Genomic DNA, 57,671 nt, shown 5'->3' on the forward strand with positions numbered 1-57,671 from the left:
GGTGTTGCCGACCGTCGCGGCCGCATCCTGCGCCATCGCCAGCCCGGGTGCGCCGAGCAGCGCGATCGCCGACGTGCCGATCACCCATCGCGACAACGATCGATTCGTGAGCCCACGCATCCTGTATCCCCTCCTGTTTACCGGACGCATATGCTTCGCGTCCTTGGTCTGTGAACGTTCACTTCCGGGTAAAGTGCTAAATTGTCAAGACCGACCGTCGTTATTGTGAACGTTCACGAACTCGGCCGCTCACCGGTTTGTCCGGTAGTCGTGGTTGCCGCCTTGTGGTGAACCGGGCAGGGCGGACGGGATGTCGCGTGCCGTCCACCTCGATCATCGGCCGGGCGGCTTCCTGGCCGCGCTGGCACTCGCGCACATCGGCGGCGTGATCGGCTATCTCCCGCTCCTGACGCTGCTGTTGCCGATGCGCGTCGCGGCGCTTGCCGGGGAGGCGCGACTGGGCGTGTTCACCGCAACCGTCATCGTCGGCGCGCTTGCCGCCAGCGGCGCCAACATCCTGTTCGGGTGGCTCAGCGATCGGTCGGTGGCCGGTGGTGGCGGCCGGCGAATATGGCTGGCCGGCGGCGTCGCTGCGACCGCGCTGGGTCACGCCGTGGTAGCCGCCGCCGCGTCGCCCGCGATGCTGGTGGTGGCGATCGCGCTGTTCCAGGCGGGCGTGAACGCACTGCTTGCGCCGCTGTTCGCGATCATGGCGGACGAAACGGCCGATCGCCAGAAGGGGGTCATGGGCGCCCTGCTGGCCTTGGGACATCCGGCGGCGGCGGGGATGGTGGCAGTCGTCGCGTCGCTCGGCACGCTGGCATCGTACGCGGTGCTGCCGGCGGTCGTCGCCGGCTGCGCGCTGCCGCTTCTCCTGACCCGTGCGCGCATGGCGGATCCGGGCGTTTCCTCGCCGGAGCGCATCCCGACCGGACGGCGCGACCTGTGGGCGGCATGGTTCGCCAGACTGCTGGTACAGATCGCCGCGAACGTCCTGTTCTTCTACCTGTTCTACTACCTGGGCAGCAAAGCGCCGGACTTGCCGGCGGAGACGATCGCGGTCCGGATGGGATCGGTGATGGTCGTCGCGTATCTGGCGCCCCTGCCTATCGCGCTGGCGCTGGGCCAGCTGGCCGGACGGACCGGCCGGACGCGGTCGTTGCTGCTCTGCGCGGCGGTGCTGTCTGCGGCGGGACTGGTCGGCATGGCCTTTGCCCGCGATTTCGTGGAAGCGGCGGCGGCGTTCTGCGTTTGCGCGACCGGATCGTCCGTGTTCCAGTCGCTACAGACCGCGTTTGCGATGCGGCTGCTGCCCAGCCCGCATCACCGGGGGCGCGATCTGGGATTGTTCAACCTGGCCAACACGCTGCCCGCGCTGATCGGCCCGCTGCTGACCTGGACGCTGGCGACGCCGCACGATTTTCGGGTGCTGCTGCTGGTGCTGGCGGCACTGACGCTCGCGGGCGGGATCGTGATGCCCCGCGCGCCTCAGCGAGCGGGTGCCGCCCAGTAGCGGACGTAGTCCACTGCCATCCGCTGCGGGAATGCGGCGTCGTCGATGCCCTTCTTCCCACCCCAGTCGCCGCCCACGGCCAGGTTCAGTATCAGGTGATAGGGGCGGGTGAATGGCCACGCCGCCTTGCCGCCGGGCTGGTCGTTCAGGACGCGCATCATCGCCCGCCCGTCGATGCCGATCGTGATCGCGTCCGCCTGCCAGTCGAGCTGGTACCGATGAAAGGCGGTACAGCTGGTCGCGACTTGCCGCTGCGCCCCTCGTTGCGTGCCCTTGGTATGATTGAACGCACCGGAGTGGACGGTGGCGTGGATCACGGTCGGGTCCCAGCCAACCATCTCCATGATGTCGATCTCGCCCTCGTCCGGCCAGTTGCCGCCGGACGGCAGCAACCAGATCGCCGGCCAGCTGCCGCGTCCGCACGGCAGCTTCGCGCGCACCTCGTAGAAGCCGTAACCCAGCGGCGAACGCGTCACCAGCTTCGTTGACGTGTAGGCCTGACCGCCCCAGTCGGGAAACTGCGCCTTGGTCAGCGTTTCCCGACGCGCTTCGATGACCAGCGCGCCCTGCTCGACCCGGGCATTCTGACGGCGATCGTTCGCATAATATTGGCGTTCGTTGTTGGGCCAGCCGACCGGGTTGCGATCGATGTCGAAGCGCCAGACCGATCGATTCACCGCGCCCTTCTCGAACTCGTCGGTGAAGCTCGGCCGTGTGGCAGGCGGCGCCATCGGGCCATCCGCGGCATGGCCGGAGGCGCCCAGCGTCGCGGTCTGCGCGATCAGCAGCAGCGCGATCATCGCTGACGATCCATCATGCCTGCAACCTCTCCGACCGATCGTCCCACCGGGATCGTCGCCCCGTCGACACCGGCGTAGACCGGATCAATCGGCAGGTACAGTATCACTCATCAGCGGCTCCATCGCCAGCCCGCGGCCGTCGGGCGACAGCCGCCGCCGGGCAGGGCGGCCCGACCCTTGACGATCCGGCCGGTGGCGGCGCCGGTCGCCTTGCCGTCGCGCAGCGCCCAGCCGCCGTTGACGAACACCTGCTCGACGCCGGTCGCGAGCTGGGCGGGCTTCTCGAAGGTCGCATGGTCGCTGATCTTTGCCGGATCGAAGACCACCAAGTCGGCGAAATTGCCCTGCCGCAGGCGGCCGCGATCGGCCAGCGACAGGTTGTCCGCCGGCAGGCTGGTCAGGCGGCGGACCGCATCTGCAAGCGTTATGTCCTGGGTGTCGCGGACGTAGTGGCCCAGCAACCGCGCGAAATTGCCGTAGGCGCGGGGGTGGTTCTTGGCCAGCAGGAAGGCACCCTCCGGCGCCGGCGCCGCCTCGTCGGAGCCGAAGCTCATCCAGGGCAGCCGGATGGAGCGGCGGACATTCTCCTCGCTCATCAGGAAGTAGGCGACGCCGACGCGGGTGCCGTCCTCCACCACCAGGTCCATCGCCGTCTCTTCCGGGCTCTTGCCGCGCATCCGTGCCACTTCGGCCAGGGTCTTGCCGGTCAGCGGTTTCAGCGACGGGTTCTTGAAGGCCAGCAGCAGCATGCCTTCCGGCCCGGCACCGGCGAAGAAGTTCTCCCAGCTGTCCGGATGGGCCTCTCGCATCGCCGCGGCGACCTTTGCACGGGTGGCCGGATCCTTCAGCCGCGCGATCCACGCCTGGGTGCCGCCCGCCTGAACCCAGGACGGCATCGCCGCGTCCAGCCCGGTGGCTCCCGCGGTGTAGGTGTACATGTCGGCGGTGATCCGCGTGCCGCGCGCCCGCGCCGCCTCGATCATCGCCACTACCCGGTCGAACTTGCCCCAGTTCGCCTTGCCCGCCTGTTTGAAGTGGTAGATCTCGGCCGGCGCTCCGGACGCCTCGGCGATGTCGATCGTCTCCTGTACGGCCTGCTCGATGCGATCGCCTTCGCTGCGCATATGCACGGTATAGATGCCGCCGCACTGCGCCGACACCTTGGCCAGCGCGATCAGCTCCGGCGTTCTGGCGAAGGTGGCAGGCGTGTAGATCAGCGCATCGGTGAGGCCCAGCGCGCCCTCCTCCATCGCCTGCCGGACCAGCGCCTGCATGCGGGCGAGCTGCGCGGGCGTCGGCTGGACATCGTCCGATCCGATCACTGCTTGGCGCACGGTGCCGGCGCCGACGAACGAGGCGACGTTCGGCGCGATCGCACGCCGCCCCAGCCGGTCGAGATACTGGCCCAGCGTCGTCCAGTCGACCGGGTAGCGCACGTCGCCCTGCTGCTCGGTCATCTCACGCTTCATCGCCGGGCTGAGCGGCCCCATCGAGATCTCGCCCATCACCTCCAGCGTGACGCCCTGCGCCAGGTCCGACAGCGCGCGGCCATCCACCAGCAGGCTTTCCTCGGGATGGGCCAGCATGTTGACGAAGCCCGGCGCCACCGCCTTGCCGGCAGCATCGACTTCCGTGGTGCCGCGCGCGTCGATCCGGGGCGCGATCGCAACGATGCGGTCGCCCTTGATCGCTACGTCGCCGGTGAACGGCTTGCCGCCCGATCCGTCGTAGATCGTCCCGCCGCGGATCACGACATCGTAGCGGGCCGGGTTCGCCGCGCCCACCGTGGCGAGGGCGATCGCCGGCAGCGCGGCCAGCGCCAACCGCCGCCTCACTTCGGCTGCTCCGGCGTGAAGAGCAGGTCCTGATAATCGAAGCTGAAGTCGGCGATCGGCGACACCGGCCGTGCGGTGATCCGCGCGACCTTGCCCTCCGCATCGAGCGAGAAGGTCAGGTACGCCGGCTCGATCGAGGGATCGCTGAACCGCGCGACGAAGGTATCGTACTGGTAGTGGGTCAGGCGCGCCTTCATGTTCGGCGTCGTAGTGAAATCCGCGGTCAGGGCGCCGCCATCCGAACCCACCACCAGCGTGCCGTACCAGGGGTCGGCGAAGCGGCCGGTGTAGCGATCGAGCGTCAGGGACGGACCGACCTTCGCCGGTGCCGCCGCCTTCTGGCGAACCGCCGCCTCAGCACCGGCGATGCGGGCGCGGCGATAGGTGGCGAAGCGGGTTGGCCAGTCCTGCGGCGGCCGGCCCAGATAATGGTCGATCAGTTCGTACATCAGGCCGAAGCGCGGCTGCACCTCCTCGCTGTTCAGGGCGATGGCGAAGCCGACCTTCTTCTCGGGGATCATCACCACCACGGTGGTGAAGCCGAAGAGTCCGCCGGCATGCCAGACGATCTTCGCACCGTGATAGTCGCGTACGTCCCAGCCCAGCGCATAGGCCTGGAAGGCGGGGGTGGTGCCTTCCACGGGGGCAGGGGCCGGGGTGATCGGCATCGGCGTCACCGGTGCCCACATCTCGCGCGCGGCGGCCGGGCTGAACAGCCGGCCCTTGCCGCCGGGCAGCGAACCTTCGGCGAGCTGGATCTGGAGCCAGCGGGCCAGATCGTTGGCGCTCGCCGCGATCAGGCCGGCGGGCGCGCCGGCCTGGCCCAGCCGGTCCCGCTCATCGAGCAGGGTCTGCGGACCCGTGCCGCGCACCGGGCCGCCGACCCGTCCGTGCGGGTGGGCGCGATCGGGCGTGCTCAACTGGTGCGCCATGTCGGCCGTGGCATCGGGCAGTCCGGCGGGACGGAAGACATGATCGCGCATGTAATCCTCCCAGCTCTGGCCACTGACCGCCTCGATCACGGCACCTGCCACGATGTAGAGAATGTTGTCATAGGCGTACGCGCTGCGAAAGCTGGTCGCCGGCTTGATGTAGCGCAGCCGCCGGACGATCTCGGCGCGCGACAGCTTGCCCCGCGGTACCATCAGCAGATCGCCCGCGCCCAGGCCCAGGCCGCTGCGGTGGACCAGGAGGTCGCGTATCGTCATCTCGCGCGTGACCCACGCGTCGTACATCTGGAAACCGGGCAGATGGTCGATCACCTTGTCGTCCCACCCGATCCTGCCGGCATCGACCAGGGTGGCGAGTGCCGCGGCGGTGAAGGCCTTGCCCGTCGATCCGATCATGAACAACGTGTCGGCATCGACCTTGCCCGGTGCGCCCAGCTTGCGGATGCCGTATCCCTTGGCCAGGACGATCCGGCCGTCCTCCACGATCGCGACGGCCAGGCCCGGCGTCTCCGATGTCGTCCGGATCGCCTCGATCCGGGCATCCAGCCCGGCGGGTGGCGCGGCATGGCCGGGCGTTGCCATCAGGAGCAGCGGCAGGCTGGCAATCGCGACGATCGTCTTCATGATATCTCCATTCCGGCAGGGGCGGGCAGATCGGGTGGCGGCCTGGCGGCCGGAGTGGACGCTAGAAGTCGACGCCCAGCGTCGCCCCGATCGTCCGCGGCTGGATCGGCGTGACCTCGATCCCGCCGCCCGGACGGGTACCGAACGTTCCCGCCGAGACGAGCCCGCGCGAATTGGCCAGATTGCGGGCATAGACGGACAGGTTGAACCGGCCGAAATCGGCGCCGGCGCGCAGATGGACGGTGCTGTAACCGTCCAGCGTCAGCCGGCGGCCAAACGTGGTCCGGTACGCATCGTCGAAATTGCCCGGTCGATCGCTGACCATCGACAGGTCGGCGCCGACATAGGGGCGGACCCCGCCCGGCATCGACCAGCTGTAGTCGGCCGACAGATTGGCGTTCCAGCGCGGCGCGAAGGGCAGCTGGTCGCCGTCGAGCCCACCGTTGCCGGTGTCGCCGCGCAGCGTGGCGTGGTTGTACGCCACGGTCGCCACGACGCTCAAGCCACGGATCGGGCGAACGGTGCCCGTCGCCTCGAAACCGTAGCTCTTGGCGCCCTCGCCATTGGCGTCGGCGGTGATCGGTCCGGCCGCCGACTGGAACGTCGCGATGATCAGGGTCTTGTCCCAGTCCAGGTAATAGCCCGACAGATCGAACGCGAAGGTACGATCCGCCGTCTCCGCGCGAACGCCCGCCTCGTAGCTCATCAGCGTGTCGGCGTCGGTCTGCAGCGGATAGTTCTCGGGCGCGCCGGGCGGGATGACGTTGGGACCGCCGGGGCGATACCCCTTGGCGACCCGCGCATACAGCTCGCTGCGGGGCGCGAACTCGAACCGGGGAGCGACCGACCAGGTGAACACGCCTTCCGACGATCGGGCCGTCTCCTCGGTGCGGCCCCCGAACAGGGCACCGTCCAGAATCTGGATCGTACGCTGCTTGTTGTGGCTGTACCTGCCACCCGCGCTGATATCGAAGCGCTCGCCCAGGTGCAGCGTGGCACTGCCGAAGCCCGCATATTCGCGGTAGCGCGACTTCAATTGCGCCAGGACCAGCTCCGAGAAGCCGGGGATCGCCGGCGGCGGAAGGATCGGTTGCCCGGTCGCGATGTCGTACGGGAAGTAGCGCTGGAACAGTGCGCCGGGCTCTCGCGTGTAATAGCCGCCGACCAGCCACTCGAACGTCGCGGAGTCCGGCGACGCCAGCCGAACCTCCTGCGTAAACTTCTTCTGGGTGACCTGATTGGGATAGTAGACGCCGTAGTCGGTCGTCGGCAGTCCATAGATCAGCTGCGACGCCGCATCCGCGAGGGTGAAGCCGCCGCCCAGATCGTTGAACGACACGTCGCTGCGATCCTCGGTCCGCAACCGGCTATAGCTGGTGACAGACGTCAGCGTGGCGAAATCCAGGTCGTAATCGATCGTGCCGGTGTACAGCCGATAATTGGCGCGGTTGCGATCGGGGAACAGCTGGTAGCGGTTCTCGCCCTCGATCGCCGCACCGGTGAACGGATCCGCGTCGATCGGATCCAGCGAGCCGGGATCGGCGTCGAACGCCGTCCGCGCCCGGACCCGGATGTTCTGTGCCACCGCCGACAGCCGGACCGAGAAGCGGTCGCTGGGCTTGAACAGCAGCGATGCACGGCCACCATAGCTGCGCGATCCGTTGACGTCGTCGTCGGGAATGCCGATCGCGTCGATGAAGCCGGCGCTGCGTCGATAGAAGCCGCTGGCGCGCAGGGCCAGGACGTCGCCGATCGGTATGTTGATGACCGCGTTGCCGAAATAGCCGGTGCCGCCGTCTTTGGTGGTTTCCGCCCCGCCTTGCGCGCGGGCCTCCCACTGCGACAGTCGCGGGGCGACGGTGACGTATTTGACGACGCCACCCAGGGAGTTGGCGCCGTACAGCGTGCCTTGCGGCCCGCGCAGCACCTCCAGCCGCTCGATGTCGAACGTGTCGAAGTCGCCGGCCAGGATCGCCCCGTTGGTCTGGCCGGTGCTCGATCCGAACGGCGTGTCGTCGACATAGACCGCGACCGTGGCACTGGCACCGCCGGCGTTGATGCCGCGCAGGACGATGCGGGTCTGGCCGGGATTGCCCTGCTCGAACGACAAGCCGGGTACCAGGGCGGCATAATCGGCGATCGTGCGGGCCTGCCGCTGCTCCAGTGCCTCTCCCTGCAGGACCGAGATCGACTGCGGGACCTGATGCAGCGCCTCGGTGCGCTTCTGTGCAGTGACGATGATGTCGCCCGATTGCGGGTCGGTTGCCGCTTCCGCCTGGATCGGCGCCTCCTGAGCCTGCGCCATGGCGGCGCCAGCCGTGACGAGGGCGGCAAGGCCGGTGGTGAACGACAACGCCCGTCTGGCCATGCACATCGCGCAGTCCCCTGTTACTGGCACAGCCTGTGACCTGCGCCGAAATCTCATAATGGAAACTATTGTCCTAAACGAAAATTAGTCAACCCATTCCGGTCCGTTGGCCATCGACCTTGCGCTCGAGCGGATCGATCAGGAACAGCAGCAGCGCCGCGGTCAGCCCGATCGCGACGAGCAGCAGGAAGTAGGCGGTGTGGCCCATCCGGCTCCACAGCGTGCCGACCAGCCCGGCGGAAAAGCTGCCGGCGAAGATCGACAGATACCAGGCCGCCACCGTCGTCGCGCCGAAGCCGGCGGGGGCGAGGCGGGCGAACAGGCCCAGACCGGTCGGCAGGATGTACAATTCGCCCAGCGTGAAGATCGCGAAGAACAACGCGAGCCACAGCCAGTGCACCGCGCCACCCGCGGCCGACACGACCGCCAGCAGAAGATAGGCGAGGGCGACGATCGCCGCACCCGCGGCCATCTTGCGCGCCGGGCGGGAGATCAGGCCGGCTTCCGCCCGCCGCCGCCACCAGTTGAGCAATAACGGGGTCATCAACATGACGAGCAGCGGGTTGAGCGACTGGAACCAGGTCATCGGGATGATGGTGCCCGCCAGCCGCCGGTCGACGCCCGTGTCGGCCCACAGCGCCACGGTGTTGCCGACCTGCTCGTACGCGCCGCGGAACACGGTGACCGCGAGCGCGATCGCCAGCAGGAGCAGGGCGGTCCGGCGGGGGAAGGGCGCGCGTGGTGCCCGCTGCCGCTCGACAGCGGGGTGGCGGACCTGCGCGGGCAGATAGCGCTGTCCCCACAAATAGATGGCCAGTCCCAGCACCATGCCGATGCCGGCGACCCCGAACCCCCAGTGCCAGCCGTACAGTTCGCCCAGCGTCCCGCACAGCAGCGGCGCGAGGAACCCGCCGATGTTCACCCCGACATAATAGACGTTGTATGCCCAGCCGACACGAGGATCGCCGGGTTCGTACAGGTCGTCGATCTGGCTGGGTAAACTGGGCAGAAACAAACCGTTACCAAGCGCGATGGTGCCCAAGGCGACGTAGAACAACGGCTCGAACGTCATCATGAAATGCCCGGCGGCCATGATCGACCCGCCGATGACGATCGCGCGGCGCTTGCCGAGCAGGCGGTCGGCGATGACGCCGCCGACGATCGGGGTGAGGTAGGCGCAGGCGGTGTAGGCGCCGTAGACGAGCGAGGCGTGGCCCTGGGTGAACAGCAGCTGCTTGGTCATGTAGTAGACCAGCAGCGCGCGCATGCCGTAGTAGGAGAACTGCTCCCACATATTCGTGAGAAACAGGATCGTCAGTCCGCGCGGCTGGCCGAACCATGTCACCTCGGCCCGGGGGTTCATGCGCGGGGCGACGTCCCGGAACCCCAGACTTCCGGCCCGGCGAAGAGCGTCCCGTCGGCGTAGACGACGCTGGGCGTGCGATCCCGCGCCAGGAAAGTCGGTCCGTCAAGATCAACGAAATCAGCCACTTGCCCCAGGACAAAACCGGGAGCGGTGGCGAGGCTGGTGCCGACCATGGTGCCGACCATGACGCCCAGGCCGAGGCGGCGGGCCTCCGCGGCCATCAGCAGCCCCTCGGTCAGGCCGCCGCACTTGTCGAGCTTGATGTTGACCACATCGAAGCGGCCGACCGCGCCGGCGACGTCGCCAAGCGACAACAGGCTCTCATCCCCCGCGATCGGGATGGGAGAGCCAAGCCCCTGCAACTCATCCTCTTTTCCGCGCGGCAGCGGTTGTTCGAGCAGCGCCACGCCATGCGCGACCAGCCCCTCGATCAACGCGTCCAGATCGCCGCGGGCGAAGCCCTGGTTGCCGTCGACCCCCAGCCACACGTCGGGACAGGCTGCGCGAATGGCCGCGACACGCTCCAGATCGAGCGCCAGTTCGCCCGTCAACTTTACCTTGACGGACAAGGTTCGTTGATAGCTGCGCGCCTTCGCCGCCATCGCCGCCGGGGTATCGGCCGGAACGGTCAGCGTGGTGCGCAGCGCGCGCGGCGCGTCGAGCCCCGCCAATGCCCAGACCGGCCGGCCGGCGCGGCTCGCCTCCCGTTCCCAGAGCGCCGCGTCGACCGCGTTGCGGGCGCCGCCGGGGGGGAGGATGGTGCGCAGTTCCTCGCGCGTCGGCCCCGCCTCGATCGCGGCGCGCGCGCCCTCGATCTGGGCGCGCATATGGGCGAGGTCGTCGCCCATGTAATAGACCCCGGCGGCCTCGCCGCGGCCACGGTGCGTACCGTCGTCGAGGGTCGCGACGAGGACGTCGGCGGTGTCGAAGACGTAACCGGCGATGCGGAACGGCTCGGCGAGCCGCAGCGTGTCGGTCTCGATCGTCAGCTGCAGCATCAGTAGTTCACCGTCATCGCCATCAGGCCGAAGGCCGCGGCGAAATAGAGGATGACGAGCGTCGCGAGCAGCACCAGCACCGCCCACGCCCGGCGTGCCAGGCCGCGCCCGTCGCGCCACGTCAGCCACAGGTTCCAGCCGGCGATGCCGACCGCGCCGACGGTGATGATGGCGGTGGCGATCTGGATGAACCAGACGAGCCCGTCCGACTTGCTGCTGAGCATGTCGAGATTGCCGAACGCGGCGGTGACGAACCACATCCAGCCGCCGAGCAGCGCGAGATCGAGCAGCGCCATCACCCGGGTCGCGCGATAGGCGCGCAGCGAGCGGCCGGTGGCGACCGGCGTGCCGGCGTAGCGGCGGCGCGCCGCCCAGGCGAGCGGCCAGAACAGGACGGTCACCGCCAGGATCGCCATCGACGCGTAGATGGCGGGCAGCAGCCACGCCGACGAGCGCGACGCGGGCACCGGATCGAAGACCATGAAGGGCGAGAAGCCGTCATAGCTCCAGCGGACGACCTTGCCGTCGATCACCTTCGCGGCCAGCCGGTCGTGGCCATAACGGTCGCGCCAGACGAAGGGGGCGATCTCGTCCCACACCTGCGCGCCGCCGCCGGGGCCCTTCAGCGCGGGGACGACCAGCGCACCCTTGTCGTCGACCGCGATCTTCGACTGGCCGAACAGGTTCAGGACATCGACGAAGCTGGATTCGGAATGCCGGCTGTTCTGCCACAGGCCGGTCATCATCCGCGCATGTTCCGCCGCGGTCTTCGCATCGACGCGGCCGTCACGGACGGTGTCGGGGAAATAGCGGTCGGCGAAATCCTGGAACAGCTGGCCGCGCACGGTGTGCGCCGCGCCTTCCTTGCCGGCGCTGTTGAACGAGACGTAGAGGCCGACGCCCTCGTTCATGAACAGGTGGAGCGAGGTGTGGAAATTCTCGGTATCGCCCAGATGCGCGATCACCTCGCGACCGTTGATGTTGGTTTCGAAGAAGCCGAGTTCCATCCGGTTGAGCGGCGGGATCAGCGACATCGGGTTGACCCGGTCGAGCGGGCTGTCGTGCATCGTCGCCGCGGTGGCGGGTTGCAGGATGCCGCGGCCGTTCTGCAGGTGCGCGATCATGAACTTCGCCATGTCGAGCCCGGAGGCGGACAGCGAGCCGGCGGGCGCGGGCACCACCATCTCGAACGGCCTGGCAGGTTCCGACGCGCGCGGATAGCCGGTCGCCATCAGCGGGCGCAATGCGCGGGGCAGCGGCTGGCGGAACGACGCGGTGCGCATGTCGAGCGGGGCGAACACGCGCTGTTCGACATAGGTGTCGAACGGCATGCCCGACACGCGCTGGACGACATAGCCGGCCAGCGTGGTCGCCCAGTTGGAATAGGCGGGCGTGGTGCCGGCATCGAAGATCCGCCGCGGCACCCACCGCTTCAGATAGGCGTCGATCGGCATCGCCGATTTGGGATCGTAGGAGATCAGGTCCTTCACCGCCTCCTCGAAGCCGGCGGTATGCGTCATCACCTGGCGCATCGTCACCGGCTTGCCGCCGCGCGGCGGGATGCGGAAATCGAGATAGGCGTTGATGTCGCCGTCTAGGTCGATCTTCCCGGCCTCGACCTGCTGCATCACCGCGGTCCAGGTAACCAGTTTCGACACCGATCCGGGGCGGAACAGTGTGCGCGCCGGATCGACCGGGCGGCGGCTGGCGATGTCGGCATAGCCGTAGCCGCGCGCGGCGATCACCTGGCCATCCTTCACCACCGTCACCACCGCGCCGGCGATGTCGCCGTTATGCAGGGCGTAGGGCATGTAGCCGTCGAGCCACGCATCGAGATCGGTCGCGTCCAGCGCGCGCGCGCCGCCGGGGACGGGCGGCGTCGGCGTGCCGGCCGCCACCGTCGCGGGCGCGGTGGGGGAAGGGGACAGCGCCGGCCCCTGTGCCACCGCGATGCCGCCGATCACCGTCGCGATCAGCCCCAGCGCCCAATTCCTGATCCGCATCGTGCCTCCATCCCCGTCTGCTGTCCGATCCGCCGGATCAGCGTTCTGAATGAGACATAGTGATCCTGATTGGAAAAGGCGTCAATGGGACCATGCGGAGTTTTCGGACGGGGTCGGGCTTTGATGCGCGGCGCGCTGGCGGGACGTGGCCGTGGCGGTGATCGGAGAGATACCGGATGCCGGGAAAGCGGATGCCCGGACATCCGTCAGCCCGATCCGCGGGCTGGCTTTCCGTCGCATGTTCATTCGTCGGGAAAGCCGGCCAGACCGTGGGCGATGGTGGCGCGCGCCAACGGAGAGGGCGAGGTGTCGGTTACGGCTCAAGCACCGTCAGCTTGAACGGCCCCGCATTGTCTGCCGCATGGACGACAGCGTCGTTGGCCCCGGCAAGCGGAAATGCGGTGATCGCCCAGTGGTCTAGATCAAGAAGTCCGCTGCGGACCAGGCTCACGAGCCCCGGTATGGCCGCCGTGTCGTACATCCACTGGCCGCGCACCGTGACCAGGTTGCGCATGATCCAGGGATACGGCAGCGACAGGTCTTCGCCGCCCAACATGCCCACCCCTCCCATCAGCACCGCCCGGCCGCCCTGCCGAAGCGTCATGATCGCGGCCCGCGCGACAGCGGCACCCACGGACGGCGGCAGGAAATCCTGCACCGCATCGATGGGGCACGGTGCCGCAGCGCGCATCGCCGTCGTATCGGCGTCGCCATCGCCGGTCAGGCGAACCGGTATCAACCGCTCACCGAAGCGACGGTGCAAGTCATCGAGCACGGCCGTATTCCGGCCGGGTGCGATCACGCAGCGAGCTCCCATCGCCATCGCCAACGCCACGGTCGCCGAGCCGAAATTGCCGGTCGCCCCACTCACCAGCAGCGTTTCGCCGGGACGGAAGTCCATGGCGAGCAGCCCGCCATAGGCGATCAGCAACGTGCCGATCGCGCACCACCGTCCGGCCGTGGCCGGATCGATGGCGCCGATCGGCGCGGCATTCTCCGTCGGCACGCGGACCTGTTCGGCGAACGTGCCATCGCGAAAATAGCGTTGCAGCTTCTGTCCGCCTTCGCCTCTGGCACTCGTGCCTTGCAAGGTGATGTCGGGTGTGGACGCACCGTCGCGCGACCTCACCGTGGGATCGCAGAACACCCAGTCGCCGGGCTGCAACCGGGTGGCGTCCGGACCGACCGCGCGCACCCGGCCGATCGCACCGCCGCCCGGCACCACGGGCGTCGGCAAGAGGTAGCGTCGCGCGCCGCTCAACACCTCTTCCGTGTAGGACAGCACCGGCGCGGCGGCGACATCCACCACCACCTCACCGGTGCCGATCACCGGATCTGCAACCTCCTCGACGCTCAATGGGGATCCAAAGGCGGGTAGAATGGCGGCCTGCATCTGCGAACTCCCTGATGAACCAGGCCGGGAAATAGCGATTTGACGTTTGCCAGGAAGGACCGGTCCGATACTAGTACCCGGAATACCACGTTCGGGAAGAGCGCATGGCCGCCAATCGCCCCTTCGGAGACTTCCTGCGATCCCGCCGCATCCGGCTGAACCCGGAACCGAAGACCGATGGGGCGCGGCATCGGCGCCGCACGCCCGGCCTGAAGCGCGAGGAAGTGGCGCAGCGGGCAGGGATCAGCGTCGAATGGTATGTGAAGCTGGAGCAGGGTCGCGCCGTTTCACCCTCGATCGAAACGGTGGAAGCGCTGGGCCGCGCCCTGTCGCTCGACCGCGTGGAACTGGCACATCTGCGCTCGCTCGCGGCAGCGGGTGGACGGCAGCCGTTTCAGCGCGAGGAGGCACCGGACGTGCTACGTCGCATCGTCGCGGGCTTGTCGGAACCGGCCTATATCACCGGCCAACGCTTCGACATTCTGGCGTGGAATGATGCGGCGGCGTCGCTCTTCGGAGACTTCGCCCGGCTTGCGCCGGAGGACCGCAACATCTTCCACTGGATGCTGACCGATGCCGCTGCCAAGCAGCTATTCGGCCCGACATGGGCAGACGAGGCGCGACGCGTCGTGTCGCTGTTCCGCGCCGCGCACGACCTTTGGCCCGGGGAGGCGGCGTTCGTGTCCCTTGTCGACCGGACCCGCGTAGCTTGTCCGCAGCTGGAGGGATGGTGGTCCGAACACGGGATCGGCGCCCCGCTGTCGGGCACCAAGCAGCTGTGTCATCCGACACTGGGTGTCGTCCGTTACGAATATGCAAGCTTCCAGGCCAACGACGATCCCGCGCTCAAGCTGGCTCTCTACACGCGACGCCGGGATGGCTGACGGCGGCGACGATCGCGTCGGATGGCGAGGCGAGCGGCCGATCCGTCCATCGACCATGCCCCGCTCCTCACGGCCCGCGCACCCGGTGGCGTTGGCGTGGAAACCATCGATGGCCGCTTTGCCTCTGCCTTTGCCGGCGTGGGGAGGGCGTTCGCCTCAGCGGGGTGTCGCGGCCCTGGCGCGTTCGGCGGCTTCCATCACGCGCAGGACGTTGTTGCCGGCGAGCTTCGCGACGTCGGCGTCGCTCCAGCCGCGGCGGAGCATCTCGGCAAGGAGCGCGGGGTAGGTGGAGGCGTCCTCCAGCCCGACGGGGAGCGAGCCGTCGACCCCGTCGAAGTCGGAGCCGATGCCGACATGGTCGACGCCCGCGACCTTGGCGATATGATCGATATGGTCGGCGAGCTGGGCGAGGGTGACGCGCGGGGCCGGGTGGGCGGCGAGCCAGGCGGCATAGTCCCGCGCGGCCTTTTCGGGCTGGCCGATGTCGAGCCCGTCGAACGGGGGCGAGTTCAGCCGCGCCTTTTCCGCGACCGAATCCGCGGCCCAGCGGCGATAGGCGTCGGACACGTACTGGCGGGCATAGTTGACCATCACCAAGCCGCCGTTGGCGCGGACCAGTTTCAGCACCTCGTCCGACACGTTGCGCGGGTGGTCGGCGACGGCGCGCGCGCCGGAGTGGGAGAAGATGACTGGCGCGGTCGACACGGCGAGCGCGTCGCGCATCGTATCCTCGCTGACATGGCTGAGATCGACCAGCACGCCGAGCCGGTTCAGCTCGCGCACCACGTCGCGGCCGAAATCGGTCAGGCCGCCGTGCTGCGGATTGTCGGTGGCGCTGTCGGCCCATTCGATCGTGCGCGAATGGGTGAGGGTGAGGTAGCCGGCGCCGAGCGCGGCATAGCTGCGCAGGACCGACAGGTTCGCGTCGATCTGTCCGCCGCCCTCCACCCCGATCAGGCAGGCGATGCGGCCGGCGGCATGCGCGCGGCGGACATCGGCGGCGGTGCGGGCCATGACGAAGGTGTCGGGGTAGCGCGCGGCCAGCGACTTCACGAGATCGATCTGTTCCAGCGTCTGTTCGACCTGGTCCTTGCCGGGCAGCGCGGACGAGACCCAGACCGACCAGAACTGCGCACCGACGCCGCCCTTGCGCAGGCGGGCGATATCGGTGTCGTAGCGGTCGGGGCCGGTCGCCAGGCTGTTCAGGTCCATCGTCCAGCGGCGGTCGCCGGCATGTTCGCGCAGCGCCTCCGGCCAGTCGTTATGCCCGTCGATCAGCGGCGTCCGCTTCAGGATGCGGGCGACGCGGGCGGCATTGTCCTGCGCCGCGGCGGGGAGCGGGGCGGCGGTGACGAATACGGCGGCGGCCGCGGCGAGGAGCGGAAGCGCGCGCGTCCTCAACGCTGGCGTCCGACGCGGTGATCCTGGGCCGGATCGTTCTCGTTGTCGGCGGAGCCGCTCTGGCGCTGTTCCTCGTGCAGGGTGAGGAGCGATTCCATCAGCTCCTCGTCGGCGCTGGACATGACCGCCAGCACCTCCGCCTCGTCGCAGCCGGTGGCGGCGAGATAGGCGTGGCCCATGCTGGAATCGATGTAGAGCGACTGGCCGGGCTCCAGCGTGACCGGATCGTAGAATTCGGTCTGCACCTCGACCTTGCCGCTGAGGACGTAGATGAATTCCTCGCCGCTGTGGCGCACCAGTTCGCCGAACTCGTCGGTCGAATGGGCGCGGATCTTGGTGATCGCGGGGATCATCCGCTTGCGGCGCAATTCGGTGCAGAGATAGTGATAGTCGTAGTTCGGCGTCTCGACCCGGACCGAGCGGCTGAGATCGCCCAGGCTGCGCCGCGCGGTGACCGGCTGGACCGGCTCCTCGTCGGTTTCCGAGAACAGCTCCGACATGCGCAGGCCCAGCCGGCGGGCGAGCGAGAGGAGCTTGTCATAGGTGAGGGTGAGGCGATCGTGCTCGATCTTGGACAGGGTCGAGATCGGGATGCCCGACTTGCTGCTCATCTCCTTCAGCGTCCAGCCTTCGCGCACGCGCAGCCCGCGTAGCAACATGCCCAGGGTTGGCGGAGATGCCGACACGCAAAATCCTTTCACTCGTCGTTGACGAAGCGCCTGAACAGGATCATCGTGTCCCAATCAGGCTGATGATCAAGCGTAGCCCGACACCGGCCGAAGAGCAATGGCAGTGGCCATGACAATGGCGGGAGGGCGGCAGCGGGCGGCGGAGACGCCGCGCCGGCGCCGTTCGCCGATGCCGAAGGGGAGAAAAGATCGATGATCCGGAAAAAGGCAGTCGTCGCCCTGTTCTGCGTCCTGCTGACCGCCGCGGCGGGCCCGCAGCCGAAGCCCGCCGCACCGCCCGGCCCGGCGGCGCTGCCGGCCGGCACCGCGACGCCGGCGCCGACGGTGCCGGGCGCGGCCCCGGCGCTGACCGAAAGCGACCTGGGCGCATGGCTGGACGGGTACATGCCCGCGACGCTGAAGGCGGGCAAGATCGCGGGCGCCGAGGTGTCGGTCGTCAAGGACGGCGCGGTGCTGGTCAAGAAGGGCTATGGCTATGCGGACGTCGCGGCCAGGGTGCCGATGGATCCCGATCGCACGCTGATGCGGATCGGATCCACCTCGAAACTGCTGACCTGGACGGCGGTGATGCAGCAGGTGGAGCAGGGGAAGATCGACCTGAACGCCGACATCAACCGCTATCTGGATTTCAAGGTGACGCCGCCCGGCGGACGGGCGATCACGATGACCGACCTGATGAACCACCGCGCCGGGTTCGAGGAGGGGCTGAAGGACCTGCTCGCCACCGATCCGAAGGTGATGAAGTCCACCGAGCGCTATCTGAAGGAGAACGGCCGACCGTTCCTGTTCCCGGCGGGGGCGGCGCCGGCCTATTCCAACTACGGCGTCGCGCTGGCGGGCTATATCGTCCAGCGCGTGTCGGGCGAGCCGTTCGAGGCATATGTCCAGCGGCACATCCTGGCGCCGTTGCAGATGCGGCACACGACGTTCGTCCAGCCGCTGCCCGCGCCGCTGGAGCGGCTGATGTCGAAGGGATACGGGCAGAGCGACGGCCAGCCGAGCAAGTTCGAGCTGGTGATCACCGCGCCGGCGGGCAGCGTCAGCTCGACCGCGGGCGACATGGCGAACTTCATGATCGCGCATCTGCAGGAGGGACGATTCGGCAATGCGCGGATCCTGCGCCCGGAGACGGTGCGGCTGATGCACAGCCCCACCCAGGCGATGCCCGCCGGGTTCGACACGATGGCGCACGGCTTCTTCCACGGCATGCGCAACGGTACGCTGGTGATCGGGCATGGCGGCGACACGATCGTGTTCCACACCGACCTGAACCTGCTGCCGGAAAAGGGCGTCGGCATCTTCGTCAGCTTCAACAGCCGCGGCGCGCAGAATGCGGTGTACGGCGCGCGCGAGCGGCTGTTCGACCTGTTCATGGACCGGTACTTCCCCGGCCCCGCCACCCGCACGCCGCCGGCGATCGCCAGCGCCGCCGGGGACGCCGCCGCGATCGCGGGCCATTACGAAAGCTCGCGCCGGGTGGAGACGGGCTTCATCAGCCTGTTCTACCTGATCCAGCAGGATCAGGTGGTCGCCAACCCGGATGGCACGATCAGCGTCTCGTCGATCGACGACAAGACGTTCCGCGAGATCGCGCCGGGCCTGTGGCGCGAGACGGAGGGAACGCGCCAGCTGATGGTGTCCGACGTCGGCGGACGGCGGACGATCGCCGACAGCGCCAACCCGATCGCGGTGTTGCAGGCGGTACCCGCGTGGCGCAACCCGACGATGTTCCAGCTGGTCGCCGGGCTGTCGCTGCTGACGCTGCTGGCGACGGTGATCGTCTGGCCGATCGCCGCCTGGGTCCGCCGCCGCCACCGCCTGACACCCACTGCGACGGGCCGCGCGGCGCTGGCCCGGCGGCTGACGCGGATCGCGGCGCTGGCCGACCTCCTCTACATCGGCGGGTGGTACACGGTGCTGGCGCCGATCCTGTCGATGCACGTCGATGCGTACAACAGCGGGTTGGACGGCACGATCCGGGCGTTGCAGATCGCCGCGATCGTGCCCGTCGCGGCGGCGGCGATCGGCGTCTGGAACGCGGTGCTGGCGTTCAGGACGCGGCACGACTGGGGCATCCGGCTGCGCGCGGCGATCGTCGCGGTCGCGCTGCTCGGTTTCCTGTGGATCGCGTGGATGGGCGGGCTGATCGGCTGGAGCCTGAACTACTGATCCAGCACGGCATCGGTGACGAGGACGAGCATCCTGATCTTTTCCAGGATGATGCCGGCACGCTCCGCCGGCAGCTCGCCCGTCACCCGGATGCGGTGGATGTCGTCGAGACGGACGATGTCCACCGCGTCGAGGACGATCGCCTGCTGCGCGAACAGGTTCAGGATGCGCAACGGCAGGTCGGGCGAGGCGAGCCCGGTGACCAGGAAACGGCAGGATGGCATGGCGGCGGGCGCGATCAGGCCGCGGCGCGGCGGCCGGTGCCGCGATCGATCCGGGCACAGGCGAGCGCCTCCGCAGCGGCGTGGGTGGTGGTGCCGTCGCGCTCCGCCCGGTCGAGTACCCGCGCCAGCCGGTCGGGCGTGGCGGCGACGCGGGCGGCGACCTCGTCGGCGGACCAGCCGAGATATTCCGCGGCGACGTTGATGATCCCGCCGGCATTCACGACGATGTCGGGCGCGTAGAGGATGCCGCGATCGGCGAGCAGGGCCGCATCGGCGGGATCGCGCAGCTGGTTGTTGGCCGCACCGCATACCAGCTTCGCGGTCATCCGGCCGATCGTGCCGGGGTGCAGCACGCCGCCCAGCGCGCAGGGTGCGAAGACGTCCGCCCGGGCGGCGGCGATCGCCTGCACCGACGCGACCTCCGCGCCCAGCGCGACCGATACGCGCGCCGCGGCGGCGGCGTCGACATCGGCGACGATCAGCCGGGCGCCGGCATCGTGGAGCATCCGGGCGAGCGACGCGCCGACATGGCCGACGCCCTGGATCGCGACGGTGCATTCCGACAGGTCCCGCTCCAGCCGGCGGCGGACCGCCAGCTGCATCGACAGGAACACGCCGCGCGCGGTGAAGGGCGACGGATCGCCGCCGACCTGCCCCGCACGCGCGGGCAGGCCGGCGACGTGGCGCGTCTCGCCCGCGACGACGCGCATGTCCTCCACCGACGTGCCGACATCCTCCGCGGTGACGTAGCTGCCGCCCAGCGTGGCGACGGCGCGGCCGAAGGCGGCGAACAGGGCGGGACGGGACAGGTCGCCGGCGGGGCGGCGGATCACCGCCTTGCCACCGCCGAACGGCAGGTCGGCGAGCGCGTTCTTGTAGCTCATGCCCTGTGCCAGCCGGCACGCGTCGGCCACCATCGCTTCCCGCCCGTCATAGGACCATAGCCGGCATCCGCCGGCTGCGGGGCCGAGCGCGGTCGAATGCAGCGCGATGACGCATTCCAGCCCGGTCGCCTCGTCGGTCACGACATGGACATGTTCCGGCATCACCCCGGCACTGGCATAAGCGTACATCGCATCCATCCTGCTTGCTGATCGTCCATGCCGTGTCGCACCCGGCGCGGGGTCGATCTGACCTCTTCTTCCTCGCTCGCCGATGGAAATGCTGATATTCGATTGCCGATCAGCCGAATGGAGGTGAAATTGACCGATCTCGATCCGTTCGAGCGAAAGATCCTCCGCGAGCTTCAGCGCGACGGTACCCAGACGATGGCCGAGCTGGCGGCGCGGGTCGGGCTGTCGGCCTCGCCGTGCTGGCGGCGGGTCGACCGGCTGGAACGCGAGGGCGTGATCCGCGGCCGGGTCGCGCTGGTCGACCGGCGCAAGGTGGGGCTGAACGCGCACATCTTCGCGCAGGTGCGGCTGAACGCGCACGGCCGCGCCAATCTGGACGAGTTCAGCGACGCGATCCGCGGCTTTCCCGAGGTGCTGGATGCGTATGTGCTGATGGGGCAGACCGATTTCATGCTGCGCATCGTGGCGAAGGACATCGATGCGTATGAGCGGTTCTTCTTCGAGAAGCTGAGCAAGCTGCCCGGCATCCAGGAGATCACGTCGACGGTGGCGCTGTCCGAGATCAAGTCGACGCCGGAATTGCCGGTGTGAGGTTTGGGTGGCCCGATTCTGACGTTCGCGAGACTGCTGCGAAAATCGTCCGTCATCCCGGCGCACGCCGGGACCCATCTCTCCGCGAGCGTCCGAGCCACTTATGTTCCCGTGTCCATGGGTCCCGGCGTGCGCCGGGATGACGAAGAAACGGAGTGCCGGGGAATTTTCGAAGAGGTCTCGCCTGCGCGGGAATGACGGGTGGAAGCGACGGGTTAGGTGCGTGCCCGGATCGTTCTCGACGCCCGCTCGCCCCGTCCCGTCACCCCGGCTCATGGCCGGGGTGACGGTATGTGGTCACGGCCCCGTCAGAAGTTCGCGCGGAGGCCGATGTTGAAGTAGGTGCCGATCGCATCGTAGAAGACCGGCCCGGTCGGGCTGATCGGCGGATCGCGGTCGAGCACGTTGTTGGCGCTGAACGACAAAGTGTAGCGGTCGTTGACCTTCAGCTGCGCGCCCAGATCCAGATAGGCGCGCGCGGCGATGTCGTTGTTGACGAGCAGCGGCTGGCCGTTGGTGCCGTTCAGCAGATGGTTGAACTGGCCGCTGCCGACGAAGCGGACGCGGGCATCGAGGCCGACGGCGTCGTCCTGATAGGTCAGGCTGAACAGCCCGCGCCAGCTGGGGATGGCGTTGCCGGTGCTGCTGCCGACGTCGCCCGCGGTGTCGACCCGCGCCACGCCGGTGTCGAACACGAACTTGCGGACATGCGTGGCCAGCGCACGGATGCGCAGCGTGCCGGGCATGGTGCTGCTGAGCGTCGACATGCGCAGCAGGTACGATGCCTCGATATCGAAGCCCGACGTCTCGAATGTCGCAATGTTCTGCGAGTTGGAGCGTGCCTCGGTCACGGTGCCGCTCGCGTCGCGGGTGATCTGGCTGCACGCCGCGGAGCTGCCGTTGCGGCAGGCGAGGGTCAGGTTGGACGCGGACAGGGTGGTGATCGCACCGCCGATGTCGATGTCGTAGTAATCGACCGAGACGTTCAGCCCCGGCAGGAAGCGGGGCGAGAAGCTGCCGCCGATCGTGGTCGTGTGGCTGACCTCCGGCGACAGATCGGCATTGCCGCCGCTGAACGTCGTCACCTGCTGCGGCGATGGGTTGTAGCCGGGGGTGCCGGTGCGCCCGGCCGTGTCCTGGTCGACCAGCGGACCGACATTGATCGAGCGTACCGCGAACAGCTCGGTGATGGTGGGCGCGCGGATGTCGCGCGACCGGGTGGCGCGGAACATGAAGGTGTCGAAGAGCCCGACGGTGCCGCCGCCCTTCCACGACCAGATACCGCCGCTGCGGCTGTAGTCGGAGTAGCGGGCGGCGCCATTCAGGTCGATCTTCACCTTCCCCTCGACGTCGATCAGCGGCACGGCGACCTCGCCGAACCCTTCCTTGACGTTGAAGCCGCCGTTGATCGCGGAGCCGTAGAGGTTGAGCGGGCCGAAGGCGCCGGCAAGGTCGAGCGTGCCGCTGCGCGAGACCTGCTCCTCCCATCGCGCCTCGGCGCCGATGGCGGCGGTGATCGGGCCCGCCCACAGGCTGAACAGGTCGCCCTGCACCTCGATGGCGCCGGCATCGAGCTTGTTGGTGGTGTCGTTGCGCTGGGTGTCGCGGATATAGGCCAGCGCCTCCGGCGAGGCGGCGTTGCGGCCGAACAGGTTGAGCGGACGGCAGGCCGCATCGTCGTTCGCGGTGCTGGCATCGGCGTTGATCGCGCAGACGATCTGGCCGCCCGACGACACCGCGTTGATCGCGTTGTTGAAGCGCGAGACGACGCGGGCGTTGCGGACGCGCTGGCGGAAATCGACCTCGCCATGGCTGAAATGGCCGCGCAGTTTCCAGGTGCCGCCCAGATCGGCGTCGAACCCGGCCGCGCCCTCCTTCTGCTCGCGGGTGCCGTCGTAGATCAGCTGGTAGTCGCCGTCGTAGAAGCGGCCGAGGGTGAAGCTGGTCTGCCCGGCGGCGGCCAGCGTGGTGCGGATCGTCTGCGACAGGAACGGGTTGCTCGCCTGGATGGTCAGGCTGCCCGGCGCGCCGATATCGGGCAGGAAGCCGTACGTGGACCGCGAGCGGCCATAGGTCGCGTCCGCCCAGAGCCGGATGCCGCCCAGATCATAGGTGGCGCGGGCGTAGGAGCTGATCCGCTCGAGCGGCGTGCTGACTGCGACGGCATCGAACAGGCCGATCGCGTCCGCGCCGCCGACCACCTGCGCGGGGAAGCGGGTGGCGGGGTTGGCCGCCAGCGACGTGCCCGCGCGATAGGTGCGCAGCGTGCCGTCGTCGTTGAACACCTGTCCGGCCAGGACGCCGCTGGTGATGAGGCCGCCCGAGGCGACGTTGCCCTGGTTGACGTTGCGGAGCAGCACCTGGCGCGTGTCGCTCGCGATCGTGGGGTTCAGCCGGACGATCGCGGCGCTGTCCAGATCGGGGCGGCTGGTGCGGCTGGGGATCAGCTTGTCGTTGACGTACTCGCCGCTGATCAGGAACTGCCCGCGGCCCCCCGCGAACGACGTTCCCCACGTCAGGTCGCCGCCGTAGCGGAAGCCGTCGCCGCGCGACGAGATGCCGGACAGCGCGCCGACGCTCAGCCCCTCCACCTTGTCCTTCAGAATGATGTTGACGACGCCGGCGACGGCATCGGAGCCATAGGCGGCCGATGCGCCGCCGGTCACCACCTCGACCCGCTGCACCAGCCCGAGCGGCACGTAGTTGAGGTTGTTCTGGCCGACGAAGCGGCGACCGTTGACGAGGGTCAGCGTGCGATTGGCGCCCAGCCCGCGCAGGTCGACCGGGGCGCTGCCGCTCGACGTGTTACCGACCGACACCTGCGTGGTGGTGGTGGGGCGGAACTGCGGCGAGTCGTTCAGCACCTGCTGCAGGTTCGGGCGCTGGCCCTGCCGCAGCTCGACCGTGCCGATCACCGTGGTGGGAGTGGGCTGGTCGAAGCCGGCACGCTCGATGCGCGATCCGGTGACGACGATCTCCTCGCGCTCGTCGGCGCCGGCCTCCTCGGCGGGCGTCTGGGCGCCGACGGGGCCGGCGGGCGATTGCGCCAGGGCAGGCGTTGCCGCGATCAGCGCGGCGGCCAGTGCGGCCAGGCTGGTGCCGCGGGCCAGAATGGTACCGGATCCCGAATGAACATCGCGCATCTGCTCGCCCCCTTTCGTGTCGCTGGAATGAACCGGCTGATGCGATTCTGATGCCGATGCTGACATATGGTCCCGATCGGGACAATAATTTTCTTTTTGCTGGTATCAGATGCCATCATGGACGGTGCCGGTTGTGACGGGGGGACGAGCTCCGGACCATCGTTGCTCCAGCACCGACAGCGATGCAGGAGCGGTCAGCCGGTCAAGCGGCCCCTGACGCCGCAATCGGGCATGTCCGATTATCGATTGACGTTCTCCGATCGGGTTCATAGCATCCCCGGCAGAAACAATGGGAGGCACGCGATGCTGTTATCTCGTCGTCAGGCGCTGTGCGGCGCCGGTGCGGCCGTCGCGGCACCCTATGTCGCCCGCGCGGCCGTTCCGGTCAGCCCGTTCACCCACCGCCGCTACTCGCGCCGGGCGATCGACCTGGTGCGCGGCACGGTGGTGATCGACATGCTGGCGCCGATCAAGATAGACTTCGATCCCGCCTTCTATGCCCGCCGGATGAGCGAGCAGGACGCCGCCGACTTCCGCGCCGCCGGCATCACCGCGATCCACCATGCGATCGGCATCGGCGGGCCCACCGCGCGCGATCAGGCGCTGACCTTCTTCGCGGCGTGGGGCAATTACGTCGCGCGCAACAGCCATGTCCTTACCGGGGTCGCCACGGTCGCCGACATCGTCCAGGCCAAGCGCGACGGCCGCTGCGCGGTCATCATGGGATTGCAGAACGCCGATCATTTCCTGGAGGCGAAGGACGTCAAGGCGTTCTTCCAGCTGGGGCAGCGCTGCGCGCAGCTGACCTACAACTCGCAGAACCGCATCGGATCGGGATCGACCGACCGCGTGGACGGCGGCATCAGCGATTTCGGGGTCGAGATTATCAAGGCGATGAACGAGGTCGGCATGCTGATCGACGTGTCGCATTCGGGCGACCGTACGACGCTGGACGCGATCGCGCTGTCGCCCAAACCGATCGCGATCACGCACAGCAACTGCCGCGCGCTGATCGAGCATCCCCGGGTCAAGACCGACGAGGCGATCCGGGCGCTGGCGTCGAAGGGCGGGGTGATGGGCATCACCGGCGTGCGCATGTTCGTGAAGAAGACCGATCCGACGACGATCGCCGACATCGCCGACCATATCGATCACGTCGTGAAGCTGGTCGGCATCGAGCATGTCGGCATCGGCACCGATTCCGACCTGAACGGCTATGACGACACCTCGCCCGAGACGAACAAGATGCTGCGCGGGGCGTACAAGGACAGCTACGCCTTTCGCGAGAAGATCGACGTCGACGGGTTCGACCATCCGCTGAAGATGTACGACCTGACCGAGGAGCTGATCCGCCGCCGTTATTCCGACGCGAACATCCGCGCGGTGCTGGGCGGCAATTTCCAGCGGCTGCTCACCGCCACCTGGGGCGGCTGACCATGCCGCCCGCCCGTCCATCCCCTTCGCGAGTCACCTCATGAACGCGTCCACCTCCCCTGCCGCCGGCGCGCTGGCGCTGCCGCAGCCCTATCTGCTGTTCCTGGGCGACATGACCGAGCCCGGATATGCCAAGACCGCCTTCGGGCTGCGCGACTGGTCGGCGGACCGTTGCGTCGGCGAGTACCGGCTGACCGGGGATGCGGTGTCCACCGGGTTGCCGGCGATGACCCCGGCCGAGGCGAAGGCGCAGGGTGCGCGGTCGCTGGTGATCGGGGTCGCCAATCCGGGCGGGGTGATCCCGCCGCACTGGCGCGCATCGCTGGTCGAGGCGCTGGAGGCGGGGCTGGACATCGTCAGCGGGATGCACGCGCGGCTGGCCGACATTCCCGAGCTGGCGGCGGCGGCGGCGCGGCTGGACCGGCGGCTGATCGACGTGCGCGTGCCGCCGGCCGATATTCCGGTCGCCACCGGCGCGAAGCGGACGGGCAGGCGGCTGCTGACGGTCGGCACCGACTGCGCGCTGGGCAAGAAATACACCGCGCTGGCCATCCACCGCGCACTGGTCGCACGCGGCGTCGACGCGACGTTCCGCGCGACCGGGCAGACGGGCATCATGATCGCGGGCGGCGGCATGCCGATGGACGCGATCGTCGCCGATTTCGAGGCGGGGGCGGCCGAGCTGCTGTCGCCGGCCGCGGCGGCCGATCACTGGGACGTGATCGAGGGGCAGGGATCGCTGTTCCACCCCGCCTATGCCGGGGTGTCGCTGGGCCTGCTGCACGGCAGCCAGCCGGACGTCGTCATCGTCTGCCACGAACCGGGGCGCGACCGGGTGCTGGGCCTGCCCGATTATCCGGTGCCCAGCATCGAGGAGACGATCGAGACCAACCTGATGCTGGGCCGCCGCACCAACCCGGCGATCCGCTGCGCCGGGGTGTCGCTGAACACCGCCGCGCTCGATCCCGATGCGGCGGCGGCCGAGATCGCACGGGTCGCCGACCGGCTGGGCCTGCCGGTGGCCGATCCGGTCCGCGGCGGCGCGGCGCTCGACCGGCTGATCGACCAGATCCTGTCATGAGCGGCGCCGCCGCGACCCCCGCGACATGGTTCCAGCGCTTCCTGCTGCCCGGCTTCGCGTTCAAGGCGGTGGTGATCGGCGGCGGCTATGCGACGGGGCGCGAGCTGGCGGAGTTCTTCCTGGGCAGCGGTCCGCAGGCCGGGCTGATGGGGATGACGCTGGCGATGCTGGTGTGGAGCGCGATCTGCGCCGGCACCTTCACGCTGGCGCATGCGATCGCCGCCTATGACTATCGCAGCTTCTTCAAGACGCTGCTCGGCCGGTTCTGGTGGCTGTTCGAGATCGCGTACCTGCTGTTCGTCGTCCTGATCCTGGCGGTGTTCGGCGCGGCGGCGGGCGAGATCGGACGGGCGCTGTTCGGGTGGCCGCTGATCGTCGGATCGGTCGCGCTGGCGGTGTCGATCGTCGCGGTCGTCACGTTCGGCAACCACGCGGTCGAGGGATTGTTCAAATATGTCTCGATCCTGCTGTATGCGGTCTATGCGCTGTTCATCGTCCTGGCGCTGACGACGTTCGGCGACCGCATCGGCGCCGCGCTGGCACGGCCGGCGCCGACGGCGGGGTGGGCGATCGGCGGGCTGACCTATGCCAGCTACAACGTCGTCGGTGCGGTCGTCATCCTGCCGATGATGCGCCACCTGACCAGCCGACGCGACGCGGTGGTCGCCGGGCTGGTCGCGGGGCCGCTGGCGATGGTGCCGGCGCTGCTGTTCTTCCTGGCGATGATCGCCTTCTATCCCGGCATCGAGGCCGAGACGCTGCCCTCCGACTTCATCCTGCGCCAGCTGGACGCACCGTGGTTCCACTTCCTGTTCCAGGCGATGATCTTCGCCGCGCTGCTGGAGAGTAGCGTCGGATCGGTCCACGCGATCAACGAGCGGATCGACGGCGTGCTGCGCGAGCGGCGCGGGGCCGGGCTGTCGCACGGCGCGCGCGCGGCGCTGGCCGCCACGATCCTGATCGGGTGCGTGTTCGTGGCCGATCGCATCGGCCTCGTCGCGCTGATCGGCAGCGGGTACCGCTTCCTCGCCTATGTCATCCTCGCCGTCTACGTCGTGCCACTGCTGCTGTGGTGGATGGTGACGCTCGTCCGCGGCGCGCCAAGGGCGGCGCCGGCCGCATGACCCCGATCCATCGTTCAGGAGGCCGTTCCGTGATCCCCAGCCTGCACCGCATCGCCACCATCGCCCTGCTGGCCACGACGGCGGTGCCGATCGCCGCCAGGCCGGCCGCATCCGCCCCCAATTATGCGGTGTCGGCAGAGCGGATCGCGGGCCTGGCCGATTTCGTCGACGGCGTGATGGCGCAGCAGATCGCCACGCGCGAGGTCGCCGGAGCGGTGGTGACCGTCGTCTATCGCGGGCGGGTGCTGTTCGCGCGCGGGTACGGCATGGCCGACATCGACCGGGGCGTGCCCGTCGACGCGCGGCAGACGCTGTTCCGGCCCGGATCGGTATCCAAGATGTTCACCTGGGCCGCGCTGATGCAGCAGGTGGAGCTGGGCCGGGTCAGCCTGGACGCGGACGTGAACACCTATCTCGATTATCGCATCCCCGATTATCAGGGCCAGCCGATCCGGGTCCGCGACCTGATGTCGCACACGCCGGGGATGAGCGACAGTTCGGGCATCACCGCATCGTCGCCGGACAAGCTGGTCTATTACGCGGAGTGGATGAAGAGCCACATTCCGAAGCGCTTGTGGGCGCCGGGGACCGAGGTGTCGTACTCGAACTACGGCGCGGCGCTGGCGGGATACATCGTCGAGCGGGTGTCGGGGGAAAAATACCCCGATTATGTCGAGCGTCATATCTTCCGGCCGCTGGGCATGACCTCCACCACCTTCCGCGAACCGTTGCCGCCGGCGCTCGCGCCGCGGATGGCGACCGGATACCGGCTGGAGGACGGCCGGCTGAAGCCGAAGCCGTTCGAGCTGTTCAGCCTGATCATGCCGGCGGGATCGGCGACGTCGAGCGCGGTCGACATGGACCGGTTCATGCTGGCGCTGCTGGCGGGCGGCACGCTGGACGGTGCGCGCATCCTGAAGCCGGAATCGGTACGCCTGCTGACCAGCGATTCCGTCGCCAACGCGCCCGGCCTGCCCGGCATGGCGCACGGGTTCTTCGTCGTGCGTGCCGCCGGGCCGCGACTGGTGGGCCATGGCGGCAATACCGGCGACTTCCACTCGAACATGATCCTGGCGCCCGAGGCGCAGCTGGGCTTCTTCATCTCCGAGACGGGCGGGCAGGGCAGTTACGGCGGCCGCACCGACCTGACCGAGGCGCTGATCGGCCGGCTGTTCCCGCTGTCGCCGGCGGCGCGGGTCGCGGCGCCGAAGGGCGAGGTGCTGCCGCTGGGTGCCTATCGCTCGAACCGGCGCGATTACGCCGACCCGGCCGATCCGAAGCGCGACCTGAAGATCGCGGCGGCGGACGGGGGGATCACGGTCGGCAACGACGGGCGCCAGTCCTATTGGCAGCGGATCGGCCCGATGGAATTCGAGCAGGTGACCGGCGCGCGCGCCGGCGGGCCGTACGAGCGGCTGCGCTTCTACCAGCGCGGTCGCGAATGGCGGCTGGGCTTCTCGTCGCAGCCGCATGTCGCCTATCATCAGGTCGGATCGTGATGCGCGCGGACCGATCGGCAAGAAGACGGCTATCCCTCTGCGGTCATTGCATCTAGACCGGTCGTCTCGCGGGCGAGCTGCGAGCCATTACCGGGAAGCAGGATGGCGCGGGTGTCGCAGCAGGGATCAGATGTCGCCTCCACGGGCGTTGACGGGCTCGACGACGTGCTGGGCGGCGGGCTGACGCCCGAGCGGCTGTACCTGATCGAGGGAACGCCGGGCACCGGCAAGACGACGCTGGGGCTGGGGTTCCTCCTCGCCGGGGTCGAGCAGGGGCAGCCCGGCCTCTACGTCACGCTGGCGGAGACCGAGGTCGAGCTGCGGGCGGTGGCGAAGACGCATGGCTGGTCGCTGGATGCGATCGACCTGTTCGAGATGGTGCCGGCGGACGGCCTGACCGACGACCAGGAGCAGACGCTGCTCCACCCCAGCGAGGTCGAGCTGGGCGAGACGGTGCGCGCGATCATGGCCCGGGTCGACGAGCTGCAGCCGGCCCGCGTCGTCATCGACAGCCTGTCCGAACTGCGGCTGCTGGCGCAGAACCCGGTGCGGTATCGCCGGCAGATCCTGGCGCTGAAGCATTTCTTCGCCACCCGCCACTGCACGGTGCTGGTGCTGGACGACAAGAGCGCGTCGGGCAGCGATCTGCAGCTGCACAGCATCGCCCACGGCGTCATCTCGCTGGAACAGACGCTGTCGGGGTTCGGGGCGCAGCGGCGGCGGATGCACATCGTGAAGATGCGCGGCATGCGCTATCGTGGCGGCTTCCACGATTTCGAGATCCAGCGCGGCGGGCTGTGCGTCTATCCGCGGCTGGTCGCGGCGGAGCATGGCGTCGATTTCGACATGGCGTTCGTGTCGACGGGCTCGACGTCGTTCGATGCGCTGCTGGGTGGCGGGCTGGTGCCGGGCACCGCGACGCTGCTGACCGGGCCGGCCGGGGTCGGCAAGACGACGATGACGGTGCAGTGCATCGTCGCGGCGCTGGGGCGCGGCGAGCATGTCGCCTATTTCCTGTTCGACGAGCGCACGCCGACGCTGCTCGCGCGGTCGAAGGCGCTGGGCATGGACCTCCAGCCCCATCTCGACGACGGGCGGCTGAGCCTGCGCGCGATCGATCCTGCCGAGCTGTCGCCGGGCGAGTTCGCCGCGACCGTGCGGGCCGCGGTGGAGGAAGACGGCGCGCGGATGATCGTGGTCGACAGCCTGAACGCCTATCTCCAGTCGATGCCCAGCGAGCAGTTTCTGGTGCTCCAGATGCACGAGATGCTGACCTATCTGGGCCAGCGCGGGGTGGTGACGATGCTGATCCTGGGAATGCACGGGATCATGGGCGACGTGCGGGCCGACGTCGATCTCAGCTATCTGGCCGACACCGCCGTGCAACTGCGCTATTTCGAGGCGGTCGGCGCGGTGCGGCAGGCGATCTCGGTGATCAAGACGCGGACGGCGAAGCACGAGCGCACCATCCGCGAGTTCCGGATCGACGACGACGGCATCGTGTTCGGCGAGCCGCTGCGCGAATTCCAAGGCGTGCTGACCGGCGTGCCGACCTTCTCGGGCGAGGACAAGTCGCTGCTGGCGGGCATGGCCAGCGGAGGCGGCGGTGTCGCCGCATCCTGAACCCGACGATCGCGTCCTGATCCTCGCGCCGCGGGGGCGCGATGCGGTCATTGCGGCGGACCTGCTGCACCGCGGCGGGATCGCGGGAGAGGTGACGGCCGACCTGCCGGGCCTGGTCGCGGAAATGAAGCGGGGCGTGGCCGCCGTCCTGATGACCGAGGAGGCGCTGGCCGCGGAGGATCGCGCCCCGCTCACCGCCTGGATCGCGGCGCAGGCGACATGGTCGGACCTGCCGTTCGTGGTGCTGGCCAACGGCGCGCGCGGGCCGCGGTCGGCATTGGCGTCGGAGCGGGTCGGCGACCTGGGCAATGTCGTGCTGCTCCAGCGGCCGCTGCACGCGGAAGCGATGCTGGGCGCGGTCCGCTCCGCGATCAAGGCGCGACGGCGGCAGTACGAGGTCCGCTCGGCCGCGGCGACGCTGGAATCGGCGGTCGCCCACCGCACGGCGGAGCTGGAGGCGGCGCGCACCAGCCTGGAATTCGCGCTGGACGCCGCCGACATGGGCAGCTGGGACCTGGACCTGTCGACCGGCGAGATCCAGCGCAGCGTGCGGCACGACGAGATCTTCGGCTACGCCGATCCGCAGCCCGACTGGTCGACCGCGCGGATGCTGACGCATGTCGAGCCGCACGAGCGCGAGCGGATTGCGGCGGCGTTTCAGGATGCGCTGACCACCGGCACGCTGGACATCGAATGCGCGATCCGCGGTGCCGACGGCAGCCGGCGCTGGATCACCAAGAAGGGCCGTATCCGGGTGGATGCGGAGGGGCGGCCGGTGCGGATGATCGGCGTCGTCACCGATGTCACGACCCGCAAGGAGGCCGACGTCCAGCTGGCGCAGGCACAGAAGATGGATGCGATCGGCCAGCTGACCGGCGGCGTGGCGCACGACTTCAACAACCTGCTGACCCCGATCGTCGGCAGCCTCGACCTGGTGAGGCGTCGCCACAAGGACGACGAGCGGACCCAGCGGATGGTGGGCGGCGCGTTGCAGGCGGCGGAGCGGGCGGCGACGCTGACGCAGCGGCTGCTCGCCTTCGCGCGGCGCCAGGCGTTGCAGCCGACCGCGGTCGACGTGGGCGCGCTGATCGACGGGATCGTCGACCTGATCCGCCGCTCGCTGGGCCCGACGATCAGGGTGGTGCTGGAGGTACCGGGCGATCTGCCGTCCGCCCGGGTCGATCCCAACCAGCTGGAACTCGCGCTGCTGAACCTGGCGATCAATTCGCGCGACGCGATGCCGGGCGGCGGGCAGCTGACCATCACCGTGGCGTGCGCCGATGTTGAGGAACGCAACGCGATCGGGCTGGGCGCCGGCCGCTACGTCCGGATCCTGGCCGGCGACACCGGCATCGGCATGGACAAGGCGACGCTGGCCCGTGCGACCGAGCCGTTCTTCTCGACCAAGGGGGTCGGCAAGGGGACCGGGCTGGGCCTGTCGATGATCCATGGGCTGGCCGCGCAATCCGGCGGTACGCTGACGCTGGCCAGCGAGCCGGGGCGGGGCACCAGCATCGAGTTGTGGCTGCCCGCGACCGGCGAGCAGGCCGCCGCCGCGACCGAACGTCCGGCCGAGCCCAAGCCGGCGCGCCGCGCGGCGCGGGTGCTGCTGGTCGACGACGAGGAGATCGTCCGCTCCGCCACCGCGGAGATGCTGCGCGACATCGGGTACCATGTCGTCGAGGCGGCGTCGGGCAGCCAGGCGCTGGCGGCGGTGCGCGCGGGCGTCGAGATCGACGTCGTCGTCACCGATTACATGATGCCGGGCATGAGCGGCGCGGCGCTGATCGGCGAGCTGCGCACCACGGCCCGCTCGCTGCCGGCGCTGCTGATCACCGGCTATGCCGCCACCGGCGAGGACGTGCCGGACGATGTTCCCCGCCTGTCAAAACCGTTCAGGCAGGTCGAGCTGGCGACGCGCGTCGACGAACTGCTGCACCGGCCCGACGACCGGCCGCGGCGGCTGCGCGTGGTGAGCTGAGGCGGGGTCCGCCCTACAATCCCAGCCTGTCCAGCGCGGCGGCGAGTTCCGCATCGATCGCCGCGTCGTCGGCAGGCGACAGGCGGTTGAGCGCGGTCTGCACCCGCTTCTGCGCCACCTGCAATGCCTTGTGCCGCACCTCGCGCGACAGGTTCGTCCGCCACGACGAGCTTTCCCGCAGCAGCGGCGCCCATTTCGCCTCCTCCGCCGCCAGGATCGCCAGCGCCAGCCGCAGGCCGTCCCGCCGGCCATGCGCGTAATCGTCCGACAGAATTGCCTCCTTCGCCGGCATCGTGTGCACGCCGGATTCGCGTGGTAGACGCACGATAGCCGGGGGGATAGCACCGCACAGGGGCAACAAGGGCGAATGAGCATCCCATGCCAATGAACTTGCATGGACCTTTGGCGCGGCGGCACAATCTGCACGTGCTGGGTTCCGGCGGCGAGATCGTCGTGTTCGGGCATGGTCTGGGCACCGACCAGAGCGCATGGCGCGATTTCGCGAGCGGGCTGGACGCGCGCTACACCGCCTTGCTGTTCGACCTGCCCGGGGCCGGGCCACTGCTGCCCGACGGGTTCGATCCCGACGACTACCGCTCGCTGTCGCCGTTCGCGGACGACGTGCTCGACCTGCTGGAGGAGGTGGGGGTCGAGGCCTGCACCTATGTCGGGCATTCGGTGGCGGGGATGATCGGCGTGCTGGCGGCGATCGAGGCGCCGGCGCTGTTCGACCGGCTGATCCTGCTGAACGCCTCGCCCCGGTACCTGAACGATGCCGATTACGAGGGCGGGTTCGACCGTGCCGATCTGGAGGGGCTGCTGGGCACGATGGCCGCCAATTACCAGGCGTGGGTGGCGGGGTTCGCACCGATGGCGATCGGTGCCGCGGCGCCGTCAGCGGTGGAGGAGTTCTCGGCCGGGCTGCTGGCGATGCGCCCCGACGTGACGCTGCGCGTCGCGCGGACGATCTTCGAATCCGACGTGCGCCCGCTGCTGCCCGCGCTGACCCGGCCGACCTTCCTGGTGCATTCGCGGACCGACGTGGCGGTACCGCCGGCGGTCGGCCGCTATCTCCACGCGCATATCGCCGACAGCCGGCTGATGTGGATCGATGCGGAGGGCCATCTGCCCCATCTGTCGGCCCCCGCGATCGTCCGCGCGGCGCTGGACGAGGCGCTGCGTGCCTGACCGGCTGCTCGGCCGGCGCACCGCCGATCCGTCGGTCGGGCTGACGCTGCGGCTGCTGGCCCAGGAATCCGCCGCGGCGCTGGCCGTGCTGGTATCGACCAACGACGGACGGGCGACGATCGAGGAGGCGCATCCGCCGGTCGGACGCATCGGCCAGCGGATCAGGGTGCCGGCCGACCTGATCGCCGACCGTGCCCGCGCGATCGAGGCGCGCGACCGGCGCATTCCGCTCGACTGGACGCAGCTGACCGGCGAGCGGCCGGACCGGATGGCGGCGGCGCCGATCGACGACCGCGGGCTCCACCTGGTGCTCGCGGTGCGGGGCGAGCGGCCGGTCGACCTTCAGGCGCTGGCGCGGTGGGCGGCGCTGATCGACCATCAGCTGGCACAGGGCAAGGATACGGCGCGCCGGATCGACGCGTCGCGCCGCATCGCCGCGCTGATCGACAACCTGCCGATCCCGATCGTGTTCGTCGACGGCAAGTCGATCGAAATCCTGCTGAACGATCGGGCGCGATCGCTGCTGAGCGTTGAGCGCAAGGAGGATGGCGAGCGCGAGGTCGCCGCCGCGCTGACCCGGCTGATCGCCGATGGCGGCGAGGACCATGGCCGGCGGCTGGCGGTCGATCCCGCTGCGGAGATGGCGTTCACGATCGACCACGGCTCGGCCGCCATCGAGGTGAGCAGCCGCTGGATCGACGAGGACCAGCTGACCGGCCGGCTATGGGTGTTCCGCGACGTTACCCAGCAGCGGCTGGTCGAGCGGGTAAAGGACGAACTGGTCTCGACCGTCAGCCACGAGTTACGGACGCCGCTGACCGCGATCATCGGCGCGCTGACCCTGTTGCGGCAGGCGGATGGAGCCGTCTCGCGCGGGGCCGCCCCGTCGCTGGTCGACATCGCCTGGCGCAACAGCCAGCGCCTGCTGCGCATCGTCAACGACCTGCTCGACCTGGATAAGGTGGGATCGGGCACGCTGGAGCTGCGCCGCAGCCCGATCGACGTGCGCATGCTGATCGATCAGGCGATCGACGATCATCGCCCGATGGCCGTGCCGGGAGCGATCGTGCTGGTCGGACCGGACCCGGGCGCCCCCAGCACGGCAGCGTGGGACGCCGGCCGCATCTCGCAGGTGGTCAGCAATCTGCTGGCCAACGCGATCCGGCTCTGTCGTCACGGCGGCGTGGTACGGGTGTCGCTCGACCGGCAGGACGAGGGCTTCGTGATCGGGGTGGAGGACGAGGGCCCCGGCATCCCGCCGGCGTTCCACGACCGGCTGTTCACGCGCTTCGCACAGGCGCATCCGCCGGCGGGATCGGGCAAGTCGGGTACCGGGCTGGGCCTGGCCATCACCAAGGCGATCGTCGAGGCGCATGGCGGCTGGATCCGGGCCGATCCGACACGCACCAGTGGCGCGCTGTTCCAGGTCTATCTGCCGGCCGGCGAGGCGGACGTGCCCGCCTAGAGCACGGCGCCGATCGCGTTGTCGAAATGCGCGTTCATCAGGGCGATGGCGCTGTCCGCGTCACGATCCGCGATCGCATGGGCGATGTCGGCGTGCCGCTGCAGCACGATCGATCGTGCCTCGTCGGTATCGCGGGTGCGCCACGCCAGCGGCACCGCCTCGACCATCAGCGGCTCGAACGAGCGGACGATCTGGAGGAACAGGGCGTTGCCGCTCGCCCGCGCCACCGCCTGGTGGAAGACGATGTCGTGGCGGGTCACGGCGGCGGTGTCCACGGCATCGGCCATGGCGATCGCGGCGGCGAGGATGGCGGCGGCATCCGCGTCGGAGCGGCGCGCGGCGGCCAGCTCGACGGTGCGCAGCTCCAGCGTCCGGCGCACGTCCCACACCTCGCTTACCGACACCTGTGCGGTCGAGACCGCATGGTCGAGCGAGGTGCCCATCACCGATCCGTCGATCGCGCCGACCCGCGCCCGGCGTCCGTTGCCGACATCGATCAGGCGCAGCGCGGCAAGGGCGCCGAACGCCTCGCGCATCACCGCGCGGCTGACGCCCAGTTCGGTCGCGAACTGGCCCTCGCCGGGCAGCGTGTCGCCGACCTTCAGGTCGCGGTCGCGGATATGATCGCGGATGCGGCGCACCGCGAAATCGACGAGCGAGCCGCCCTCGTCGTGCCGCGCCACCGCCCTCACGCCGCCAGCTCCAGCGCGCGCAGGCGGGTGGGGGCCAGCCCGAAGCGGCGGGTGAACGCCCGACTGAAGCTGGCATTGTTCCGGTAGCCGCAGCGATAGCCGATCGACGAGACGGGCAGGTCGGTGGCGAGCAGCAGGCCGTGCGCGCCGTGCAGCCGCCGGTCGGCGATGGCGTCGGCGACGGTGGAGCCGAACATCTGGCGGAAGCCCCGCGTCAGCTTGGCACGGTTCAGTCCGCAGGCCCGCGCGATGGCATCGAGGGTCAGCTTCTCCTGCCACCGCTCGTCGATCAGGCGGCGTGCGGCGGCGAGCCGGACGGCATCCAGTTCGGACAGCTCGCCCGACCCGTCGGCGGGAACGAGCTCGTCGAGCTGGGCGAAGGTGGCGCAGAGCAGCTCGATGCTCTTGGCGAGGCGCAGCGTGTGCCGGGCGGGTTCGGCCATCGGGCAATCGCGCAGGGCGAGGACCAGTGTGCGCAACTCGCTGGGCAGGTGCCAGGTCGTCGGCGCGTCGGGCAGGAAGCCGAACAGCCGGCGGCAGGCCGCGGCGCTGACCGCCAGCACCACCGTCGCCTCGTCATCGGCACCTTCGGCATAGCGGCAGACCGGCGGATGGTCCGCATCGCCAAGCTGGAAGCGCAGGGTGACGGCGTCGGTGGGCATGGCCGCCGCGTCCGCTGCATCGCCGACCGTGCCGGGGCCGATGAACGCCAGCATCTCCGGCGACACGTCGATACGCTGCTTTGTCATGCCAGCCATGATCCTCTCCTTATCGAAGCATCATGCACCTTTCTGAAAGGTGGTCAATAGCTATCTGACAGGTCTGCGGTGGCGGAGAGCGGCGCGGTGCGGATGGCGAAGAAGAACGCCCCGACCGACAGGATGCCGGTGACGACGCCGACAATGGCGAGCGCGGGCGCCAGATGGCTCTCGCCGCCCAGCAGCGCGCTGACCAGCGTGACCAGCGGCGGGGCGATGCCGAAGCCGATCAGCCCGGCAAAGGCGATGAAGGCGCCGATGCACAGCCCGCGCAGTTCGTTGGGGATGAGGACGGTCAAGGCGACCGACGTGGCGAGCCCGGTTACGGCGCCGCACAGCGACAACGCGCCGAACGCGACGGCGAACAGCGTGACCGACGGCGCCACCGGGAACAGCGCGGCGGGAACGCCCAGAATCGCGGCGAACAGCGCCCCGACCAGCAGCCCGCCGCGCCGGCCGCTCTTCTGCCCCAGATCGGCGGTGAACCCGCCCAGCAGCGTGCCGCCGAGGCCGCTGACCAGCACCAGCGCGCCCATCCAGCCGGCGAAGTCGCCCGGCTGCAATCCGTAACGGCGCGACAGTACCGGCGCCGCCCAGACCAGCGCGGCATTGTCGGCCATGACGACTGCGACCTGCCCGACGAACAGCGGGATCAGGAAGCGGCGGCGCGACCACAGTTCGGCCGCCAGGACGCGAAACGGCGCATGGGTGGTGGCCGCGACCTCGCGTCGGGCGGGTTCGCGCAGCAGCAGCAGGGGGGCGATCAGGATCAGGCTGACGACGGTCAGCACGGCGTGGGTGCCGCGCCACGGCACCATGCCCGCGATCGTCGGCAGCGTACCGCTGGCGAAGGCGCCGAACAGCCAGCCGCCCAGGGCGAACGCCCCGGCGATGCCGGCGATCTTGCCCAGATTGACGACCAGCATCGCCCGCCCGCGCTGTTCGGGTACGCACAGGTCGGCGGTCAGCGACAGCGCCGCGGTCAGCGCGCCGGTGGTGCCGGTCGCGGTCAGCACGCGCGCCAGGAACAGCATCGTCGAGCCCTGCGCCACCGCGGTCATCGCCGTGCCGACCGTCCAGATCAGCGCCAGCGCGATCAGCAGGCGGACGCGGTTGAACCGGTCGACCAGGATGCCGACCGGGATCGAGCAGACGACCAGCGCCAGCCCCGCGCTGACCCCCTGGATGACGCCCAGCGTCGCATCGCTCAGCCGCAACTCGGCCTTGACGCTCTCCTGCACGGTGCCGAACGATCCCATCATCGCGAAGCCGACGGTCATCGCCAGCGTGAGCGCGAGGAGCGAGGGCAGCGCGCTGCGGAAGCCGGTGCGGGGGGCGAGGGCGATGGTCGCCATTACGATGGTGCTCCTGACAGCGCGCGGGTCAGCGCATCGATGCGCGCAGCCTGCGCACGGTTCGCCACGGCGGGGCCGGGCAGGATGTCGAAGCCGTGAAAGGCTCCGGGATGGACGTGCAGTTCGGTCGGCACCCCGGCGGCGATCAGGCGTCGGGCATAGTCGATGTCCTCGTCGACGAAGAGGTCCAGCGTACCGGTCATGATGAAGGTCGGCGGCAATCCCGTCAGGTCGTCGGCGCGCGCGGCCGCGGCATAGGGCGACACACCCTCGCCACCGGGTTCGTGGCCGAGCAGGGCGGACCAGCCGAAGCGGTTGTTGTGCGGCGTCCAGATGAACGCGCCGGCGTGCGGATGCGGCGGCGCCGTGCAGGTGCGGTCGTCGATCATCGGATAGGTCAGGTGCTGGAAGGCGAGCGCGATCTCTCCGCGGTCGCGCACCATCAACGCCAGCGACGCGGCAAGGCCGCCGCCCGCGCTCTCGCCCATCACGCCCAGCCGGGCGATGTCGATGCCCAGCTCGCCGGCATGCGCCACCGTCCAGGCGAGCCCGGCGTGACAATCCTCGATCGCACCGGGAAAGCGCGTTTCCGGTGCCAGCCGGTAATCGACCGAGACGATCACGCAGCCGAGCGCGGCGGCGAGCGGGCGGTGAACGGATTCCAGCGCGCCCGCCGATCCGCCGACATAGCCGCCACCGTGGATGTGGTAGATGCAGCCGAGCGTGCCGGTGGCGGCGCGCGGCCGATAGATGCTGAGGCCGATGTCGGGCGCACCCGTCGGGCCGGGTACCTGCCGCTTGGTCATGTCGACGCCGCCGTCCCCGGCCGGCGGCAGCGGCAGGTCGCGGGCGCGCAGGTCGGCCAGCGTCGCATCGTCCAGCGCAATCGTCGGCCACGCCGCCAGCAGCGGGCGGAGTTCGGGGTCGACGAGCTCCAGCCCGGTCACAGGCTGAAGATCTTGCCGGGGTTCATCAGGTTCTGCGGGTCGAGCGCACGCTTCAGCAGGCGCATCGTATCGACCGCATCGCCCAGTTCGGCGACCAGCCAGTCCTGCTTGCCGATGCCGATGCCGTGTTCGCCGGTGCAGGTGCCGTCCATCGCAATCGCCCGGTCGACCAGCTTGCGGTTGATCGCCTCGACCTCCTCGAACTCGTGCGGGGCGGTGGGATCGATCGAGAAGATGACGTGGAAATTGCCGTCGCCGACATGGCCCAGGATCGATGCCGGCACCGTCCCCGCGTCGATGTCGGCGCGGGTCTGAAGTATGCATTCGGGCAGGCGGCTGATCGGCACGCACACATCGGTCGTCCAGCCGACCGCGCCGGGACGGACGTTGACGGCGGCGTAATAGGCCTCGTGCCGCGCCTTCCACAGCCGGGCGCGTTCCTCCGGCTGGTTCGACCAGGTGAACGCGCCGCCGCCGTTCGCCTCCGCCAGCGCCGCCACCGTCTCGACCTGTTCCGCCACGCCGGCCGGCGAGCCGTGGAATTCGAAGAACAGCGTCGTGATCTCCGGATAGTCGAGCTTCGACCAGCGGTTCACCGCCGCCATCTGCCGGTCGTCAAGGATTTCGACGCGGGCCAGCGGCACGCCGCACTGGATCGATTGCACCACGGTGTCGACCGCGCCCTGCAGCGTCTCGAACCCGCATACCGCCGACGAGATCTGCTCGGGGATCGGATGCAGCCGCAGCGACACCTCGGTGATGATGCCGAGTGTCCCTTCCGCGCCGACGAACAGGCGGGTCAGGTCGTACCCGGCGGCGGACTTGCGCGCGCGGGTGCCGGTGCGGATCACCTTGCCGTCCGGGGTGACGACGGTCAGCGACAGCACGGCGTCGCGCATCGTGCCGTAGCGGACGGCGTTGGTGCCGCTGGCGCGGGTCGATGCCATGCCGCCGATCGTCGCGTTGGCGCCCGGATCGATCGGGAAGAACAGCCCGGTGTCGCGCAGGTGGGCGTTCAGCTCCTCGCGCCGGACGCCGGCCTGGACGATGCAGTCGAAGTCCTCGGCATTGATCGCCAGGATCGCGTCCATCCGCGCCAGGTTGATGCTGACCCCGCCGTTCACCGGCAGCGCGTTGCCCTCGATCGAGGTGCCCGCACCGAACGGCACGATCGCCACGCCGGCCGCCATGCAGAGCCGCACGCAATCCGCGACCTCCTCGGTCGAGGTGGCGAAGACGACCGCGTCGGGCAGCGCTTCGGCGAAATGCGCCTCGCTGGTGCCGTGCTGACGGCGGATGCCCTCGCCCAGTGCCAGTGCGTCGCCGAAGCGCTGGCGGAGGGACGCGACGAACGCCTCGTCGAGCGGCGGGCGGGCGGGGCGGGGGGCGTGGATCATATCAGAACCGGATCGTGCCGCGGATGCCGACGCGGCGGCGCGGCGACTGGATCGCGAGGTTCGAGACGAGCGGCGCGGGCAGGCCGGCGCGGCGCAGCAGCGACGAGTCGAGATAGGTCTCGACATATTTCTCGTCGAACAGGTTGGTGGCGAAGGCGGCGACCTCCAGCGGACCCGTCTGCCACGCCACCGACGCGTTGACGAGGTAATAGGGGGCCAGGATCGGCACCGATGCGGCGTCCAGCGACCCGCCGGTGCGCGCGCCCTTGGCGACGACGTTGGTGTCGACCACGATCGCCTGGTCGTTGTGGAACGGCAGGCGCAGGTTGGTGCCGACCGAATAGTTCGCGTCGGGCACGAACAGGATGCGGTCGCCCGGATAGGCATAGCCGGTCACCGCCTGGAACTGGCTGGCGTCGGTCACGCGCGAGTGGAGCAGCGTGGCGTTGGCATAGACACGCCACAGGTTGCTGATGTTGAACGACAGCTCGGCCTCCGCGCCATAGCTCTCGACATCGCCCGAGTTCAGGTTGATCGCCACGAAGCCGACCGGCTGGCCGGTGGCGGGGTTCAGGATGGTCGACGGCGCCAGCGCGTTGGCGCCGATGAAGTTCTTGTAGTCGTTATAGAAGGCCGCGACGTTGGCGGTCAGGCGACCGCCGAAGGCGCTCGCCTTCGATCCGACCTCGTACGTCCAGACGCTGTCGCCCCTGTAGGTCAGGTTGGGCGCACCCGGCCCGTTCTGGCCACCGCCGCGCACACCGCGGGCGACCGACGCATAGGTCATGAATTCCGGCGACCACCGCTTCGTCAGCGTCGCGCGCGGCTGCCACTCGTTCGCCTTGTAGGCGGCGGGCAGGCCGGCGGTGGAGGCGTTCAGCTTCTGGTGATCGTACCGGATGCCCACCGCCAGATCGAGGCCGTTGCCGAAGTTCAGGAAGCCGGTGGCGAACACCGCGATATTCTCGTTCTCGGCGGTGGCGCTCGCCGGCACGGTCAGGTTCGCCGGCACGACCGTCGTGGTCCCGGTGCTGTCGGTCGTCGAGCGGCCGTAGAAAGCGCCGACCAGGGTCGAGAAGTTCGATCCCCATTTGGTGTCCAGCCGCAGCTCGCCCGTCCGCGTCTTCAGCGTCCGGTCGGACGTGACGCGGAAGAAGTCGAGCGCGCTGTAGTCGCCGTCGCCCGCGCTCACCGTATCGCTCTGGTTGTACGCCCCGATCGCGGTGATCGTGGTGTTCAGGCTGTCGATGTCGAACTCGCCCTTGAGGTTGGCGGCGTAATAGTTGATCGTCGCCAGGCTGCGCTGGTTGGTGCTGTTGTCGAGCGTATAGTCACGCGGGCCGTCGACGTGGAAATAGGCGGTGGAGCCGCCATAGACCCGGTCCCACCCGCCGTTCAGCGTGAAGCGCGCCCAGGTGGCCGGCACGAAGCGCAGCGTGCCGTTGACGCTCTTGGTCTCCAGCGGGTTCTGGTCGCCGCCGGCCAGCAGGTTGCGCTGGAACCCGTCCTCGCGGTGATAGGCGGCACCGATGCGGAACTGCAGCACGTCGGCCACGATCGGGCCCGACACGCTGCCCGACACCGACGCGTAATTGTCGCCGGCCGCCAGCGCGCCGTCGATGCGGCCCTGCCAGTCGTTCGACGGCTGGCGGGTCACGACGTTGATCGCGCCGCCCAGCGTGTTGTTGCCGAACAGCGTGCCCTGCGGCCCGCGCAGCACCTCGACCCGGGCGACGTCGACCAGCGGCGAGTTCAGATAGGTGGTGTTGGGCTGGTAGATGCCGTCGATGAAGATGCCGACGCCCGGCTGCACCGTGTCGATCAGCGTGGTGCCGACACCGCGGATCGAGACGAAGGCGCGGCCGACCGAGTCGGAATTGATGTTCAGGCCAGGCGTATAGGCGGCGACATCGCGCACCACGACCAGCTGCTGCTGCTTGATCGCGTCGCCGGAAATGGCAGTGACCGCGATCGGCACGTCCTGCAGCCGCTCCTCGCGGCGGCGGGCGGTGACGACGATGTCGGACGCGGCGGGATCGGTGCCTGTCGAGGTATCCGCCTGCGGATCGGCGGGCGTTCCCTGATCGGTGGTCTGGGCGCCCTGCGGCTCTGCGGACTGTGCCGCGGCGACGGCGGGCACGACCAGGGTCAGGGCGGTGGATAGCGCGAACAGCGAACGACGGCGCATGCGGGACCTCTCCGTTGGCGGCGGATCGTTGTCGTCCACCTGTCAGAAAGGTATGCGCGCCTGATCACCTATCGGAAAGGCTGGCGGCTGTGCCGATCGGCTCTGCGGTTTGCCCTACCAGCAGGAATAGCCGCCATCGACCAGTACGATGCTGCCGGTCATCAGGCTGGCCGCGTCGGACGCGAGGAAGTGGACGGCGGACGCGACCTCCTCCGGTTCGCCCAGCCGGCCCTGCGGCGTGCCGTCGATCCAGCGGCGGTACATCTCGCTGGTCCGGTCGGCAAAGGCGTTCAGCGGCGTGGCGATGTAGGTCGGCGCGACCGCGTTCACGCGCACGCCGCGCCCCGCCCACTCCGCCGCCAGGCTCTTCGTCAGCTGGTGCACCGCCGCCTTGGACGCATTGTAATAGCTTTGCGGCTGCGGCCGGTTGACGATGACGCCCGACATCGATCCGATGTTGACGATCGATCCCGCACCCTTCGCCAGCATCCGCCGGCCAAAGGCGCGCGCGCACCAGAAGGTGCCGTTCAGGTTCACGTCGAGCACGTTCAGCCAATGCTCGTCGGCGACATCCTCCGCGGCGGTTTCGCTGCGGGCGATGCCGGCATTGTTGACCAGGATGTCGGCGCCGCCGGTCCGCTCCGCCGCCGCCTCGACCGCGGCGGAATCGGTCACGTCGAGGATGCAGCCGTCGACCCGGTGACCCTTCGCGCGCAGGCTCTCCAGCCCGCGTTCCAGCAGCGCGCCGTCCCGGTCGGCGATCGTCACCGCCGCGCCGAACTCGGCCAGCGCGTCGGCGCAGCACCAGCCGATGCCCTGCGCGCCACCGGTCACGAAGGCGGTGCGGCCGTCCAGCCGCAGACGATCGGCGTACATGCGCGTTATCCTCAGGGAAGGAAGGGGGCGGCGGGCATCGCCGGTTCGGCCGAGGCGGTAGCGGCGACGACGCGGTAGACCTGGCGCGTGTCGCGGTCGAACGGCGCCCAGGGCAGCGATCCGTCGCGCGCGAAATCGATCCACAGCCGGTGCATCCGCGTCGCGAGCTCCTGCGGAGCGGTCCGGCCCAGCAGCCCCTCCGGCCCGGTCGCGATGGCGAGGGTGTCGAACACGAACGGGATCTCGACCGCATGCGCCGCGCCCAGTTCGCCGCCGAACGCGGTCGATCGCCACTCGAAATCATAGACGTGGGTGCGCCCGCGATGCTCCTCGGCGAAGCGCCTGGCCGGCCAGCGGAACACCAGGTCGGTCATCGCATCGGTCAGGGCCCGCCCGCCGGACTGCCGGCCCATGCCGTACGCCTTCAGAACGCGCCATGCGTGCGGCTGCGACCGGCGCAGCGCCAGCCAGGCGATCAGCCGGCCGATCTTGTCGCGAAGGCCGCTGGAGACGAGGTACAGGTTCATCTCCTCCGCATTCGTGCCGATCAGCACGTCGACATCGGCGCCGGCGCCGGTCTTCAGCGCATCGAGCGGCTGGATCGGCAGCACGTCGTCGCCGTGCACGGGAACGAAGCGGCTGATCCCGAACACCGGCTCGCGCCCGTCGGGGCCGCGCAGGTCGATGCGGGTGGTCGGCAGCGATATCTTCTCGATCGCATCCAGTACCGCCTCGGTCGGCGCGGCGGCGAAGCCCTCGCGGGTCGGCGCGATGCCGAGCAGGCTCGCCATCTTCGCGACCAGCCGCTGCGCCACGTCGATGTCGCGGGTCATCGCACCGTGGCCGCTCTGGATGATCGCGCGCCGGAACAGCCCGGCGGCGAGCGGCGAGGTGACCAGGTCGGCGATCGCCATCGCCCCGGCCGATTCGCCGAACACGGTGACGTTGCCGGCATCGCCGCCAAACGCCGCGATCTCCCGCTGGACCCATGCCAGCGCCGCCAGCATGTCGCGCAGCCCCAGATTGGTCGGCACGCCGGGGATCGGCAGGAACCCGTCGACGCCCATGCGATAGTTGATCGCGACGCAGACGACGCCGTCGCGCGCGAAGGTGGCGCCGTCCTGCACCGGCGCGTCCTTGCTGCCGACCACGAAGCCGCCGCCATGGATGAACACCATCACCGGCAATCCGGTGCGATCGTCGTCCGGCGACCAGATGTTGAGCGTCAGGTAATCGTCGCCCGGCACCCATCCGCCGCCGACCAGTGCCTGTACGTCGAGGCCGGGCACCGCCTTGATCCGCTGGGGTGCGTTCGGGCCGGGGCTGGTCGCATCGCGGATGCCGTCCCATGCCTCGACCGGCTGCGGGGCTGCGAAGCGGCGGTCCCCGGTGGGCGGCGCGGCATAGGGCACGCTCATGAACCGGCGCACGCCGCCTTCCGCACGGCCGCGCAACTGGCCGGCATCGACGCGGGTCACCGCCTGTTGGTCGTTCTGGACTGGCATGCCTCCATCCTACGCGAGGCGTGCGGACCGGGGATGGCGGAGACTGTGCCGATCGGCATGTTGCGCGTGCCGACCAGCCGCCGCGCGCTCAGCCGCGCAGGCGCAATCCGATCCACAGCGTGCGGGGCGTGGCGCGCTCGACGATGTTGGCGCCGCTGATCCCCGCTTCCACCCGCTCGTCGAAGACGTTCTCCGCGCGCAGTTCCACCGCGATCGCCCGGGTCAGGGGCAGGGCGGCATACCCGTCCAGCGTCGTCGCGGGGGCCAGGGTGCGGCTGTTCTGATCGTCCTCGAACTGGCGGGCGCCGTGGCGCACCGTCGTCGACAGCGCCGCGCCATGTCGCCGCCAGCCCAGCGAGCCCGACACCAGGTCGCGCGGCGTCTGGGCGGGGCGCAGTCCGTCGAGCGCGGCAGCGGCGCCGCTCGCCTCGACCCGCGGATCGGTGTGGCTCCACGATGCCTGGGCGAAGAACGGGCCGCTGCTCCACCGCGCGTCCAGCTCCAGCCCGGTCGACCGGATCGCATCCAGGTTCTGGCGCACGCGGTACACGCCGCCCGCCCCGACGAAGCCGACGCCGGGAAAGGTGCCGGGCCCGCGCCCCGCGGTGACGTTGGCGATCGCGTTCGTCAGCCGGTTCCAGAACAGCGTCGCCGCCAGCGTGACGCCGCCGCCGGGCGTGATCGAAACGCCGCCGTCCACGCCGCTCAGCCGCTCCGGCGAGAGCGCGGCATTGGCGGCGACCGCGTCGGCACCGACGCGGAACGGGCGATAGAGTTCGTTCAGCGTCGGCAGTCGCCAGCCGCGATAGGCGGCCGCGCGCAGCGTCACGGCGCTCGCCGGCGCCCAGGCCGCGCCGGCGCGGCCGGTCCATTCGGTCCCCTCGCGATCGGCGAAATCGCTGTCCGTCAGCGCGGCACCGGTTGCCAGTGTCGTCTCGCGCAGGCGGCCGTCGTACAGCCGCCAGCGATCGACGCGGCCACCCAGCGTCAGCGTGACGTCGCCCGCCTCGACGCTGGCATCGGCGAACAGCCCCGCCGTCAGCGCCGCACCACCGGCGATGCGCCGCCGCGTCGGCAGGGCGGCGACGAAGGTATATGCCTCCTGCGTGCGTCCGTCGACGCGGCGCAGGTCGGCGCCCACGCGCAGGTCGCGGCCCGTGCCGACCGGCGGCACCAGCTCGAACCGCGCGCCGATCCCGGTCGCGGGGGTGTTGTACTGGTCCAGCGTCTGCGTCGCCGTCGTCCGGGCCGCATCCACGCTGGCGAACTGCGAGGCGAAGGCGCGGGTCTGGAGATAGGCGAGCGCCGAATAGCCCCAGCGACCGCGACCGACGATGCGGACGCTGGCATCGGCGCCCTCGCTGCGGTTGGCGGTGAAGGCGGTGCCGCGCTCGCGGGTGTCGGTGAAGGCGGAGACGTTGGCCTGCAACTCGGTGTCGACACCGATCGGCACGACCCCGCGCACGGCGGCCGAGGCCTGCCGGTACGGTGCGGCGCGATCCGCCGGGCCGCGTGCTTCCGCGACCGTCGGCACGAAGCCGTCACCGCGGGCATAGGCGGCAGACACCGTCGCGAACCCGCGCCCGCGGACCAGCATGCCCGATGCCGACGCGTCGACCGAATCGCGGCTGCCATAGGCCAGGTCGCCGGCCAGCGCCGGCTGCCCGGCTGGTCCCGCACTCTCGATCTCCACCGTCCCGGCCAGTGCTCCCGGCCCGAAATAGCCACTGCCGCCACCCCGCGTGACGCGGATCAGGCCGATGCGATCGGTGGCATAGGCGGGAAAGGGAACCCAGCCACCGAACGGATCGGCCTGCGGCACCCCGTCCAGCACCAGCAACGCGCGGCTGGACGCGTTGCCGCCGATGCCGCGCAGCGAGATGCCCTGGCTGGTCGGGTTGGCGGAGCGCGAGTCCGACCGCCGGAACTGCTGCAGCCCCGCGACATCGGCCAGCACGCTCTCCAGCCGGTTGCTCGCATTCTCCGCGATGCGCGCCGCATCGATCGCGACCACGTCGAACGCGCGGTCGCCGGGGCGCTGGTCCAGCCCGCGGCCGACGACGACGATGTCCTGATCGGCCGGCGCCGTCTGGGCGGCGGCAGGCATGGCGAACGGCAGGGCGGTGCTGCCGGCCAGCAGCATCATGGCGGAACGCACGGCGATCATTCTCCGAAGCGGGGGAGAACCGGCCCTAACGATCGCGGTCCGCCGCGCCAACCGCTTCCGTCTATTCGGGTTTCCACTCGGTCGGGGTGTGATGGACGAAGGTCGGCCGCCGCCCGCCGGTGAACCACAGCTCCCCGCGTCGCATCAGCCGTGCCTCCAGCCGGGGCCCGCGCGCGCCGGCTACCCGGGTGCGGACGAAGACATGTTCCGGCGCCGTCGCGATCGGATACCACTCCTGCATCGGTAATCCTGATCCTTGCTGCGAGTTGCCTGTACTGCGCCCCGGTCGGCAAGCGGGTGGAGCCGCCGGGGCGCAGGAACGCCCTGAAAGGACGCGGAAAAAGTAACGTCCGCCGTCCCTGCGCGGATGCACGCGAAGTTCGGGTCTTACGGCAATTTCGTCACATTTCGAGACACTTGTTAGCCGGCGCAATGCCGCCGCGATCGTCGGCGAGCGGCGTATGATCACGGGACTTCCCGCCCGCGAAACCCGCGCCTAGAGTATGGCAACGGCGCCGCCGCCCGCGGAACACGATGATCCGGCGGACGGTTGAGCGTCAGGCAAAAACGAGGGAGGCTGCCGATGTCGATCCGTAAGATGATTGCGCTTCATCCGAATGCGCATGGGCGCCCCAACGAACCGATGGCGATCGCCGCGAAGCACGCGATGTACTGCGCGCTGTTCTGCACCTCCTGTGCCGATGCATGCTCCGCCGAGCCGATGGACATGGCACAGTGCATCCGCAAATGCATGGATTGCGCCGATATCTGCACCGCGGCGGCGAAGGTCGCGGCACGCCAGACCGCGGACGACGATGCGATGGTCCGCGCCATGCTGACCGCCTGTATGGAGGCCTGCTTCATCTGCGCCGCGGAATGCGACAAGTACGATCACGAGCATTGCAAGCTGTGCGCGACGATGTGCCGCGAATGCGCCAACGACTGTCGCGAGGCGCTGGCGACCCTGCATTGAGGGTCGATGGTGGCGGTGGCCGGATCCGGCTGATCATGTCCGACGATATCAAGGACATGTCGGGTTCGTCGGGGTAGCTGCCGCCCCGCGACCCTGCGGTATCAGCCCACCGGCGCCCGTTCGGCTTCCTCGCTGATCACCGCCTCGGTATCGATCTGGGCCTGCAGGACGAGCGCCGCCGTCGCCGCGCGCGCGCCGGCCGGATCGCTGTCGGCGATTGCCTCGAACAGCGCCTGATGCTGCGGCATCGGATCGCGCGGCGGCTTGGCGCTGCGATATTTGAAGAAGGTGGTCCAGCGGACCGCCGCGGAGATGCCGGCGGACAGGCTGACCAGCAGTTCGTTGTTGGTCGCCTCCAGGATGATCGCGTGGAATTGCTGGTCGGCGGCGCGGCCGATCTCGCTGGTCAGGCCATGGCGTGCCATCTCCTCCAGCGCATGGCCCATCCGCGACAACTGGCGCGACGTGCGGCCCGCCGCCGCCAGTTCCGCCGCGGCCGGCTCGACGATCATGCGCAGCTGGAACAGGCTGTGGACGAAGCGCAGCGGCGGCGCGCCCTCGAACATCCATTTCAGCAGTTCCGGATCCAGCATGTTCCAGGCATTGCGGTCGCGCACCTTCGTGCCCGCCTTGGGGCGGCTCTCCACCAGCCCCTTGGCCGACAGCATGCGCAGCGATTCCCGGATCACGCTGCGCGACACGCCGAACGTCTCGGCCAGCTCGATCTCGCCCGGCAGGGTCGAGCCGGGTGCATGGTGCCCGGTGACGATCGCCACCCCCAGTTGCGCGGCTAGCGAGATATGTGCGGGCTGCCCGCGCTTGGCCACTGGGTTCTCCTGGTCTTCGTTGGCTGGAGGTAAGACGGTATGCCGCCCGGTGGCAACCTCGCGACGGGACAGACCCACGTTTTTGTCAGTCAAGATCCTGTCCGCCGCGACGGTCCGCGATCAGATCCCGCCGGGTAGTGCCGCCGTCAGTGCGGATGCCAGCCGGCCGGCCCACTCGCGCTCCGCCGCCGCGTCGGCCAGCAGATCCTGGCGGATTTCCAGCTCGGCATAGGGTCGACGCTGCGGATAGGCGTGGCGCGGGATCGTGTAGTCGATCAGGTCCATCCGGTACGGCTCGTTGTCGCCGACCGTCCATGCCGGCTCCCGCCGCAGCACGGACAGCAGCCCCAATGCGAAGCCGGTGTCGCCCGCATCGTGCAGCACGCCGATCTGCCACGGGCGCCTGGTTCCGCCGGCCAGCGCCGGGGTGAAGCTGTGCAGCGCGATCAGCACGGTCGGCCGGCCCGCGGCGTCACGCGCGGCCAGCGCATCGGCGATCGCCTGCTGGTACGGTGCGTGGATCGCCGCCATCCGCGCCGCGACGTCCGTCGGCGACAGGTCGCGGTTGCCGGGGATCGGCGTCCCGTCGCTGACCGGCGGCATCGCGTCCACCGCACCGGGCGCGCGATTGCAGTCGACCACCAGGCGCGAATAGGTCTGGCGCACGAACGTGGCATCCATCGTCCCGGCCAGCGTCATGCCCAGGCCGGCGACACCGATGTCCCAGGCGATGTGCCGCGTCCGGTCCGCCGCCGAAACGCCCAGGTCGCCCAGCGACCGGGGGATGGCATTGCCCGAATGATCGCCGATAAAGAGGAACGGCGACGCGCCCACCGGGTTGATGACCGTCACCGGTGCGGGATCGGCGGCCGTCAGCAAGGGCTCATGATCGGTCGATGTCATTCCTGAACCTCTCTCACGTCACGACCTATACGTACAGACAGCCGGTTTCGTTCGGCGAGCATCGGCTGATGGTCCGCCCGCGCGAGAGCTACGACCAGCACCTGCTCGCCGCCAGGCTCGACATCGATCCGCCCCCACGCGAGGTGCGCTGGCTGCAGGACGTGTTCGGCAATTCGGTCGCGATCGTCACGTTCGACCGGCAGGCGAGCCGGCTGGCGATCGACAGCCGCGTCCACCTGCGTCACGCCCCGGCGCAGATCGACCATGTCGATATCGAGGATTACGCGAAGACCTATCCCTTCACCTACTCGTCCGAGGAGATGCCGGACCTGCTCCGCTCGATCGAGCGCCAGCATCTCGATCCGCAGCGCCACATCGACCGGTGGGCGCGGCGGTTCCTGTCCGACGGGCGCACCGACACGCTGGCGCTGCTGACCGACATGACGACCGCGATCCGGCGCGAGTTCACCTATGTCCAGCGGCCCGAAAAGGGCACGCAGTCCCCGATCGAGACGCTGACCCGGCGCAAGGGCACCTGTCGCGACTATGCGATGCTGATGATCGAGGCGGTGCGCGCGCTGGGGTTCGCGGCGCGGTTCGTGTCCGGCTATGTCTACGATGCCAGCGGGTCGCCGCGGTCCGCCGGGGTGGTCGGCGGCGGCAACACGCACGCCTGGGTCCGCGTCTACCTGCCCGGATCGGGGTGGGTGGAGTTCGATCCCACCAACGGCATCATCGGCAACCGCGGCCTGATCCGCGTCGCGATCGCCCGCGACATCTATCAGGCGGTGCCGGTCTCCGGCACGTGGAGCGGCTTTCCGGGCAGCTTCGTCGACATGGACGTGTCGGTCGACATCCAGGTCGCCGCTCCGCCGACCACCTCCGCCGACCCCGCCGCCGCTCTGAAGGAGCCTGCCCCATGCTGATCCGTGCCGGTTACGACATCCGTTTCGACGCAGAGGTGCCGACGCCGCTGATGGCGATGCTCAGCGTCCATCCGTCGCGCCATAAGGATCTGCGGACCGTGCAGCGGATCGCCGCCAGCCCGGCGGTGCCGATCTACGACTATCTCGATGCCTTCGGGAACGTCTGCACCCGTGTGACGGTGCCGCCCGGCGGGCTGACCCTGTCGTGCGACTTCACCATCGAGGATGACGGCCGGCCCGACCCGTGCGTGCCAGACGCCGTCCAGCACGCAATCGAGGAACTGCCCGACGATGTCCTCGTCTACCTGCTCGGCAGCCGCTATTGCGAGACCGACCGGCTGTCGGAAACCGCCTGGTCGCTGTTCGGCCACCTGCCGACCGGCTGGGCGCGGGTGCAGGCGATCGTCGACTTCACCCACGATCACATCGAATTCGGCTATCATCACGCCCGCTCGACCAAGACCGCGTGGGACGCGCATCAGGAACAGCAGGGCGTCTGCCGCGATTTCGCCCATCTGGCGATCACGCTGTGCCGGTGCATGAACATCCCGGCACGCTACTGCACCGGTTATCTGGGCGACATCGGCGTGCCGCCGGTCGATGCCGCGATGGATTTCTCGGCCTGGTTTGACGTTTATCTGGGCGGCGAGTGGCACACCTTCGACGCGCGCCACAACACGCCGCGCATCGGCCGCATCCTGATGGCCCGCGGCCGCGACGCCACCGACACCGCCCTGACCACCACGTTCGGCCCGGCGATCCTGACCGGCTTCAAGGTGCATACCGACGAGGTTGCGGAAGAATAAGCCGACAGACGCGATCGTGGCCGCCCTGGTCTTCGCCGGGGTATGGCAGTCAGGGCGCGCCTGTCCTCAATCCCGCGCCCAGTCGCCGTGCCCGTGTCCGGTGGTCAGCGTCGCGCCGGTGCCGCGTCCGCCGGTTGCGCCTTCCCACCAGTACGGCTTGCGCCTGAAGCTGCCGGTCGCGACCTCGTTCAGTGTCGCGGCATCGTACAGCCGGCCGCCCAGCATCACCTGATGCACCTTCTCGGTATTGCGGATGTCGGTAGTGGGATCGGCGTCGAGCACGACCAGATCGGCCAGCTTGCCCGGCTCCAGCGATCCGACGTCCTTCGCATAACCCAGCGAGGTCGCGGGCATGATCGTGCCCGCGCGCAGCGCCTCGATCGGCGACCAGCCGCCGCGCACGAAGCTCCACATCTCCCAGTGCGCGCCCAGCCCCGGCTGCTGGCCGTGCGCGCCGATCGACACCTGCACGCCCTTGTCGGCCAGCTTCTTCGCCTCGCGCGCGCTCTCGTCGTCGACATAATCGTCCTCCGGCGCGATCTCGCGCCGGGCGTTCTGCGCGGCCAGCAGGGCAGGCGGCGCATGGCGGGTCAGCAGCGGGTGACGCCACACGTCGGTATGCGCGCGCCAGTACGGGTCGCCTGCCGGTCCGCCATAGGTGACGACCAGCGTCGGCGTGTAGTTGGTCTTCGTCTGCGTCCAGAACTGCACCAGGTCGGCGTAGAAATGCTCCAGCGGCACGTTGTGCTCGACGGTCGAGTTGCCGTCCTGCACCAGCGTCACGTCCATCGTGTAGAGCGAGCCGCCCTCAGGCACGACCTCCATCCCCTCCGCCTGTGCGGCGGCGACGACCATCTGGCGCTGCTCGCGGCGCGGCTGGTTGTAGTTCTTCACCGAATGCGCTCCCTGCGCCTTCAGCCGGCGCACGTCGGACAGTGCGTCCTCGTAACTGTTGATCTCGGCATACACGTCCGCCGCCTTGGCGCCGTAGATGATCTCGCCGGTCGAGAAGGTCCGCGGTTGCAGGCGCATGCCCGCCCGTTGCATCTCGGCGGCGGGGAAGATCTCGGCCGACCGCGACGACGGATCGTGCACGGTGGTGGTGCCGAAGGCCAGGTTCGCCATCGCGTTCCAGTTCTGCTCGGGCACCAGCTCGTCCTCGCCCTGGCTGCCGTGCGCGTGCGCGTCGACCAGGCCGGGGATGATCGTCTTGCCGGTCGCATCGACGCGGATCGCGCCCGCCGGCACCTGGACCGATGCGCGCGGGCCCACCGCAACGATGCGGTCGCCGCGGATCAGGATGGTCGCGTCGTCGACGATGCCGCCGTCCGCGCCGCTCATCGTCACTACCCGCGCCCCGGTCAGCGCAACCGTTGCGACGGGTTTCGCGGCGGGCACGTCCATCGACAGCGACACGCCGGTGCGCGGCGTCGGGAACTTGGGCGCTTCCTGCCCTTCCGCGCCCTTGAACGGGGCGGCGGCGAACAGCGCGGCGGTATCGGCCGAATACAGCGTCGGCCCCATGCTCCAGTGGACGCGCCGGCCGTCGTTGGACCAGTTGATGAAGTCCGCGCCCTCGGCGCTGACGCGGGTGACGGGCAGGGCGCCGCCCTTCTTGTCGACATCGACCGCCTGCTTGCCCGGCAGCAGCGGGATCACGAACGCCTCGTAATTCTGCCGGAACGCGACGTAATCGCCGCGCGGCGACAGCTGGTAGTCGCTGACCAGCTCGCCCGACGCGTGCACCCGCTCCGCCTGGCCGTTCAGGTCGGTGCTGACCAACTGGCGCTTGCCCTTGTCGTTGGTGATCAGGAAGACGCGGGTGGAATCGGTGCCGAACTGCGGTGCGGCGGCATCCTTCGCGATCCGCACCGGCGCGCCGCCGGCCGCCGCCACCCGGTACGCGCCGGTGCCGGGATTGCCGCGCGCCGCGGTCAGCTCGCCGCCCTCGCCCTGCTCGAACACGATCGTCTTCGCATCGGGCGAGAAGCGGGGGCGGCGGTAATGCCCCGCCACCGTCGTCACCGTCTTCGCCGCGCCGCCCGCGGCGGCGACCGTCCTAACCTGGCCCAGGCCGGCATCGGTCCAGCCGACGAACACGACCTGCCTGCCATCGCGCGACCAGCTGGGCCACAGCTCCATCTCGTCCGCTCCGCGGGTCAGGCGGCGCGCGGTGCCGCCGGACATCGGCTTGATCCACAGCTTGCCCAGCGTCTCGAACACCACCTGCCGGCCATCGGGCGACACGCTGGCCCAGCGCGGCATCTTCGTCACCACCCGATCGGGCGCGACCTCGACCACGGGGTGCGTCGCATCGATCACCACGCGCGTATCGGCGACGCGGAACGGGATCACCGCGCCGCCCGCGCCGTCCGCCCCCACCCGGCGCAGCTTGCCGCCCGCCCAGAACGCCACGGCCTTGTCGTCGGGCGTCCACGCCATGTTCGGGTACACGCCCGTCACCGCCCAGGTTTCCTGCACGTCGCGGTCCAGATCGTCATAGACGACGCGCTCGACCCCGCTGGCGAAGTCCTTGACCCACAGCTTGGTCCTGTTCGCCTCGCGCCGGACGAACGCGATCCGCTTGCCGTCGTGCGAGGGCGTCGGCCGCACCGATCCGCCGACGCCGCTGACGACGGTCTCCACCTCGCCGGTGCCCATGTCGTACCGCTCGATGTCGAACAGGTCGGTGCGCGAGTTCTGCGCATATTCGAAGATCGGCCCCGGGGTGACGTTGCGCGTGTAATAGATGCCCTGCCCATCGGGGGCGTAGACCGGCTCGCCCAGTTCCTTCTGCAGCTGCTCGCTGGCGCGCTTGACCAGCTGCACCCCGTCGCCGCCGGTCACGTGGTACAGCCACACCTCGCCCGTGCCCAGGCTGCGGCCGGTGGTGAAATGCTTCTTGGCGGCGATGAAGCGGCCGTCGGGGCTCCAGCTCGGCTGGTTGAGGAGGCGGAACTCCTCCTTCGTCACCTGCCGCTTGTCGCTGCCATCGGCGTTCATCACCCAGATATTGTCGCCGCCGCCCCGGTCGCTGGTGAACGCGATGCGGCGGCCATCGGGCGAGAAGCGCGGCTGGTGCTCGTACGGCAGGCCGTCGGCGATCCGGGTCGGGGTGCCGCCCGCGACCGGCATCGTGTAGATGTCGCCCAGCAGGTCGAACGCGATCGTCCGCCCGTCGGGCGACACGTCGACGTTCATCCAGCTGCCCTCGTCGACGTTGATCGCCACCTCGCGCGTGGTCATCCCCCGCGGCGCCGACACGTCCCACTTCGCCGGCTTGGCGGCGGGCGTCGCCGCGCCGGCCGGCGCCGCGGCCGGGGCGGGCGGGGGCAGGGGGGAGCCCGCGTCCGGCACCGGCTTCGTCGCCTCGTTCTCGGGCGCCTGCGTCTCCTCGACCGGCTTCGCCGCGGGCGGCGTGCCCTGCGCGACGAGGCTGGTGGCGTACAGGCAGAGTGCGATGGCCGAGGCCGTGCGGACGATCATGGATTCCCCCTCTTTTTCCGGATCCTTAACCGATGTTCCCGGCGACGCACGCCGGAAAATGCGGATCGACCCCGCGGGGGTCGCCAACCGCTTGCGACCCGGCCATTTTCCCGCGACAACCGCGCTATCACCGGAGTAACCGCATGCGCCGCCGCACCTTCATCGCCAGCCTTCCCGCCGCCGCCCTCGCTCCCGGCATGGCCCGCGCGCAGCAGGGCGCCAGCGCGCCGGAACGGGGCACCGCCGGTCCGGGGCAGGGCGGCGCACCGCAGCCGGCGACCGCCGGCGCGGCGCCGCTGCCCGGTCGCTGGACGGCCGGGCAGGACCGCTTCATCCGCCCCGACGTGCATGCCGGCGATCGCCCGGTCGGCGCCAGCTTCGCCTCGCGCACCGCCGTCTACGGGCTGAACGGCGCCGCCGGCACCGCGCATCCGCTGGCGACGCAGGCGGGGATCGACATCCTGCGGCGCGGCGGCTCGGCGGTCGATGCCGCGATCGCGATCAACGCCTGCCTCGGCCTGCTGGAGCCCACCGCCAGCGGGATCGGCGGCGACGTCTACGCGATGATCTGGGATCCGAAGGCGCGTAAGGTCGTCGGCCTCGCCGGTTCGGGCGCCAGCCCGCGCGGCCTGTCGCTGGAAACGGTGCGGGCGCGCGCGAAGAACGGCGCGCTGCCGCCGCTCGGCGCGATCACCGTGTCGGTGCCGGGCACCGTCGACGGCTGGTGGACGATGCACAAGCGCTACGGCAAGCTGCCCTGGGCCGCGCTGTTCGAGCCTGCGATCGCGCTGGCGGAGGCGGGCACGCCGGTGCCCGACATCGTCGCCTATTACATCCGGCGCAGCATGGCCGCCTTCGCCCGGCCGAACAACGGGATCGAGGAGACGCGGAATGCGCTGCGCACCTGGGGCCTGAACGACGGCAAGGGGCCGCGGGCGGGGCAGGTGTTCCGCAACCCCGATCTCGCCCGCACCTATCGCGCGATCGCCGCCGGCGGGCGCGACGCCTTCTACGCCGGCGACCTTGCCCGCACCATCGACCGTTACTTCAGGCGGATCGGCGGCTGGCTCCGCTACGAGGATCTCGCCGCGCACCGATCGGAATGGATCGAGCCGAACCGCACCGACTATCGCGGCACCACCGTCCACGCGCTCGGCGCCAACACGCAAGGGATCGCGACGCTGCAGATGCTCAACATCCTCGAGCATTTCGATCTCCAGGGCGCCGGTTTCCAGTCCGCCTTGTCGATCCACCTGCAAGCGGAGGCCAAGCGCCTCGCCTATGAGGATCGCGCCCGCTACTATGCCGACCCGCATTTCGCGAAGGTGCCGGTCGAGTGGCTGGTGTCGAAGGAATATGCCGCGCAACGCGCGAAACTGATCCGCCCGGACCGCATCCTGACCCCGGTCCATCCCGGTCAGGCACCATCGAGGGGCGACACCACCTATTTCTCCTGCGCCGACGCCGACGGCATGATGGTGTCGATGATCCAGTCCAACTTCCGCGGCATGGGATCGGGGCTGGTCGCCGATGGTCTGGGCTTCATGTTCCAGGATCGCGGCCAGCTGTTCAGCCTGAAGGACGGCCACCCCAACATCTATGCGCCCGGCAAGCGCCCGTTCCAGACGATCATTCCCGGCTTCGCCACCCGCGGCAGCGATCCGTGGATGAGCTTCGGCGTGATGGGCGGCGACATGCAGCCGCAGGGGCAGACCCAGATCATGGTCAACCGCATCGATTACGGCCTGGAGATCCAGTCGGCGGGCGACAGTCCGCGCTGGCATCACGAGGGCTCGTCGCAGTCGATGGGGGAGGACAGCCCCGGCATGGGGCCGACCGGCCTGCTGCGCCTCGAAAGCGGCGTGCCCATGGCCACGCGCCGCAAGCTGGCGGACATCGGCTGGACGATCGGCGATCCCGACGGCGGCTTCGGCCGGTACGAATGCGTCGAGCATCGCATGGACGGCCTCACCCGCGTCTATGCCGCCGCCAGCGAGATGCGCGCCGACGGCTGCGCGCTGGCCTATTGAACAAGTATCTCCCCTCTCTCGACAAGGGAGGGGAGAAGAAGGGCCGGGCAGCTGCCTGCGCTTGACATTTCCCGCCCGCTGGGCGAGCGCCTTGGGTCGCTGCGCGCGCATGGGCGCGCCTCGTTTCCGGACAACTGCATGCCCTTCGCCGATCTCGGCCTTTCCGACGAACTCCTGCAGGCGGTCACCGATGCCGGCTATACCGAGCCGACGCCGATCCAGGCCGCCGCCATCCCGTCGGTTCTGATGATGCGCGACATCATCGGCATCGCCCAGACGGGGACGGGCAAGACCGCCAGCTTCGTACTGCCGATGATCGACATCCTGGCGCACGGGCGCAGCCGCGCGCGCATGCCGCGCAGCCTGATCCTGGAGCCGACGCGCGAACTCGCCGCGCAGGTCGCCGAGAATTTCGA

General features: G+C 69.6%; 45 protein-coding genes (2 of these 45 cut by a window edge). 17 read left to right on the plus strand and 28 right to left on the minus strand.

Translation table 11 applies throughout. From position 1 onward, the window contains the following. Window positions 1-120, minus strand: the beginning of a protein-coding gene (locus tag ABC319_RS13690) for a TonB-dependent receptor (protein WP_413070760.1). Its footprint begins 2,913 nt before the window's first position; the window shows 120 of its 3,033 coding nt (coding positions 1-120); the start codon lies at window positions 118-120; its stop codon lies off the left edge, out of view. Window positions 121-310: 190 nt separating this feature from the next. Here ABC319_RS13690 and ABC319_RS13695 point away from each other — a divergent pair, with 190 nt between their 5' ends. Beyond that, window positions 311-1,513 carry an MFS transporter gene (locus ABC319_RS13695; protein ID WP_413070761.1) on the plus strand — a complete coding sequence of 401 codons (1,203 nt, stop codon included), beginning with the start codon at window positions 311-313 and terminating at the stop codon, window positions 1,511-1,513. On the opposite strand, the gene ABC319_RS13700 is transcribed toward ABC319_RS13695, so the two are convergent. The 8 genes from ABC319_RS13700 to ABC319_RS13735 form a co-directional block, all read right to left on the minus strand. Beyond that, on the minus strand, window positions 1,489-2,313 hold the full coding sequence (locus ABC319_RS13700; RefSeq protein ID WP_413070762.1) for a glycoside hydrolase family 16 protein: 825 nt from the start codon (window positions 2,311-2,313) through the stop codon (window positions 1,489-1,491). The genes ABC319_RS13695 and ABC319_RS13700 overlap by 25 nt on opposite strands. Window positions 2,314-2,423: 110 nt before the next feature. Beyond that, window positions 2,424-4,148: an N-acyl-D-amino-acid deacylase family protein gene (locus ABC319_RS13705; RefSeq protein WP_413070763.1), complete on the minus strand. Its 1,725-nt coding sequence runs from the start codon at window positions 4,146-4,148 to the stop codon at window positions 2,424-2,426. Continuing rightward, window positions 4,145-5,722 carry a serine hydrolase gene (locus ABC319_RS13710; RefSeq protein ID WP_413070764.1) on the minus strand — a complete coding sequence of 526 codons (1,578 nt, stop codon included), beginning with the start codon at window positions 5,720-5,722 and terminating at the stop codon, window positions 4,145-4,147. The genes ABC319_RS13705 and ABC319_RS13710 overlap by 4 nt, the downstream gene beginning before the upstream one ends. A 61-nt stretch (window positions 5,723-5,783) precedes the next feature. Further along, on the minus strand, window positions 5,784-8,090 hold the full coding sequence (locus ABC319_RS13715) for a TonB-dependent receptor (protein ID WP_413070765.1): 2,307 nt from the start codon (window positions 8,088-8,090) through the stop codon (window positions 5,784-5,786). Window positions 8,091-8,178: 88 nt separating this feature from the next. Beyond that, a complete protein-coding gene (locus ABC319_RS13720) occupies window positions 8,179-9,453 on the minus strand; it encodes a peptide MFS transporter (protein WP_413070766.1) in 1,275 nt (424 codons plus the stop codon). Then, complete coding sequence (locus ABC319_RS13725) at window positions 9,450-10,454, minus strand: dipeptide epimerase (protein ID WP_413070767.1); 1,005 nt, start codon at window positions 10,452-10,454, stop codon at window positions 9,450-9,452. The genes ABC319_RS13720 and ABC319_RS13725 overlap by 4 nt, the downstream gene beginning before the upstream one ends. After that, window positions 10,454-12,457 carry a serine hydrolase domain-containing protein gene (locus tag ABC319_RS13730; protein ID WP_413070768.1) on the minus strand — a complete coding sequence of 668 codons (2,004 nt, stop codon included), beginning with the start codon at window positions 12,455-12,457 and terminating at the stop codon, window positions 10,454-10,456. Before ABC319_RS13730 ends, ABC319_RS13725 begins: the two co-directional genes overlap by 1 nt. Window positions 12,458-12,770: 313 nt before the next feature. After that, window positions 12,771-13,850 carry an alcohol dehydrogenase catalytic domain-containing protein gene (locus ABC319_RS13735; RefSeq protein WP_413070769.1) on the minus strand — a complete coding sequence of 360 codons (1,080 nt, stop codon included), beginning with the start codon at window positions 13,848-13,850 and terminating at the stop codon, window positions 12,771-12,773. Window positions 13,851-13,954: 104 nt separating this feature from the next. On the opposite strand from ABC319_RS13735, the gene ABC319_RS13740 reads away from it, so the two are divergent. After that, the gene (locus ABC319_RS13740) at window positions 13,955-14,734 is read left to right on the plus strand and encodes a helix-turn-helix transcriptional regulator (protein ID WP_413070770.1); all 780 of its coding nucleotides are present in this window, start codon (window positions 13,955-13,957) and stop codon (window positions 14,732-14,734) included. A gap of 156 nt (window positions 14,735-14,890) precedes the next feature. Here the strand turns inward: ABC319_RS13740 and ABC319_RS13745 are convergent, their stop codons facing one another. Beyond that, window positions 14,891-16,135, minus strand: a complete 1,245-nt coding sequence (locus ABC319_RS13745) for a dipeptidase (RefSeq protein ID WP_413070771.1) — start codon at window positions 16,133-16,135, stop codon at window positions 14,891-14,893. After that, window positions 16,132-16,821 (minus strand): helix-turn-helix domain-containing protein, encoded by a 690-nt coding sequence (locus tag ABC319_RS13750; protein WP_413070772.1) that lies wholly within the window; start codon window positions 16,819-16,821, stop codon window positions 16,132-16,134. Before ABC319_RS13750 ends, ABC319_RS13745 begins: the two co-directional genes overlap by 4 nt. 195 nt (window positions 16,822-17,016) lie before the next feature. Here ABC319_RS13750 and ABC319_RS13755 point away from each other — a divergent pair, with 195 nt between their 5' ends. Further along, complete coding sequence (locus tag ABC319_RS13755; protein WP_413070773.1) at window positions 17,017-18,993, plus strand: serine hydrolase domain-containing protein; 1,977 nt, start codon at window positions 17,017-17,019, stop codon at window positions 18,991-18,993. Here ABC319_RS13755 and ABC319_RS13760 read toward each other — a convergent pair. Together ABC319_RS13760 and ABC319_RS13765 are read right to left on the minus strand one after the other, a co-directional pair. Continuing rightward, the gene (locus ABC319_RS13760) at window positions 18,987-19,217 is read right to left on the minus strand and encodes a hypothetical protein (protein WP_413070774.1); all 231 of its coding nucleotides are present in this window, start codon (window positions 19,215-19,217) and stop codon (window positions 18,987-18,989) included. The two genes, ABC319_RS13755 and ABC319_RS13760, sit on opposite strands and share 7 nt — an antisense overlap. Window positions 19,218-19,231: 14 nt before the next feature. Next, complete coding sequence (locus tag ABC319_RS13765) at window positions 19,232-20,290, minus strand: Glu/Leu/Phe/Val family dehydrogenase (protein ID WP_413070775.1); 1,059 nt, start codon at window positions 20,288-20,290, stop codon at window positions 19,232-19,234. Between the two features lie 129 nt (window positions 20,291-20,419). Between ABC319_RS13765 and ABC319_RS13770 the strand changes: the two genes are divergently transcribed. Next, the gene (locus ABC319_RS13770; protein WP_413070776.1) at window positions 20,420-20,881 is read left to right on the plus strand and encodes an Lrp/AsnC family transcriptional regulator; all 462 of its coding nucleotides are present in this window, start codon (window positions 20,420-20,422) and stop codon (window positions 20,879-20,881) included. 308 nt (window positions 20,882-21,189) lie between these two features. Here the strand turns inward: ABC319_RS13770 and ABC319_RS13775 are convergent, their stop codons facing one another. Then, window positions 21,190-24,024 (minus strand): TonB-dependent receptor plug domain-containing protein, encoded by a 2,835-nt coding sequence (locus tag ABC319_RS13775; RefSeq protein ID WP_413070777.1) that lies wholly within the window; start codon window positions 24,022-24,024, stop codon window positions 21,190-21,192. A 303-nt stretch (window positions 24,025-24,327) separates the two neighbouring features. On the opposite strand from ABC319_RS13775, the gene ABC319_RS13780 reads away from it, so the two are divergent. The 6 genes from ABC319_RS13780 to ABC319_RS13805 all read left to right on the plus strand — a co-directional run bounded on the left by ABC319_RS13780 (window position 24,328) and on the right by ABC319_RS13805 (window position 32,766). Next, the gene (locus ABC319_RS13780; protein ID WP_413070778.1) at window positions 24,328-25,458 is read left to right on the plus strand and encodes a dipeptidase; all 1,131 of its coding nucleotides are present in this window, start codon (window positions 24,328-24,330) and stop codon (window positions 25,456-25,458) included. A gap of 40 nt (window positions 25,459-25,498) precedes the next feature. Beyond that, entirely contained in the window at window positions 25,499-26,539 is a 1,041-nt protein-coding gene (locus tag ABC319_RS13785; RefSeq protein ID WP_413070779.1) for an N-acetyltransferase DgcN family protein, read from the plus strand. Further along, the gene (locus ABC319_RS13790; RefSeq protein WP_413070780.1) at window positions 26,536-27,663 is read left to right on the plus strand and encodes a YkvI family membrane protein; all 1,128 of its coding nucleotides are present in this window, start codon (window positions 26,536-26,538) and stop codon (window positions 27,661-27,663) included. The genes ABC319_RS13785 and ABC319_RS13790 overlap by 4 nt, the downstream gene beginning before the upstream one ends. A 29-nt stretch (window positions 27,664-27,692) precedes the next feature. Next, window positions 27,693-29,162 carry a serine hydrolase domain-containing protein gene (locus ABC319_RS13795; RefSeq protein ID WP_413070781.1) on the plus strand — a complete coding sequence of 490 codons (1,470 nt, stop codon included), beginning with the start codon at window positions 27,693-27,695 and terminating at the stop codon, window positions 29,160-29,162. Between the two features lie 102 nt (window positions 29,163-29,264). Continuing rightward, window positions 29,265-30,785 (plus strand): ATPase domain-containing protein, encoded by a 1,521-nt coding sequence (locus ABC319_RS13800; RefSeq protein WP_413070782.1) that lies wholly within the window; start codon window positions 29,265-29,267, stop codon window positions 30,783-30,785. Continuing rightward, the gene (locus ABC319_RS13805) at window positions 30,769-32,766 is read left to right on the plus strand and encodes a PAS domain-containing hybrid sensor histidine kinase/response regulator (RefSeq protein ID WP_413070783.1); all 1,998 of its coding nucleotides are present in this window, start codon (window positions 30,769-30,771) and stop codon (window positions 32,764-32,766) included. Before ABC319_RS13800 ends, ABC319_RS13805 begins: the two co-directional genes overlap by 17 nt. 13 nt (window positions 32,767-32,779) lie before the next feature. Here ABC319_RS13805 and ABC319_RS13810 read toward each other — a convergent pair whose 3' ends face one another. Further along, complete coding sequence (locus ABC319_RS13810) at window positions 32,780-33,058, minus strand: hypothetical protein (protein WP_413071697.1); 279 nt, start codon at window positions 33,056-33,058, stop codon at window positions 32,780-32,782. A gap of 86 nt (window positions 33,059-33,144) precedes the next feature. On the opposite strand from ABC319_RS13810, the gene ABC319_RS13815 reads away from it, so the two are divergent. After that, window positions 33,145-33,954 (plus strand): alpha/beta fold hydrolase, encoded by an 810-nt coding sequence (locus ABC319_RS13815; protein ID WP_413070784.1) that lies wholly within the window; start codon window positions 33,145-33,147, stop codon window positions 33,952-33,954. Beyond that, window positions 33,947-35,419, plus strand: a complete 1,473-nt coding sequence (locus ABC319_RS13820; RefSeq protein ID WP_413070785.1) for a sensor histidine kinase — start codon at window positions 33,947-33,949, stop codon at window positions 35,417-35,419. Before ABC319_RS13815 ends, ABC319_RS13820 begins: the two co-directional genes overlap by 8 nt. Here the strand turns inward: ABC319_RS13820 and ABC319_RS13825 are convergent. The 10 genes from ABC319_RS13825 to ABC319_RS13870 form a co-directional block, all read right to left on the minus strand. Beyond that, window positions 35,416-36,111, minus strand: a complete 696-nt coding sequence (locus ABC319_RS13825) for a FadR/GntR family transcriptional regulator (protein ID WP_413070786.1) — start codon at window positions 36,109-36,111, stop codon at window positions 35,416-35,418. The two genes, ABC319_RS13820 and ABC319_RS13825, sit on opposite strands and share 4 nt — an antisense overlap. Further along, the gene (locus tag ABC319_RS13830) at window positions 36,108-36,869 is read right to left on the minus strand and encodes a helix-turn-helix transcriptional regulator (protein ID WP_413070787.1); all 762 of its coding nucleotides are present in this window, start codon (window positions 36,867-36,869) and stop codon (window positions 36,108-36,110) included. The genes ABC319_RS13825 and ABC319_RS13830 overlap by 4 nt, the downstream gene beginning before the upstream one ends. 44 nt (window positions 36,870-36,913) lie before the next feature. Beyond that, complete coding sequence (locus ABC319_RS13835) at window positions 36,914-38,224, minus strand: MFS transporter (protein ID WP_413070788.1); 1,311 nt, start codon at window positions 38,222-38,224, stop codon at window positions 36,914-36,916. Continuing rightward, the gene (locus ABC319_RS13840) at window positions 38,224-39,171 is read right to left on the minus strand and encodes an alpha/beta hydrolase (protein WP_413070789.1); all 948 of its coding nucleotides are present in this window, start codon (window positions 39,169-39,171) and stop codon (window positions 38,224-38,226) included. Before ABC319_RS13840 ends, ABC319_RS13835 begins: the two co-directional genes overlap by 1 nt. Beyond that, window positions 39,168-40,568: an FAD-binding oxidoreductase gene (locus ABC319_RS13845; protein WP_413070790.1), complete on the minus strand. Its 1,401-nt coding sequence runs from the start codon at window positions 40,566-40,568 to the stop codon at window positions 39,168-39,170. The genes ABC319_RS13840 and ABC319_RS13845 overlap by 4 nt, the downstream gene beginning before the upstream one ends. Window position 40,569: 1 nt before the next feature. After that, window positions 40,570-42,756, minus strand: a complete 2,187-nt coding sequence (locus ABC319_RS13850; RefSeq protein WP_413070791.1) for a TonB-dependent receptor — start codon at window positions 42,754-42,756, stop codon at window positions 40,570-40,572. Between the two features lie 114 nt (window positions 42,757-42,870). Next, window positions 42,871-43,632 carry an SDR family NAD(P)-dependent oxidoreductase gene (locus tag ABC319_RS13855; protein WP_413070792.1) on the minus strand — a complete coding sequence of 254 codons (762 nt, stop codon included), beginning with the start codon at window positions 43,630-43,632 and terminating at the stop codon, window positions 42,871-42,873. An 11-nt stretch (window positions 43,633-43,643) separates the two neighbouring features. Further along, complete coding sequence (locus ABC319_RS13860; RefSeq protein WP_413070793.1) at window positions 43,644-45,137, minus strand: carboxylesterase/lipase family protein; 1,494 nt, start codon at window positions 45,135-45,137, stop codon at window positions 43,644-43,646. 88 nt (window positions 45,138-45,225) lie between these two features. After that, window positions 45,226-47,280 carry a TonB-dependent receptor gene (locus tag ABC319_RS13865; protein ID WP_413071698.1) on the minus strand — a complete coding sequence of 685 codons (2,055 nt, stop codon included), beginning with the start codon at window positions 47,278-47,280 and terminating at the stop codon, window positions 45,226-45,228. 85 nt (window positions 47,281-47,365) lie between these two features. Next, window positions 47,366-47,545, minus strand: a complete 180-nt coding sequence (locus tag ABC319_RS13870; protein WP_413070794.1) for a hypothetical protein — start codon at window positions 47,543-47,545, stop codon at window positions 47,366-47,368. 342 nt (window positions 47,546-47,887) lie between these two features. Between ABC319_RS13870 and ABC319_RS13875 the strand changes: the two genes are divergently transcribed. After that, entirely contained in the window at window positions 47,888-48,277 is a 390-nt protein-coding gene (locus ABC319_RS13875) for a four-helix bundle copper-binding protein (protein ID WP_413070795.1), read from the plus strand. Window positions 48,278-48,378: 101 nt separating this feature from the next. Here the strand turns inward: ABC319_RS13875 and ABC319_RS13880 are convergent, their stop codons facing one another. Next, entirely contained in the window at window positions 48,379-49,104 is a 726-nt protein-coding gene (locus ABC319_RS13880; protein ID WP_413070796.1) for a FadR/GntR family transcriptional regulator, read from the minus strand. A 120-nt stretch (window positions 49,105-49,224) separates the two neighbouring features. After that, complete coding sequence (locus ABC319_RS13885; protein WP_413070797.1) at window positions 49,225-50,007, minus strand: N-formylglutamate amidohydrolase; 783 nt, start codon at window positions 50,005-50,007, stop codon at window positions 49,225-49,227. Between ABC319_RS13885 and ABC319_RS13890 the strand changes: the two genes are divergently transcribed. Together ABC319_RS13890 and ABC319_RS13895 are read left to right on the plus strand one after the other, a co-directional pair. Further along, the gene (locus ABC319_RS13890) at window positions 50,001-50,933 is read left to right on the plus strand and encodes a transglutaminase family protein (RefSeq protein WP_413070798.1); all 933 of its coding nucleotides are present in this window, start codon (window positions 50,001-50,003) and stop codon (window positions 50,931-50,933) included. The genes ABC319_RS13885 and ABC319_RS13890 overlap by 7 nt on opposite strands. Continuing rightward, window positions 50,927-51,739 carry a transglutaminase-like domain-containing protein gene (locus ABC319_RS13895; protein WP_413070799.1) on the plus strand — a complete coding sequence of 271 codons (813 nt, stop codon included), beginning with the start codon at window positions 50,927-50,929 and terminating at the stop codon, window positions 51,737-51,739. The genes ABC319_RS13890 and ABC319_RS13895 overlap by 7 nt, the downstream gene beginning before the upstream one ends. Window positions 51,740-51,805: 66 nt before the next feature. Here ABC319_RS13895 and ABC319_RS13900 read toward each other — a convergent pair whose 3' ends face one another. Further along, the gene (locus ABC319_RS13900; protein WP_413070800.1) at window positions 51,806-55,225 is read right to left on the minus strand and encodes an amidohydrolase family protein; all 3,420 of its coding nucleotides are present in this window, start codon (window positions 55,223-55,225) and stop codon (window positions 51,806-51,808) included. Between the two features lie 143 nt (window positions 55,226-55,368). Here ABC319_RS13900 and ABC319_RS13905 point away from each other — a divergent pair, with 143 nt between their 5' ends. Beyond that, window positions 55,369-57,255, plus strand: coding sequence for a gamma-glutamyltransferase family protein (locus ABC319_RS13905; RefSeq protein ID WP_413070801.1), 1,887 nt, complete (start codon window positions 55,369-55,371; stop codon window positions 57,253-57,255). A gap of 138 nt (window positions 57,256-57,393) precedes the next feature. Beyond that, window positions 57,394-57,671 carry the 5' end (the start) of a DEAD/DEAH box helicase gene (locus ABC319_RS13910; RefSeq protein ID WP_413070802.1) on the plus strand. It continues 1,159 nt past the right edge of the window, so only the first 278 of its 1,437 coding nucleotides appear in the window; the start codon lies at window positions 57,394-57,396; its stop codon lies off the right edge, out of view.

Source organism: Sphingomonas phoenicis, from assembly GCF_047238005.1.
Classification (GTDB): Bacteria; Pseudomonadota; Alphaproteobacteria; order Sphingomonadales; family Sphingomonadaceae; genus Sphingomonas.

Excerpts from the sequence above, each read along its gene's own strand:
- ABC319_RS13695 (WP_413070761.1), top strand. The coding sequence starts at position 311 with ATGTCGCGTGCCGTCCACCTCGATCATCGGCCGGGCGGCTTCCTGGCC.
- ABC319_RS13700 (WP_413070762.1), bottom strand. The coding sequence starts at position 2,313 with ATGATCGCGCTGCTGCTGATCGCGCAGACCGCGACGCTGGGCGCCTCC.
- ABC319_RS13710 (WP_413070764.1), bottom strand. The coding sequence starts at position 5,722 with ATGAAGACGATCGTCGCGATTGCCAGCCTGCCGCTGCTCCTGATGGCA.
- ABC319_RS13715 (WP_413070765.1), bottom strand. The coding sequence starts at position 8,090 with ATGGCCAGACGGGCGTTGTCGTTCACCACCGGCCTTGCCGCCCTCGTC.
- ABC319_RS13720 (WP_413070766.1), bottom strand. The coding sequence starts at position 9,453 with ATGAACCCCCGGGCCGAGGTGACATGGTTCGGCCAGCCGCGCGGACTG.
- ABC319_RS13725 (WP_413070767.1), bottom strand. The coding sequence starts at position 10,454 with ATGCTGCAGCTGACGATCGAGACCGACACGCTGCGGCTCGCCGAGCCG.
- ABC319_RS13730 (WP_413070768.1), bottom strand. The coding sequence starts at position 12,457 with ATGCGGATCAGGAATTGGGCGCTGGGGCTGATCGCGACGGTGATCGGC.
- ABC319_RS13735 (WP_413070769.1), bottom strand. The coding sequence starts at position 13,850 with ATGCAGGCCGCCATTCTACCCGCCTTTGGATCCCCATTGAGCGTCGAG.
- ABC319_RS13740 (WP_413070770.1), top strand. The coding sequence starts at position 13,955 with ATGGCCGCCAATCGCCCCTTCGGAGACTTCCTGCGATCCCGCCGCATC.
- ABC319_RS13755 (WP_413070773.1), top strand. The coding sequence starts at position 17,017 with ATGATCCGGAAAAAGGCAGTCGTCGCCCTGTTCTGCGTCCTGCTGACC.
- ABC319_RS13760 (WP_413070774.1), bottom strand. The coding sequence starts at position 19,217 with ATGCCATCCTGCCGTTTCCTGGTCACCGGGCTCGCCTCGCCCGACCTG.
- ABC319_RS13765 (WP_413070775.1), bottom strand. The coding sequence starts at position 20,290 with ATGTACGCTTATGCCAGTGCCGGGGTGATGCCGGAACATGTCCATGTC.
- ABC319_RS13775 (WP_413070777.1), bottom strand. The coding sequence starts at position 24,024 with ATGCGCGATGTTCATTCGGGATCCGGTACCATTCTGGCCCGCGGCACC.
- ABC319_RS13780 (WP_413070778.1), top strand. The coding sequence starts at position 24,328 with ATGCTGTTATCTCGTCGTCAGGCGCTGTGCGGCGCCGGTGCGGCCGTC.
- ABC319_RS13785 (WP_413070779.1), top strand. The coding sequence starts at position 25,499 with ATGAACGCGTCCACCTCCCCTGCCGCCGGCGCGCTGGCGCTGCCGCAG.
- ABC319_RS13790 (WP_413070780.1), top strand. The coding sequence starts at position 26,536 with ATGAGCGGCGCCGCCGCGACCCCCGCGACATGGTTCCAGCGCTTCCTG.
- ABC319_RS13800 (WP_413070782.1), top strand. The coding sequence starts at position 29,265 with ATGGCGCGGGTGTCGCAGCAGGGATCAGATGTCGCCTCCACGGGCGTT.
- ABC319_RS13810 (WP_413071697.1), bottom strand. The coding sequence starts at position 33,058 with ATGCCGGCGAAGGAGGCAATTCTGTCGGACGATTACGCGCATGGCCGG.
- ABC319_RS13815 (WP_413070784.1), top strand. The coding sequence starts at position 33,145 with ATGCCAATGAACTTGCATGGACCTTTGGCGCGGCGGCACAATCTGCAC.
- ABC319_RS13830 (WP_413070787.1), bottom strand. The coding sequence starts at position 36,869 with ATGGCTGGCATGACAAAGCAGCGTATCGACGTGTCGCCGGAGATGCTG.
- ABC319_RS13835 (WP_413070788.1), bottom strand. The coding sequence starts at position 38,224 with ATGGCGACCATCGCCCTCGCCCCCCGCACCGGCTTCCGCAGCGCGCTG.
- ABC319_RS13845 (WP_413070790.1), bottom strand. The coding sequence starts at position 40,568 with ATGATCCACGCCCCCCGCCCCGCCCGCCCGCCGCTCGACGAGGCGTTC.
- ABC319_RS13850 (WP_413070791.1), bottom strand. The coding sequence starts at position 42,756 with ATGCGCCGTCGTTCGCTGTTCGCGCTATCCACCGCCCTGACCCTGGTC.
- ABC319_RS13855 (WP_413070792.1), bottom strand. The coding sequence starts at position 43,632 with ATGTACGCCGATCGTCTGCGGCTGGACGGCCGCACCGCCTTCGTGACC.
- ABC319_RS13860 (WP_413070793.1), bottom strand. The coding sequence starts at position 45,137 with ATGCCAGTCCAGAACGACCAACAGGCGGTGACCCGCGTCGATGCCGGC.
- ABC319_RS13865 (WP_413071698.1), bottom strand. The coding sequence starts at position 47,280 with ATGCTGCTGGCCGGCAGCACCGCCCTGCCGTTCGCCATGCCTGCCGCC.
- ABC319_RS13870 (WP_413070794.1), bottom strand. The coding sequence starts at position 47,545 with ATGCAGGAGTGGTATCCGATCGCGACGGCGCCGGAACATGTCTTCGTC.
- ABC319_RS13875 (WP_413070795.1), top strand. The coding sequence starts at position 47,888 with ATGTCGATCCGTAAGATGATTGCGCTTCATCCGAATGCGCATGGGCGC.
- ABC319_RS13890 (WP_413070798.1), top strand. The coding sequence starts at position 50,001 with ATGTCATTCCTGAACCTCTCTCACGTCACGACCTATACGTACAGACAG.
- ABC319_RS13885 (WP_413070797.1), bottom strand. The coding sequence starts at position 50,007 with ATGACATCGACCGATCATGAGCCCTTGCTGACGGCCGCCGATCCCGCA.
- ABC319_RS13895 (WP_413070799.1), top strand. The coding sequence starts at position 50,927 with ATGCTGATCCGTGCCGGTTACGACATCCGTTTCGACGCAGAGGTGCCG.
- ABC319_RS13900 (WP_413070800.1), bottom strand. The coding sequence starts at position 55,225 with ATGATCGTCCGCACGGCCTCGGCCATCGCACTCTGCCTGTACGCCACC.
- ABC319_RS13905 (WP_413070801.1), top strand. The coding sequence starts at position 55,369 with ATGCGCCGCCGCACCTTCATCGCCAGCCTTCCCGCCGCCGCCCTCGCT.